The following is a 42,816-nucleotide window of genomic DNA, read 5'->3' as shown; positions in this document are numbered from 1 at the left end:
GACCCCGGAACCATGAGCCCGGTGGCGGCACGGGCTGCAGGGCCTCACGAGCAAAACCAAAGGCTGCTTCGTGCCGCGAGCCGCCGCTCGCGCCAACCAAAAAAGAGGCGCAAGCCGCTTGAAGCTGCTTGCGCCTTGAGAAGCCGGGCAGGTGTTGGAGTCGGGCCGGAGCCCGGCCCGCCCGGGCCAGGGAAACCTGGGTTGGAGTTCTGTGCAGCGGATCAGGACTTGGCCGGGGTGGCTTCGGTCTTGGTTGCGGCCGGGGTGGCGCTGGGCGTGGTCACCGCAGTAGCGGCCGCCTCGGTGGCAGGCTTCTTGGGTGTGGCCGGGCCGGCGCCGTCGGTCTTGTTCACCGGGCTGGGCGTGGCCGCCACCGGGGCGGTGGTTGCGGCGGGCGTGGCGGCAACCGTGGTGGCCGGCTTGGCCGCGGGGGCGGCGGCCACCGCCGGCGTGGCCGGGGCAGCAGCCGTGGTCACCGGAGCTGCAGCCTGGCTGGTCTTCGCAGCGGCCGGGGCTGTTTTGTGGGCGTGGGCCTTCTTGTGCTCGCCCTTGTGCTCCGTCTTCGCAGCAGCGCTGTGCTGCTCGGTTTTTGCGTTAGCCTCCTTGGTGGCGGTCGCCAGGGGCGCCGCAGTCGTTGTGGTGGCAGCCGGTGCAGGGGTGGTGGCTGCCGTGGCCGTGGGGTTGGCGCTGACCGGCTTGGTGGCTTCGGCGGCCATGGCGCTACCCAAGGACAGAGCCAGCAGCGCGGGGATCAGAGCGGTCTTCAGAGCGTTGGACTTGGTGTTCATCAGGATTTCTCCAAGGGTTGCGAAAGGTACCTGCACAACGACGCCCGATGAGCGCTCGTTGACCCTGTTTCTTGGCCCTTGCAAAGCGTTACACGTGTCACATATCGGCACTTCGATGGGTTGATGCAAATAAAAAGGGGCGCGAAACGCGCCCCTTGTGGGTTTTGGCCGCCGCGGCGGCGATCACCAGATCTTGCAGCGCTTGCTCTCTTCCTTGACCATTTTCTGGCCCGGCTTGCAGGCGAAAGCCTGGGCAAACTCCGGCATGTTCACGGCCACACCGTTGATGCGGTAGCGGCCGGGCGAATGCGGGTTGGTCAGGGCTTGCACACGCAGCGCTTCGGGGCGTGCGGTGTTGCAGTCCCACTGGCCGAAGCCGATGAAGAAACGCTGCTCGGGCGTCAGGCCGTCGATGGGTGCGAGCTTCTGCGTGGCGGTCTGCTCGCGCCAGGCGGCCAGGGCCAGCACCATGCCGCCCAGGTCGGCCAGGTCTTCGCCCAGGGTCAGGCGGCTGTTGATCTTGATGTCATCGACGATGGTGTACTGCGCGTATTGCTCCACCACGCAGGCGGCGCGCTTCTCAAACGCGCGGCCGTCCTTCTTGGCCCACCAGTCCTTGAGATTGCCCTTGGCATCGAACTGGCGGCCTTCGTCGTCGAAGCCGTGGATCAGCTCATGGCCGATGGTGCCGCCGGTGTTGCCGTAGCTGGGCGCGTCGTCAAGCTTGGTGTCGAAGAGCGGTGGCTGCAGCACGCCAGCGGGGAAGTTGATGTCGTTCATCTGCGCGTTGTAGTACGCGTTCACCGTCTGCGGTGTCATGCCCCATTCGCCGCGGTCCAGCGGCTTGCCGATCTTGGCCAGCTGGCGCCTGGCCTCGAACGCATGGCCGCGCTGCACATTGCCCAGGAAGTCATCACGCTTGACCTGCAGCGCGCTGTAGTCGCGCCAGACATCGGGGTAGCCAACCTTGTTGACGATGCTGTGCAGCTTCTCCAGCGCACGGGTCTTGGTGGCCGGGCTCATCCACTCGAGCGCCTGCACACGCTGGGCCATGGCGCGCTCGATCTGCTCGGTCATCTGCACGGTCTTGGCCTTGAGCTCGGGGCTGAAGTTGCGCGCCACGAACTCCTGGCCCAGGGCCTCGCCCATCTGCACATCGACCAGCTCGACGCAACGCTTCCAGCGCGCCTTGAGCTGCGGCACGCCGTTGAGCGTCTGGCCGAAGAAGTCGAAGTTGGCCTGCACCAGCGCCTGGTTCAGATGCGGCGCTTGGCTGCTCAGGGTCTGCCAGCGCAGGTAGGTCTTGATGTCGTCCAGGCTGCTCTTCTTGAGCAGGCCGGCCAGGGCCTTGAAGAAGGCCGGCTCGGTGACGTTGAAGACACGCGTGTCCGCCGGCACGCCCAGGGCTTGCTGGTAGGCCGCCCAGTCGAAGCCGGGGGTCAGGGCTTGCAGGCCACGGGCGTCGAATTTGTGGAAGGTCTTGTAGGGATCGCGCTTGTCCACCCGGCTCAGGGTGGCGCGGGCCAGGGTGGTCTCCATGGCCAGCACGCGCGCAGCGGCCGCCTGGGCTTGCGCCGGGCTGCTGCCGCTGAGCTCGAACATGCGGGCAATGTGAGCGCTGAATGCTTCCCGCATCTTGAGCGACTTCGCATCGCTCTTGAGGTAGTAGTCGCGGTCTGGCAGGCTGATGCCGCCGGCCATGGCGAAGGCGATCAGCTGGCTGGAATCGGCCAGGTCCTGGCTGGACGAGAAATAGAAGAACAGGCGCTCGTTGTTGCTGGCCAGCTGCAGGGCGGCCAGCAGGGCCGGCAGCTCCTGCTTGCTGCTCATGCCGGCGATACGGTTCAGCAAGGGTTGCAAGGGCTGCAGGCCCAGGCGCTCGGCCGCACCTTCGTCCATGCAGGCGGCGTAGTAGTCGGCCATCTTGGCCTGGCTGGCGTTCAGCTCGGCGGCCGGGCTGGTTTTCAGCCGCTCCAGGATGCCCCAGAGATAACGCTGGTTTTCATCGGCCATCTTGGCGTAGACCGACCAGCGCGACTGGTCGGCCGGCACCGGGTTCTTTTCCATCCAGCCGCCGCAGACGTACTGGTAGAAGTCTTCGCAGGGGTCGACGCTGCGGTCCATGGCCGTGAGGTCCAGGCTGGGTGTGTAGGGCAACTGGCTCAGGGGCTGCTCGGCGGCAGCGGCAACGGTGTCGGCCGGCGCTTGCTGGGCTTGGGCCAGCAGGCTCAGCGTGCCCAGGCTCAGGGCGCTGAGCAGGGCTTTCAGGGGCGTGGACATGGGGGGCATGGGGGAGGCATCCTTGGCGACCGCGGGGGGTCGAAGCCTGGGATTCTCCGCCAAGCTCGTGAGCGTCAGCGGCTGCGCTTCTTGAGCACTTCGTCCTGCCAGGTCTGGCGCAGCTTTTTCAGCTCCCAGGCCCAGACAAAAGGCCGCAGCGCGCGGGCCGGGCGGTACTGGGCCGGGTCGAGCAGGCGCTGCCGCACATCGGCCGGCAGTTCCAGATGCTCCAGGCGGATGGGCCGCGCATAGCCGCGCGCCAGCTGCAGCTGGCCGGGGTCGCTGAAGATGTACTCGCGCGCCAGGAGAGCGGCATTCGGGTGCGGGGCGTGGCGGTTGATGAGGGTGGTGTAGCCGCTGGTCACCGAGCCGTCGCTGGGGATCAGCACCTCGTACTCGCTGGGGCGGCGCACGCGGCTGCGGTGGCCCAGGGCGACGAAATCCCAGAGCAGGTAGACATCGGCACTGCCACGCTGCAGATCGGACACCATGGCATTGCTGTGCACCAGGCGGCCTTGCCGCTCCAGCTTGGCAAAGGCCTCCAGCGCTGGCTGCAAACGGGTTTCGTCCCCGCCCAGGGCAATGGCGGCGGCCAGCACATTGGCGCTGGCCTGGGCCGAGCTGCCGACGCCGCCCACCTGCACGGTGTACGGTCCCTCGAACAGGGCGCGCCAGCTGCCCGGCACCCGGCCACCGGTGCGCCGGGTGTTGACGGCAAAGGCTATCGTGCCGGTGTAGGCCAGGGCCCAGAAGCCGTCCTCGTCACGCGCCCAGGCGGGCAGTTGCGACCAGACCATGGGCTTGTGCGGCCGGCTGATGCCACGCCCACGGGCCACCGCGCCGTATTCGAAGCCGACATCGCCCAGGTCGGCCGTGGCGCGGCTGCCCTCGCTGGCCATGCGCTCGATCTCGTCGGCGCTGTTCATGTTCTCGTCGCTGTGCTCGATGCCGTAGAGCCGTTTCAGATCGGCCCAGATGCCGCCCCAGTTGGCCCAGTGGTCCGGCATGCCGAGGGTGTGCAGCCGGCCCTCGGCGCGGGCGGCTGCCACCAAGGCGGGCGGCGGATTGAACAAAGCTTCAGCGACCGGAGGCGCCATCGGCTGCGCCAGCACCCGTCCGGTCGGCAGGCCCAGGGTACCCAGCAGCAGGTGGCGGCGCTTCATGCGCGGATTGTTACAGCTTGCGCACTGGCACGGCTTCGATGCCTGCGTGATCGCGCGGGTCTCAGCCCAGAACGCGCAGGATTTCCTCTCCGTAGGCTTCCAGCTTCTTGGCGCCCACGCCGCTGATGCCGGCCAGCTCGTCCAGACTTTGCGGGTTCTGGCGCGCCATCTCGGCCAGGGTGACGTTCTGGAAGATCACATAGGCCGGCAGGCCATGTTCCTTGGCCACCTCGGCACGCCAGCTCTTGAGCTGCTCGAAGCGTTCCAGCGCGTCCTCGTCCAGCTCGATTGGAGCCGTGCTCTTGCCCTTGCCAGTTCCGCCGCTGCGGCTGAGCTTGCCGCGCTTGGGCGCCACGCTGGGCACGCGCAGCAGCAGCTGCACCTCGCCCTTGAGCACGGCGCGGGCGCTGTCGGCCAGGGCCAGGGTCATGTACTCGCCTTCGGTGAAGACATGGCCCAGGGCGATCAGCTGGCGCAGCACGGCGCGCCACTGGGTTTCCGGCAGGTCAGCGCCAATGCCCCAGGTGGACAGGCTTTGGTGGCCGTACTGCGTGACCTTGTCGGTGACCTTGCCGCGCAGCACATCGATCAGGTGGCCGGCACCAAAGCGCTGGCCGCCGTTCTGGTGAAAGCGGTAGATGCAGCTGAGCAGCTTGCGGGCGGCATCGGTGCCGTCCCAGGTGGCGGGCGGCACCAGGCAGTTGTCGCAATTCCCACAAGCGCTGCTCATCTCACCAAAATAGGCCAGCAGGCGCACGCGCCGGCAGTCGGTCGCTTCCGCCAGGGCCAGCAAGGCGTCGAGCTTGCCGCGCTGGCCTTTCTTGAACTCTTCGCCGGCCGGGCTCTCGTCGATCATGCGGCGCTGGTTCACCACATCGGCCAGGCCGTAGGTCATCCAGGCGTCGGCCGGCGCGCCGTCGCGGCCGGCGCGGCCGGTCTCCTGGTAGTAGCTCTCGATGTTCTTGGGCAGGTCCAGGTGGGCGACGAAGCGCACATCGGGCTTGTCGATGCCCATGCCGAATGCGATGGTGGCCACCATGACGATGCTGTCTTCGCGCAGAAAGCGGTCCTGGTGGCGCTGGCGCACGGCGGCGTCCAGGCCGGCGTGGTAGGGCAGGGCCTTGATGCCGGCGCTGACCAGCCAGTCGGCCGTCTCGTCCACCTTCTTGCGGCTCTGGCAGTAGACAACGCCGGCGTCTTCGCCGTGCTCATCCTGGATGAAGCGCAGCAGCTGATCGCGCGGCTTGCTGTCCTTCTCGACGATGGTGTAGCGGATGTTGGGCCGGTCGAAGCTGCTGATGAAGATGCGCGCCTCTTCCAGGCGCAGGCGCTCGATGATGTCGGCGCGGGTCAGGTCGTCAGCGGTCGCGGTCAGCGCGATGCGCGGCACCTCGGGGTAGCGCTCGTGCAGCAGGCTGAGCGCCAGGTACTCGCTGCGGAAGTCATGGCCCCACTGGCTGACGCAATGCGCCTCATCGATGGCGAACAGGCTCAGCAGGCCGCGCTCCTGCAGCGAATCGAGCTGGGCCAGGAAGCGCGGGTTGGTGATGCGCTCGGGCGCAGCGTAGAGCATGACCAGGCGGCCGCTCATCATCTCGCGCTCGACATGGGCGGCCTGCTCGCCGCTCAGGCTGCTGTTCAAAAAGGCGGCGTGCACGCCGGCTTCTTCCAGCGCGCCGACCTGGTCGTGCATCAGGGCGATCAGGGGGCTGACCACCACGGTCACGCCTTGCTGGCTGCGGTGCCGGGCGATGGCGGGGATCTGGTAGCAGAGGCTTTTGCCGCCGCCGGTGGGCATCAGCACCAGGGCGTCGCCGCCAGCCACCACATGGTCCACGATGTCGGCCTGCGCGCCACGGAAGGCGCTGTAGCCGAAGACTTCATGCAGGATCTGCTGCGGGCGGGCGTCGGAGGAAAGGTCGGCTGATTTCATTGAGGCCGCAATGGTACGCCCCCGGCTCCCCATGATCCGTTAGGCCTTGTGCCGTCATGGCCCTGTCGTTTGAGTTCTGCACATTCCGCGCTGCGCCGGTTGGAACCGGCCATCACCCCCGTGAGCCATCCTTTTCAAGCTCACCCCACAGAACGCAGCAGGAGCCAGCCATGAAGGGCATCAAACACCCCCGCAATGACGAGACGATCAACCCGTCCGGCAATGCGTCCATCTACGATGTGATCGATCGCGTCGACAGCAAGCGCCGCAACTTCGTCAAAGGCAGTGTCGGCGTGGCCGCCTTGCAGGCCGCAGGCGGCCTGACCCTCTCGGGTCTGGTCAACACCGTCCAGGCCGGTCCCGTGCCCGCGGGCCTGGGCTTCCCTGGCATCGGTTTCGAAAGCGTGCCGGCCAGCGTGTCGGTGACCAGCGCACCGGCTGCATCGGCTGTGGCCGACCGCATCACCGTGCCCGCGGGCTATACCGCCGAGCTGTTCGTCGCCTGGGGCGACCCCATCATGCCCGGCGGCGTGCCTTTTGCCTCGGACGCCAGCAACACCGCCGCCGAGCAGGCCAAGCAGTTCGGTGCCCACAACGACGGCATGGCCTTCTTCCCCTTTGTGGGCACGGACGGCCGGCCCAGCGTGGACCGCGGCATCCTGGCCATCAACAACGAGTACACGCCTGAAGAGATCCTGACCCCCGCCGGCATTGCTGGCGCCAACCTGGCCGCGGTGCGCAAGTCGCAGGCCGCCCATGGGGTGTCCATCCTGGAAGCCCGCCGCCGCAACGGCAAGTGGATGGTGGTCAAGAACTCCGTCTACGGCCGCCGCCTGACCGCCAACACCAAGACCCGCATCTCGGGCCCGGCCGCCGGCCATGCCCTGATGAAGGCCAACGAGTACCTGATCAGCGACACCGGCAGCCAAGCCACCGGTCGTCAGACGGATGGGTTCACCGCCTACGGCACCATCAACAACTGCGCCAACGGCGTGACGCCCTGGGGCACCTACCTGACCTGTGAAGAGAACTTCAACGGCAACTTCGGTTCCAACACCGCGGTGCCTGCGCCCACCGCCGGCGAAGTCGGCAAGATGTTCAACCGATACGGTCTGACCAAGGACGGCTTCAACTACAAGTGGCACACCCAGGATCCGCGTTTTGATCTGAACGTCAACCCCAACGAAGCCAATCTGTTTGGCTGGGTGGTGGAAGTGGATCCCTACGATCCGAAGAGCGTGCCGGTCAAGCGCACGGCCCTGGGTCGTTTCAAGCACGAAAGCGCCCAGTATGTGGTCGATGCGCAAGGCCATCTGGCCGTCTACATGGGTGACGACGAGCGCAACGAGTACATCTACAAATTCGTCAGCGCCGGCAAGTTCAACCCGGCCGATCGCGTGGCCAACCGCAATCTGCTCGATGACGGCGTGCTCTACGTCGCCAAGTTCGACGCCGATCTGAGCGGCCAATGGTTGCCCCTGCTGCCGGGCACCGTGGGTGTGGACGGCGTGGCCCTGCGCGACAACCCGAACTTCGCCGGTGCCAATGATGCCGAGGTGCTGGCCAAGATCCTGATCAAGACTCGCATGGCCGCCGACGCTGTTGGCGCCACGATGATGGACCGCCCGGAATGGACCGGCGCCCGTCCGCGCATCGGCGGCTTCAACAAGATCGAGATCTACTGCACGCTGACCAACAACAACCGTCGCGGCAGCAGCGCCACGCCTTCGTCGAACAAGGCCGATGGCACGACAGCCGCCGGCTCGGCCCGCCCCGCCGTCGACGCCGCCAATCCGCGCGAAGACAACATCTACGGCCACATCATTCGCTGGCAAGAGACCGGCGACACGGTCAAGGCCACCACCTTCGCCTGGAGCTTGTTCCTGCAAGCCGGTGACACCAAGACCACCAAGCCGGCCAAGGCCACCAACAACTACAAGGGCAATATCGTGGCCGATCCCTACGGAAGCGCCGATTTCGGCGCGCCGGACGGTTTGTGGTTCGACCCGTTCGGCCGCCTCTGGGTGCAGACCGACCAGATCGGCGATGCCTCGGGCGACTGGAAGAACATCGGTGCCAACTGCATGGTCTGCGCTGACCCCAACACCGGCATGGCTCGCCGTTTCCTGACCGGCCCCAATGGCTGCGAAGTGACAGGCATCGCCATGAGCCCGGATGGCAAGACCATGTGGGTCGGTGTTCAGCACCCTGGCGAAGACGCCACGCCGAGCAATCCCGAGTTGAAGTCGCGCTGGCCGGCCAACCAATGGGGCGTGGAGTCTGACGGTGTGACCTCCCTGCCCTTCGGCCGCCCGCGTTCCGCCGTGGTGGTCATCACCAAGGACGACGGCGGCGTCATCGGCAGCTGAGGCGCCAGCGCCGGTCGCCTGGTGGCGGCCGGCCTTGTTGCCCAGCCGTGCATCTCATCTCTCCCATGGAGCAAGTCATTTCATGAAAACCTGTCTCAAGACCCTGGCCCTGGCGGCCTGCTTTCTGGCCGGCGGCGCCCATGCCGATGCGGTCGATTCCGATGCGGCTTTCGGCTCGGCCCTGCGCGTGAGCTTCAACGGCTTTGACGGCCTGATCACCCGCGACCCCGTGGAGCTGGGCCTGGCCGAAACCGGCCGCCGCGTGGTGCTGAACCCGGGCGAGGGCACGGAAATTGGCGCCAACGCGCGCGATCTGGGCGAGAACGGCCTGTGGGGCGCCCGCGGCAACCCGCTGGATGGCCTGACGCCCACGCCCACCGGCAGCGGCAACTTCCTGGCCAGCAGCAGCGGCCCGCTGCACTTCAGCTTCGGCGAAGCCGTGCAGAGCGTCGGTGCCTATCTGAATCAGTTCCGCCTCGAAGGCGAAGCCCCGAGCCTGCTGCTGACCGCCTACGGTCAGAACGGTGCCGTGCTCGAGTCCTTCAGCTACAGCATCCAGACCGCCTTCGACAGCTACAACGAAGGCAAGTTCCTGGGCTTTGTGCGAGCTCAGGCTGACATCTACGGCTTCAGCGTCGCCGGCAGCAACGTCAGCCTCGACGAGCTCAGCTTCGCCACCCCGGTGCCGGAGCCGCAAAGCGCGGCGCTCTTGCTCGGCGGCCTGGGTCTGCTGCTGGCCTGGGCTCAGCGTCGCCGCCCACAGGCCTGAGCGGCGCTTTCGCTTCGCTTGGATTCGCAAGGGGCTGTTGGCCCCTTGCGGTCATTGGAGCGCGCAGGGTTTTCCGTCAAGATGGCTCACCCCGCATCTGCAAGGAAGGCGCCCGATGGCTGAGGACTCGCACGACAAGGCCGCAGATTTGCGGCACAAGCTGATCCGCAATTTCAACCAGGTGCCGCGCGAGCGCTACACGCGCCCGCCGCTGTACGACAGCCTGGTCGGTGCCGTCTCGGACGGCACGCTGGCGCGCAAGCTCGGTTGCGGCATCGACACGGTGGCGCCGGGGCAGCAGAGCTGCCCTTACCACTTCCATCACACGCAAGAGGAGATGTTCATCATCCTCGAGGGCCAGGGCACGCTGCGGGTGGCCGGTGAGCGGCTGCCCATCCAGGCCGGCGATGTGATCTTCATCCCCTGTGGGCCTGAATACCCGCACCACATCCTCAACACCTCGGAGGCCGAGCTCAAGTACCTGAGCATCAGCACCCAGGAGCGGCCCGAGGTCTGCGAGTACCCCGATTCAGGCAAGCTCGCGGTGTTCTCGAAAGGCCCGGCCTTCATCCAGCGCCGAGACAATGGCCTCGATTACTGGGACGGCGAGCCCTGAAGATCGAGCGGCGCGCGACCCTCGTTGTTGCCGCCGCCATTGCTGCTGGCCGCCGCTTTGGCGTTGGTCAGCGCTGGCTTGTCGCCGCGGGCGTTGATGCGCGAGATGCCCGACGATTGGCGCTGCACCTCGGGCCGGCCCCAGAAATCGACCTGGCCGAAACCGGAGACCGACACCGCCAGCTGCTCGGTGGCCCAGACCTCGGCGTCGCCGATGCCGCTGATGCTGATGCCGGCGCGGGCCACTTGCAGGTTCTCGGCCTGCAGCCGGCCCTTGCCGGAGACGCGCAGGGTCAGCTCATGGGCCTGGCCGCTGATGCGGCCGGTGCCGGCGCCCGAGATGCCGAAGTTCAGCTTGTCGGCTGTGAGTTCGTCGAAGCGCGCGCTGCCGGCGCCCGAGATGGTGATGGTCAGCTGGGCGCAGCGGAAGGCGCCGGGCGCGTGCAGATCACCGGCGCCGGACAGGATCAGGTGGTTGAGTCGGCGCAGGGTCACGTCGATCTGCGGGCGCTGGCTGCGCCACATCTTCCAGCCGTCGACCGAGCGGATCTGCAGCCTGTCGCCGCTGTAGTCGAGCTCGATCTGCTTCTGCGCCTCGGCGTCGCCGGCCACGAAGACCTGGTCGCGCTCGCCCTGGATCAGGCGCACATTGGCTGTGCCCGACAGTTCCAGCCGCTCGAAGGGGCGTGAGATGTAGAGCTTGCCCTCGGCCGCCGGCGCGGCCGCTGCTGCGGGGGCTGCATTGGGGGCGGGCGCTGCGGGCGCCGCAGGGCTGACGGGGGCCACCGGCGCCGCACCGGGCTGGGCCATCACCAGCTCGCTCATCAAACAGGCCAGCAGGCCTGAACTCAGCAGCTTCCAGCTCATATCGATTGCTCCCTCAGTTTCTTGGACACATCACGGTTGGCGGTGAAGCGGGTGCCGTCCTGCATCTGCACGATCAGTTGCGAGTTCTCGTCGGGTGTCATCGACACCACGAAATCGAGGTTGACGATGCAGCTGCGCTGCAGCTTGATGAAGCGGCCGGGGTCCAGGCGCTGCTCGAAGGCGGTGATGGGCAGGTTGACCAGGTACTGGCGGCCGCCGCTGGCCACGGCCGTGTACTTGATATCCGAGCGCAGGTACTCGACCGTGTCCACCTGGATGGGAAAGATCTTGCCCTGGTCGCGCACCAGCAGCCGGGTCATGGGCGAGGTGTCGGGCTTGGCCGCCGCTTCCAGCGCCTGGGTGCTGCTGGGCTGGGCGCTGCCCTCGCTGCCGCTGCGCTGCAGGGCGTGTTGCACTGCCTCATTGAAGCGCTCTTGCGAGAAGGGCTTGAGCAGGTAATCGGCCGCATGCAGCTCGAAGGCGGTGATGGCGTGCTCGTTGTAGGCGGTGGTGAAGATCACCCGCGGCACGGCGCCCTCGCCCTTGGCCCCATCCTCGGCCAGGGCGCGCAGCACCTGCAGCCCGGTCAGGCCCGGCATATTGATGTCCATGAAAACCAGCTCGGGGCGCAGGCTGCGGATCTGCTCCAGCGCGCTCAGGCCGTCGGCGCAGCTGGCCACCAGCTCCAGCTGCGGCAGCTGGGCCACCCAGTCGGCCAGGGCCTCGCTGGCCAGGGGCTCGTCTTCGGCAATCAGGGTGCGGATGCGGGGCATGGCAGTGGCGTTCATGAGGGTCAAGCAAAAGGGTCAAGCAAGCGGGGCCTGGGGAATCCACAGGTCGACGCGAAATCCCGCACCCGGGGCGGTGTGGATGTGCATGCGGGCGCGGCCGTTGAAATCGAGCGCGAAGCGGCGGCGCAGGGCGCCCAGGCCGATGCCACCGCTGCGGTGGCCGCTGGGGGCAAGGCCGTTGGCGTCGGACTTGTCGCCCGCCTCGGGTTGGTTCAGCCGCGCCGGTTCGCAGCCGGCACCGTCGTCTTTGACGGTCAGCGCCAGGGCTTGCGTCAGCGCATCGCGGCGCGAGCTGATGCTGATGCAGCCACCCTTCACGCTGGGCGAGATGCCGTGGATGATGGAGTTCTCCACCAGCGGTTGCAGGGTCAGGGGCGGGATCTCGTCCTGCAGCGTGTCCGGGTCCAGCGCCCATTCCACGCTCAGGCGCTGGCCCAGGCGCAGCGACTCCAGGGCCAGATAGTCGCGCACAAAGCCCAGCTCTTCTTCCAGCGTCACCCGGTCGCTGACGGCGCGTTTGCTGTCTAGCACATAGCGCAGCATGTCGGAAAAGCGCAGCAGGCCTTGCTCGGCCGCTTTGGCATCCTTGCGGGTCAGGGCGATCAGGGAGTTGAGGGTGTTGAAGAGGAAATGCGGGTTCAGCTTGCCGCTGATGGCGGCCAGCTCGGCGCGGGCCAGGGCGCTCTCGGCCTGGGCGGCGGCCACGGCATTGCGGCGCGCCCGGCGTGCGTTCAGCACCGCGGTGAAGCCGGTGGCCACCGGCACGTAGACAAACACGCCGGTGATGGCGCGCCAGAGCGCCGTCTGCATCAGCGTGGCCTCGGCATGCTCGGGGCCGAAGAGCAGGCTGGCGAGCACAAAATCGCTGGCCATCCAGCCGCCGCTGAACAGCAGCGCCGCCGCACCGTGCAGGCCGGCCAGGCTGAGCAGGCCGAACTCGCGCTCCTGCAGCCACTGCGCCCAGGGATAGACCAGCACCCCCATCAGCATGGGCGCCCACAGCGTCAGCGTCGCTTCGTAAATCGCCGACCAGAGCTGCCACACGCCCTGCTGGCCGCGCTGGTAATCGAGCCCGGCCACCACGTAAAGCAGCCAGGTCAGGAGGCAGGCGCCGCCGTAGGCCAGCCAGAAACGCCGGCGGCTGCCGGTGTTCCAGCTCTGGCTCGGATTCTGGGGCGAGGAGGTGGCGCGATCCATGGCGTCATCTTAGGCATGGCTTGTGTCGGCCCGCCGCCCGGCCTGACTAAGTGCAAGAAGCGGGGCGCCAACTGCGGCGCCCCCGGGCCGGCCGGAACGGGGGCGGCCGGCCGGGGCTTCCTGGGGCATGCCCGGCCCGGGCGCCGCGGCCGGGGCGGCATAATCCGGGGGTTTGGATATCAGCAGCTTGCGGAGCAGCGCCTATGGCCTCGGTCAATAAAGTCATTCTCATCGGCAACCTGGGGCGCGACCCCGAGTTGCGCTACAACCCCAGCGGCGTCGCCTTCTGCACCATCAGCCTGGCCACCACGCGCAATTGGAAGAACCGCGAGACCGGCGAAAAGCAGGAAGAAACCGAATGGCACCGTGTGGTGTTCAACGACAAGCTGGCTGAGATCGTCGGCCAGTACTGCAAGAAGGGCCGCCCGCTCTACGTCGAAGGCCGCCTGCGCACCCGCAAGTGGACCGACAAGGAAGGCAAGGACGTCTACACCACCGAAATCATCGCCAATGAAATGCAGCTGCTCGGCGGCCGCGATTCCGGTGATGAAGGTGGTGGTGGCGGTGGTGGTGGCTACGGCGCCCGCGAAGCCCGTGGTGGTGGCGGCGGTGCTGGCGGCTACGGCGGTGGCGACGACTACGGCGACGCCCCGGCCCCGCGCGCTCCGGCCCGCCCGCCTGCACGCCCTCCGGCAGCCGCCCGCCCGGCGCCCGCCCCGGCTCCGCGCCCGGCGACCGGCTTTGACGATATGGATGACGACATCCCGTTCTAGGATTTACCTTTGCCTAGATGGTAAACAAGAGGCCCTAAGTGCTTGTCACTTGGGGCTTTTTTCTTCTTGACGTGGTTCTAGGTGCTTGGGGTGTTCTGCAGGCTACAAGCTACTTTTCAAGACTTGTAAACAATCCTCCATGCGCTGCACCAATACAGATGCTTGCAATCTGACTAAGGTACCCCTCAGACCTGGATGTACACCTGCTAGAGGAAGGAACCTGACGATCGTGCGTCCGTTGACAACCGACTAGCTGTGTCGGGAGTGGCAGATGAACTCGCAAGCCGAATCGACCGAACGACGCACTCCTCCTCTGAGCCTACCTTCGTACCTTTCTTGGGTGGCATCGTGGTGAGGCGTATCTATGATGCGAGACCGACGGCGACAGGACACCTCTCAGCCGCACTTGGGCGAGTGCACCAGAACAATCACAATGTCGCCCACTTACATAAACGCAGTTCTGGAGGACTCAGAGCGGTGAAAATCAGAAAAATTGCCATCAGGAACTTTCGCGGGGTGAAAGCGTAAGCTCCCCCACCAAGTAGACAGCTGAAATCAGAGAATGCGGCCCAAGCCAAAAGGAAGAGGCCGATGAGAGAGAGCAAGTTCACAGAGAGCCAGATCGTGGCGATCCTCAAGGAGGGCGAAGCCGGCGTGCCGGTGGCCGAGGTGAGCCGCAAGCACGGCATCAGCGCACCGACCTACTACGCCTGGAAAAGCAAGTACGCGGGTGCCACGGTGTCGGACCTGACACGCATGCGCGAGCTGGAAGTGGAGAACGCCCGACTCAAGCGCATGTATGCCGACCTGGCGCTGGAGAATGCTGCGATCAAGGACGTGGTGACAAAAAAATTCTGACGCCGTCCGCGAAGCGGCAGGTGGTCGAGGTCATGGTGACCGAGCACCGCTTGCCGATCACGCGAGCCTGCGGAGTTGCAGGCTTGTCGCGGGCGGCGTATTACAAGGTTCCAGCGCTGCCACTTGAGAGGGATGCCGAGGTGATCGACGCGCTCAACTGCGTGGTCGAGCGCAATGGCCGCTGGGGTTTTTGGAAGTGCTTCGATCGGCTGCGCCTGGATGGCCGAGCGTGGAACCACAAACGGGTCTGGCGGGTGTATTGCGAGTTGGGGCTGAACATTCCCCGTCGCACGAAGCGCCGCATCCCCAAGCGCGAGCAGGTGCCACTGGCAGCGGGCTCGTTCGTCAACCAGGGCTGGGCCTTGGACTTCATGCACGACGTGCTCTATGACGGTCGCAGATTCCGAACGCTCAACGTCATCGACGAGGCCAATCGCGAGGCGCTGGCCATCCAGGTGGCCCAGTCGTTGCCGGCCTCAATGCTGATTCGAACCATGGACCGCCTGGTGGACTGGTACGGCCCGCCGCTGTCGATTCGCATGGACAACGGGCCGGAGATGACCAGCCACGACTTCGTCGAGTGGGCGCAGCGCAAAGGCATTGCTTTGAACTACATCGAACCCGGTGAGCCCAACCAGAACGCCTACATCGAGCGCTTCAACCGGACGTTCCGAACCGAGGTGCTCGATGCTTACCTGTTCAACTCCATCGAGCAAGTACAGGCCATCGCCGACGACTGGTTGACCCAGTACAACGAATACCGACCGCATGACTCGCTGGGTGGCGTGCCGCCCAAGCAGTTCATGCCCCGACTGATCACCACAACCGCCGCGGACTCTAGGAATCAACTGCCTGCTTGACAGGGAAGCTTACGGGTCCAAGTCCTTGACCATCATTGGCACCGAACAATACTTGCCAGCGAGGTAACGGTCATTGATTGTTTCGGTTGGCAGATGTTGGAGCTTTGCCCAGGACGGGCAGCAATCGCGTCGATGCGGCAGGCAAAAATCTACACATAACTGGCAGCGGCCGGTCAGGTGACGGTCGTGCACCGCGATTGCGCAATTCAGAACAAAAGGAGTGCTTAGTGCCTGGCAACAAACGATTCATCGAATCCGCACCCGCTCAGGCATGGCTAGGTCAGTTCGACCCGGACTCGCAGCGCCTTATGGTCGCGATGCTGAAGGCAATGCGCCTGGTAAATCGAAACAGATTCGCCGACTCGCTACGTATACGACTACTTGAGGCCGCTCACGCGACTTCTGGTCGAATAGGGCTGTATGTAGAGCGCGAGATGCCGCCAAAGAACGCTCCGGTCGCACCCATGTTTTCACAGCCACTAGAGCGTCCAAGACGTGCAACTGGTCCTGGACCTCGCCCTATAGAACCAGATGAGAAACAACCTGGCGATGTCGGTAGTGAGGGCATCGTGGCGCAGCTCGTGTCCGAACTGTGCCGCGAAATGCCGCAACGCTTTGTAAGCCATCCAAGTCCCGACCAGATTAGGTGTCGCAAAAACCCGGTCAGAAAGTTCATCTTGGTAACAGACCTCATCGGCAGTGGACAGCGCGCCGAACGTTACCTTGATGCCGCCTGGGGCGTCTTCTCAGTCAAAAGCTGGTGGTCAAGTCGGCATACCAAAGGCTTGTCATTTGAAGTGGTTGCGTATGCCGCAACTGAAGCCGGACTGGAGCGAGTTCAGCGCCATCGTCTGAACCCTCAGGTCAGACTTGTCGCCCATTGCCCGACCATCGACAAGGCATTCAACGAGGAGGACTCGAACGCTATCAAGCGCGTTTGCGTCCAGTACAACCCAAGAACGACCGGATCGGACCCCCTCGGCTATCAGGGTACCGGGGCCCTCATCGCGTTCGCACACGGAGCTCCCAACAATTGCCCACGCATCCTGCATGCGAGCAGCAATGGATGGTCTCCATTGTTCGCGCGTCGAGTCACCGCTCATACGCGATCCGAATTCAATGAAGAGTTGGATACAGAGCAAGTCCAGCAACAACTCATAAACATGCGTCACAAACGCCTGTCGGATGGCTACGTTTGGGGCCGAGCCCCCAACGGCACCATGGAGACCTACCTGGTGCTGGCGGCACTATCACACCGGCCAAGGCGAATCGAAGTTGTTGCTAGACGCACTGGCCTGACCTTACTCGAGGTCGAAGCCATAGTTCGCAAGGCTTCAACCAACGGCTGGATCGACAAGGAGTACAGGCTGACCGATACCGGGCAAGCCCACCTGCGCGCTGCAAAGAAAAAGCGTCGCGTCGCCCCGACTAGCAGCGACAGTGCAAAGTCGTACTATCCTTCTACCCTGAGGGTGTCAGTGTGACTGTCTAGTGATGCCGGCGTCGTAAGACGTTGGTCGGACGATGACTTTTGTCATCGAAGAGGGGGCACAGACTACTGTCGCCTCACGCATGAGCCCCCGCTTGAGGCAAATCGCGCCGCGCTGTGACCCTAAAGGGGCGGCTCGGTGCCTCGCCTTCACAGCGTGGCGTGACTTACCCTTCGGGTATCAAAGGTAGATGCAACGCTGGAACCCTCAACTTTTTCGCAAGCAGGCATCGGGTGTGAAACCCGAACTGCTGGCACATCTGTTGAGGGTCGGCAGACGCATCACGCTGGTCCACCAAGATGTCCAACCAGTCTTCACTTTGAGGCATTTGGCAGCGCTGAGCGATGTCGACTATGGTTTTCTGCGGCAAACAGTGGCACGACGAACGGACTCATACACCGAGTTTCGGATAAGAAAGCGCGTGGCAGAGAGCCTGATGCCGCAGTACCGGACGATATGTGTACCTTCGCCCGGCCTGATGAAGGCACAGCGTTGGATCACGCAAAACATCCTTGCTCATGTGCCCACTCACAATGGCAGCGTCGCCTTCTCTAAGGGCAACACCCTTTACAAAGCTGTAGAACCGCACTGCCGAGCTAAGTGGCTAGTCAAAATTGATGTGCAGGGCTTCTTTGAGTCCATCTCCGAGGCAAGCGTGTACCGGCTTTTCGAAAGTCTGGGTTTCGAGCCGCTCATTGCCTTTGAAATGGCAAGGTTGTGCACGCGTGCCCCAGATGATGCACGACATGAGAAAGAGCAAGGTGAAAGCTATGGCGTGGCCACGCCTTACGTCATTGAGCAGTACACGCATGGCGCTCAAGGCCACCTCCCGCAAGGCGCGCCCACAAGCCCCATGCTGGCCAACTTGGTCTGTCGCGAGCTTGACGAACGGCTGGCGACGATCGCTGAGGAGCGAAATCTCAGCTACACCCGCTATGCCGACGACCTAACCTTTTCCTCATCAGATCTGAACTTCGGGCGCGAGATGGCAAAGGCGCTGATCCAACTGGTCTATCGAGAGCTTTCTCGCCAAGGTCTTTGCCCCAACAGAGCCAAAACAGCCATCGTTCCCCCCTCAGCGTGCAAGATTGTGCTCGGGTTGAGCGTGGAGGAGGAAACGCCCAGGCTGACCCGGCATTTCAAAGACCTACTACGACAGCACATCCACTATCTTGTGCATCCTGAGGTTGGCCCGGTAAAGCACGCGAGTGCGCGTAAATTCGCATCTGTTACTGGCCTGAGACACCATATAGGCGGACTTTTGGCCTACGCGGGGCAGATCGAACCAGACTGGGCTGCAAAGCAACGCGTGCGCTTTATGGAAGTTGTCTGGCCTTGAAGGGGAGACGAGCATTGCGGTCGTGAAAACAAGGTTGACATGTCAACCTCTCCCATCTGGCTGGTCAAAAATCAAGCAAAAAGCCCGGTTGCCCCCCCAACCTTTCACCTTACTTCCGACAAGTCTGCCGCCCGTTGTCCACGACTCTCAGCTCAGCCTTGGTCTGCCCCCTATCCACCCGTGGCAACGGTCGGCAAAGCTCCGCTTGGCCGACACCCCTGATCTGCGCGTTGTACAGCCAGACCACGAACTGCTCAGAGGCATCAGCCAGGAGGCCCTGGCTAAGCTGGCTGGGCTGCATCGCACCTATGTGGGGTCTGTGGAGCGCGGGGAGCGCAACATCGCCGTGGACAACATGGAGGCACTGGCGAATGCGATGGGGTTGGATGTGAGCGCGCTACTTCTGCCTGCAGAATGCAAAACCAAGTAGCTGACGATTTCTGTTGATCAAGTGTGCCGCTAGAGAAGAATACTTCCAGCCGTTACTATGGAGAAGCACCGCACACGGCCCTTTGGAACGAATCAAGAAGCATAGGCACCAAACATCCACGACAACATGCTTTTTCGACAAACATTTCTCTCTGATCACACGAGAGGTTGTACATGAGTGGCGGCCCTGCGGTGGATTTTGCAAAGGCACCTAACGGCGTGGATGAACTATTCCATCGCATCAATCGCGCCATTCCATCGGATCAAAAAATACTTGCATTCTCGCCAGACATGTTGGCCAGAGATGCGATCAAGCTCCTTGGAGATAAGTACTTTTCTCAAGCACCGGTAGTCATTGGCAGCAAGGTTCTCGGAGTGTTCTCCTTCAGGTCTTTCGCAAGAAAGACCGCAGAATATTCGCTTGAAGACCTAGCTAAGCACAAGCATTCGCCTGGAGATCTAACCGTCGAAGAATGCATGGAAAAAGCAAACTATGCTGACCTAACCGATGATTTGAATAGGCACTTCGACAATTTAGAACGCGACAATTCCGTATTTGTTGGCGCCCCCAACAGCATGCTAGCCATCCTTACCCCAATGGATGTCCTAAGGTATTTTTACAGAGTGGCCAGCCCATTTGTCTCGTTGTCAGAAATAGAACTTTCACTCAGAACAATTATCCGCAGCGCGGCCACAGAGCAAGAAATAGGCGCCATTACAGAATATGTACTAAAACGCCAATTTGGCAAAGATGCAGACATTCCAAAATCTCTTGAGGAGATGAGCTTTGACAATTACAGACTTATTGTCGCAAGCGGAGACACATGGCCGCGCTTTCAACATGCTTTCGGAGGCTCAAGGGAGCGCGTAAGCGGAAAGCTAAAAGATACGGGAGAGCTGCGAAACATATTATTTCACTTCAAGCGGCCAATTTCCGAAGATGAAATCCAAAAGATTGAGCAAGTTCGAGATTGGCTGCTAAATCGGGTTGAGCAAGTGAACCACAGAAGTGAAGGCCGAGAAAATGAATGAATCGATGTCCACCCCTTTGATGGCACATCAGAAGCGTCTTATTGAGCGATGGTTTTCGACTTCGCCATCCAAAGCTGCAATGGTCTGGCCTGCTGGTGCGGGTGCGATTGGAACGCTTTGCGCCATGGTCGAGCGCTTAGATAAAAATTGGCGCACCTTAGTGATTGCCGACCGCCAAGACATTGTTCAACAGTTCGCTCACCGACAAGGCACAGCGGGAGTGCAAACTTGTGTCATCGATAGGTACACATACAGAGCATTGGAAAGCGAGACAGGAGGAGCTTCTTCAAGCTGGAACACCAGCCGAGTCTACGCCTTGACTTCTGCGATGGCATCGCAAACGGATATTGCATCCAGCCTACAAAGACAGGCTTGGGATTTCCTGATCCTAATCGACACCCCGAACTCAACAAGCAAAAAAATCCTAGAAGATCTCTCCGTTAATACCAAAAGAGTCCTCTGGAAGCTGCGTCCTGGCACTGACCCCTCCACGCTGGATGCCTCAATATGGGATATTGACCATTTGTCCGTAAGAGATCTAATGCGAGAACAAGGAGTTCCCGAAGGAGAGGGGCCTTCAGTAGAAATTCGCATTCACGAGAGCGGATACTCAGAACGTGAATATGAAATCTCCTCTCTTATTGAGCAACTTATCACAACAACAAAAGGTACAAGCGTTGAACGCCTTGCTGCCTCGATGCATACGCGCTGGTTATCCAGCCCTGCTGCGCTTGAAAATGGCCTGCGAAAACTGGAGTCGGATTTAAGGACGGAGTGGCCCATTTGGGAAGCCTCTGTTGAGGATGTCGACGGCGTTGATTTACCCTTGGAAAAAGATTTGACAACGAGAGGCGATCCTGCGCTCCCTCTGCAAATCATAAGCAACTGCCTCCTCCAACTAGATGAGCTTCATTTTGATCCCAAGCTAAACAACTTACTTGAACACTTGCGAAAACGTGACCCCGAGCAATCAATCGCGGTTTTTGTACGATACAGGGATACAGGTGTATATCTTCACGCCGCGCTTGAGGATGAAGGCATTCCGTCCGTACTTGTATATGGCGCCATGCCTCCGCAGGAAATTTACTCGCGGATGGATCGCGTTCTTCAGGAACAAGGCCAAGTGCTCGTCATGACAACCGCCATGCTTGTTGGCATGGATCTCCGACGAGTGGGTGAGTTTGTACTGTATGACGCGCCCGCAAGCAAAGCCGTCATGTCACAGCTCCTTGCCAAATTTCATATGTTTGGTAGACCCCAACTGCGCGTTACCGCAATTGCGGATCGCCACACAGCGGCCAAGACAATAGAGTTGATAGAAGATGCCGTTCAGTTTGCAGCTTGACACCAGCCACACTGAAGTGGGCACGTCCTACATACGATAAAGACTGGAAGTACCGCGCCCTCCCCCCGTATAGTCGTTGCCACTTGCAAATATCAAAATCGCATAAGTGGTTGTCACCTCACGAATTTTCGCTTGTTTACAGCGCAAAGGTCAACACAAGCCCGCTGAACCCGGCCACCCCCGCTCGATTTGAAGCCCAGGCCTCGGTTTCTCAGGAACCGGGGCTTTGTTGTTTCGGCACCGGAGCATGGTCAGTGCGTGCAGATTTGGCATTTGGCGGGCCTGCACCGGCCCCGGAGCCTTGACCCGGTTTGGGGCCCTCGCCAAGATGGTTCGCTATGTTGTCCACCGTCATGGAAGTTGAGCGTTGGCGTCGTGCCGTGCAGCAGGGCTGCTTCGGCGTTTGGGACCTGGACGCCTTGCAGGACACCGTGCACTACTCGCCGCGCTGGAAGGAGCATCTCGGTTTTCCCTATGCCCGCTCGGCCGATCACACGGCCTTCTGGCGCTGCCGCGTTCATCCGGACGATCAGGCGGCCATGTTGCAGGCCTTGCGGGCGCATCTGGATGGCAGCCGGCCCGATTACGAGGCGCGGTTTCGCCTGCGCAGCAATGGTTCCGGCTACCGGCTCATGTTGTCGCGCGGGCGTGTGCTTGAGCGTGATGCGCGGGGCGAAGCCGTGCGCATGGTGGGCACCATGATCGATCTCAGCGACCGGCCGGCCTCGCCGAACCCACCGCTTTGGGTGGAGCACGCTGGTGGCGCGCCCGGGGTGGGCATCAGCGCCGGCCTGCCCTTTCACCAGCTGCTGGGTGATGCCTTGCCCGGCGCTGCGGCTCGCAGCAGCGCCGCCCGCATGCCACCGAGCCGCATGCTGGACTTGGTCGGCGACTTGCTGGACCAGACCCTGCGCCAGGCCAGTCAGCGGGCCTGAGCGGCTGCCAGCTTCGGGCGCAATCGCGCCCTTCGGTGCGGTCGGGGCCCGCGCTCTGTTCCAATCGCGCATCGTCTTCATTCATCGCCCTCCGTTGCGCCATGACCGCTGCCGCCTGCCTGCCTTCCACCGATGACACAGCCGCCCCAGCCCCGGCGCGCTGGCAGGTCTGGATCGACCGCGGTGGCACCTTCACCGACCTGGTCGGCCGCGCGCCGGATGGCCAGCTGCACACGCTCAAGCTGCTGTCCGAAAACCCCGAGCAGTACCGCGACGCCGCGGTCGAGGGCATACGCCGCCTGCTGGGCCTGCAGCCCGGCGAGTTGATCACGCCGGCCCGCCTGGAGTGCGTGAAGATGGGTACGACGGTGGCCACCAATGCCCTGCTCGAGCGCAAGGGCGACCCGACCCTGCTGCTGACCACCCGTGGCTTTCGCGACGCCTTGCGCATTGCCACCCAGGCCCGGCCGCAGCTGTTTGCGCGCCAGATCGTGCTGCCCGAGCTGCTCTACAGCCGCGTGATCGAGGCGCAGGAACGCATGGCGGCCGACGGCCAGACGGTGCAGGCCCTGGACGAGGCCGATTTGCGCCTGCAGCTGCAGGCGGCCTTCGATGCCGGCCTGCGCGCCTGCGCCATCGTCTTCATGCATGCCTATCGCTACCCGGCGCATGAGCAGCGTGCGGCCTCCCTGGCGCGCGAGATTGGCTTCAGCCAGGTTTCGGTCTCGCACGAGGTCAGCCCGCTGATGAAGCTGGTGCCGCGTGGCGACACCACCGTGGTCGATGCCTATCTGTCACCCATTCTGCGGCGTTATGTCGAGCAGGTGGCTTCGCAGATGCCGGGTGTGCCGCTGTTCTTCATGCAAAGCTCGGGCGGCCTGACCGAGGCGCGGCGCTTTCAGGGCAAGGACGCCATCCTCTCCGGCCCGGCCGGCGGCATCGTCGGCATGGTGCGCACCGCCCTGGCGGCTGGCCACCGCCAGCTGATCGGCTTTGACATGGGCGGCACCTCCACCGATGTCAGCCATTACGCGGCCGGCCCGGAGCAGGACGCTGCGCCGGCCTATGAGCGCGCCTTCGACACCGAGGTGGCCGGCGTGCGCATGCGCGCGCCGATGATGAGCATCCACACGGTGGCGGCCGGCGGTGGCAGCATCGTGCGCTTCGATGGCGCGCGCCTGCGGGTCGGCCCCGAATCGGCCGGGGCGAATCCGGGCCCGGCCTGCTACCGGCGCGGCGGCCCCTTGACCACCACCGACGCACAGCTGCTGCTGGGCCGCATCCAGCCCGGGTACTTCCCGCGCTTGTTCGGCCCGCAGGGCGATCAGGCCCTGGATCTGGCGGCGTCGCGCGCGGGCTTCGAGGACCTGGCGGCGCAGATGAGCGCAGTCAGCGGCCGACCGATCACGGCCGAAGAGGTGGCCAGCGGCGCGCTGGAGATTGCCGTCGGCGCCATGGCCAATGCGGTCAAGAAGATTTCGGTGGCGCGCGGCTACGACATCAGCGCCTACAGCCTGCAGTGCTTTGGTGGCGCCGGTGGCCAGGCTGCTTGCCGTGTGGCCGATGCCCTGGGCATGAGCGTCGTTCTGGCCCACCCGCTGGCGGGCGTGCTGAGCGCCTACGGCATGGGTTTGGCCGATCAGATCGCCTTGCGTGAGGCCTCGCTGGAGCGGCCGCTGGATGAGGCCGGCCTGCGGGCGGCGCAGGAGCTGGCGGCGCGCCTGCACGAAGCCGCCCGCGCCGAGTTGCTGGCCCAGGGGCTGGCTGGCGAGCAGCTGCTTCAGCACACCCGGCTGCAGCTGCGCTACCAGGGCACCGACACGGCGCTGAGCTGTTCCTTGGAGGCCGGCGCTACGCTGACCAGCTTGCAGGCGGCGTTTGAAGCCGCCTACCGTCAGCGTTATGCCTTTCTGATGCCGGGCCGCGCCCTGGTGATCGAAGCGGTGGCCGTGGAGTGCAATGCGGCGGGCGCCGCGCTGCTCCGGGCCGCGGCCGGGCAAGAGCTGCGCCCCCAGGCACCGGAGCCCGAGGCCGAGGTCCGCATGTACTGCCCGGCCGATGAGCAGCCGGCCGGCTGGCGCCCGGCCCAGCTGTTCCGCCGTGAAGCCCTGCAGCCCGGTGCCCGCATCGCCGGCCCGGCCATCCTGGCCGAGCGCAATGCCACGACGGTGGTCGATCCCGGCTGGCAAGCCGAACTGCAGGCCGACGGCTTGCTGCTGTTGCGCCGTGTGCGGCCGCGCGTGAGCGCCCATGCCATCGGCACCGAGGCCGACCCGGTGATGCTGGAGGTCTTCAACAACCTGTTCATGAACATCGCCGAGCAGATGGGTCTGCGCCTGCAGAACACGGCCTACTCGGTGAACATCAAGGAGCGGCTCGATTTCTCCTGCGCCCTGTTCAGCGCCGCCGGTGAGCTGATCGCCAATGCGCCGCACATGCCGGTGCATCTGGGCTCGATGAGCGAGTCGATCAAAACCGTGATCGAACGCAACCCGGACATGAAGCCCGGGGATGTCTACGTGCTCAACGATCCGTATCACGGCGGCACCCACCTGCCGGATATCACCGTGGTGACCCCCGTCTATCTCGAGACGGCTGTTTCCGATGCTCGGCCTGACTTCTACGTCGCTTCGCGCGGCCACCATGCCGACATCGGCGGCATCAGCCCTGGCTCCATGCCGCCGTTTTCCACCGCCATCGAGCAGGAAGGCGTGCTGATCGACAACTTCAAGCTGGTGGAGGCCGGCCGCCTGCGCGAGGCCGAGTTGCTGGCCCTGCTGGCCAGCGGCCCGCATCCTTCGCGCAACCCTCAGCAGAACCTGGCCGACCTGCGCGCCCAGATCGCGGCCAATGAGAAGGGGGCGCAGGAGTTGCGTGCCATGGTGGCCCAGTACGGCCGCGCCACCGTGGCCGCGTACATGCTGCATGTGCAGGACAACGCCGAGGAATCGGTGCGCCGCGTCATCACGGCCTTGCGTGATGGTCACTTCACCCTGAGCCTGGACAATGGCGCCCAGATCCAGGTGGCGGTGCGCGTCAATGCCGCCGAGCGCAGCGCCTGCATCGACTTCAGCGGCAGCAGCCCGCAGCAGCTGACGAACAATTTCAACGCACCCAAGGCCATCACCATGGCGGCGGTGCTTTATGTTTTCCGCACCCTGGTGGACGACCAGATTCCGCTCAATGCCGGTTGCCTGAAGCCCCTGCAGGTGATCGTGCCCGAGGGCTGCATGCTCAACCCGCGCGCACCTGCGGCCGTGGTGGCCGGCAATGTCGAGACCTCCAGCTGCGTGACCAATGCGATCTACGGTGCCCTGGGCGTGCTGGCGGCCAGCCAGTGCACCATGAACAACTTCACCTTCGGCAACGCGCGCCACCAGTACTACGAGACGATTTCCGGCGGTTCCGGCGCCGGCCCGGGCTTTGACGGGACCAGCGTGGTGCAGACCCACATGACCAACTCGCGGCTGACCGACCCCGAGGTGCTGGAGTTCCGCTTCCCGGTGCGCCTGGACGGCTACGAGATCGTGCCCTGCAGCGGCGGCGCGGGCCGCTGGCGCGGCGGCAATGGCGGCGAGCGCCGCATCCGTTTCTTGGAGCCGATGACGGCGGGCATCTTGAGCAATGGCCGCGAGCGTGGCGCCTTCGGCCTGGCCGGTGGTGGTGCAGGTGTGCCGGGTGCCAACTGGGTCGAGCGGGTCGACGGCCGGCGCGAAGTGTTGCCTCACATCGGCCAGGCCGAGATGCAGGCCGGCGATGTTTTCGTCATTCGCACCCCCGGAGGCGGGGGGTATGGGGCCGATGCCGATGAAAAAACCGCCTGAGCCAGAGAGAATGTGAACAAGACCGAACACGTATTTGTGGTCTGGTGTTTTGTAGCCAAGAGGCGTAGAGGAAGTTCACGGTGAAGCCAAGCAGCTCGGGCCGGCAGAGAAATGCCCTCGCAGTCCACGCGCGACCCCTGGTCGGGCTGCTGCTTGCCTGCACCCTGGGGGTGTCTTCCGCAGACCCGGTGGTGAACCCGGCTCTGGCGCCGTTGGACATGAGCAAGCTGCTGCAGGCGCCGCAAACGGGCTTGGTTCCCGGAACGGGTCTGGGCATGGGGGTGGGCGAGAACGCCCGAACCTGGTTGCCCAAGACCGTGTTCGGCCTCAGCGCCGCCGGCGGCGGCGCGGAATGGAACCCGAGTGGCAACGCGGCCGACGATGCCCGAGCCGAGGAGCAGAACGCCAGCAAGCCGCGCCCGTCCGGTGCCGTCGAGGCGCGCGGCTCGGCCCGACCCGATGCACAAGGGGGCGCCAAGGCTGCGCCGGCCGTGAATCGCCCCATGGCGGTCGATGACGGCCTGTTTGGCGAGGCCTTGCGCGAGCTGCATGACACCCACGAGTTCAAGGACCTGAAAGAGCTGTGGCGCGATGCCAATGCCGGGGTCAACAAGTTTCGCGACGGCTTTCTTTTCGAAACCCCCAGTGAAGAAGAGCTGGCACAGCGCCGCAGCGCCCGCGAGCGGGTGGACGGGCCCGGTGGTGCCACGGGGTATGGCGGCGGGGCCGCCAACTCCAGCTACCGCCCGCGCTCAGCGGCGGAGCTGGAGCGAGACGACATCCTGATCTCGGTGATGATCAAGCGCATGATCGAAGAGATCACGCCCTGGGCCATTGGCCTGGTGCTCAGTCTCTTGATCCTGCGCGCCGGTCTGGGCTACTGGCGCGCCCAAGCGCGTCAGCTGAATCGCTCGCAGATGGGCGGCCGGGGCGGCGTCTATCGCCCCTGAGCTTCAGCCTCAGGCTCAGGCTCAATCCTGCCGCAAGCACTCGATCGGCAGCAGGCGTGAAGCGCGCCGCGCCGGGTAGTAGCCGAAGAACAGGCCCACGCCGCTGGCAAAACCGATCGCCACCATGATGTGCTTGGGCGCCAGGCTCATGGCGAACGAGGTGTTGGCATTGACGGCCCAGGCGCCCAGGGCCGCGATGCTCAGGCCGATCAGGCCGCCCAGCAGGCACAGCACCACCGCCTCACCGAGGAATTGCCAGAGCACATCGCGCGGCTTGGCGCCGATGGCCATGCGGATGCCGATCTCGCGCACCCGCTCAGACACGCTGACCAGCATGATGTTCATGATGCCGATGCCGCCCACCAGCAGCGAGACCGCGCCGATCAGGCCCAGGCCGATGGACAGGCCGCCGGCAATGGCCGCGCCTGATTTGGCGATGCTGGCCAGGTTGGTGACGGCGAAGTCGTCGGGCTTGTCGCCGGTGATGCGGTGGCGGTCGCGCAGCAGTTCTTCCACATCGAGCTGGGCCTCGGCCAGGCCGGCGGCGCTGTGGGACTGCACGCTGATGTAGTGCACGCTGCCCGGGCGCTGCAAGCGCATGGGCATGGCGCTGATGGGCACCAGGATCAGCTCGCCCAGCTCGGTGCCGTCCAGGGTGCGGCCGCTGCCGCCCAGCACGCCGATGACGGTGAAGGGCTGTCCGTCCAGGCGCACGGTTTGGCCCAGGGGGTTGCGGTTGCTGAAATGGTCGGCCGCCAGCTTGGAGCCGATCACCGCCACCCGGGCGGCGGCCTGCACATCGCGTTCATCCAGCGGCACGCCCTGCTCCACCTGCCAGCTGCGCAGGGCCAGCATGGCCGGCGTGGTGCCCAGCACCGTCTGGTTGCTGTTGCTCTCGCCGTACTGCACCTGGAAAAAGCCCTGCAGCGCCGGCGCCGCGCCCTTGAGGCTGGGCAGCTCGGCCAGGGCGCGCGCGTCGGCGACCGTCAGGGCCGGCACCTCGCCGGTGCGGCGCTTGACGCCGCCGCCGTCCACCGGCGTGCCGTTCTGCACGATCAGCTGGTTGCTGCCCAGCACGGCCAGCTCCTTGTCGATGAAGGCGCGCACGGCGTCGCCGACGCTGAGCATCAACAGCACCGAGGCGATGCCGATCACCACGCCCAGCATGGTCAGGGCGCTGCGCAGGCGGTTGGCGTTCAGGGAACGCAGGGCCTCGAGAAAAATCTGCATCGGGTTCATGCGTGCGCCTGTTCGGAAGGCAGGCCATCGAAGGCGACGCGGCCGTCTTTCAGACGCACCAGCCGTTTGGCATGCAGGGCCACATCGGGTTCATGGGTCACCAGCACGATGGTCAGGCCTTGTTCACGGTTGAGTTTTTCCAGCACGGCCAGCACTTCGACCGTGGTCTGGGTGTCGAGGTTGCCGGTGGGCTCGTCGGCCAGCAGCAGGGGCGCTTCATTGGCCAGGCTGCGGGCGATGGCCACCCGCTGCTGCTGGCCGCCGCTGAGCTGGTTGGGCATGCGCTTGGCCAGGGCGCCCAGGCCCACGGCTTCCAGCAAGGTCTGCGCCCGCGCCTTGGCCTCGCTGCGGCTGCGCCCGCCGTAGATCAGGGGCAGGGCCACGTTCTCGAGCACGCTCATGCGCTTGAGCAGGTTGAAGCTCTGGAACACAAAGCCGATCTCGCGGTTGCGCAGGGTGGCGTGCTCGGTGGCGCTCAGCTGGCTGACATCGCGGCCCTGCAGCAGCAGCTGGCCGCTGTCGCAGCGGTCGAGCAGGCCCATCAGGTTCATCAGCGTGCTCTTGCCCGAGCCGCTGGAGCCCATCAAGGCCAGGTAGTCACCGCGCTGCACGGTCAGGTCGATGCCGTGCAAAACCGGCGTTCGCACATCGCCGCTGAGGTAGCTCTTGGTGATGCCGCGCAGCTCCAGCACCGGGGCGGCGCCGTGGCTCACAGCTCCTCCTTCTTGTCCTTGGAGGCGCGCCGGGTCACCACGGCATCGCCGCGCTTCAGGTCGCCGCTGAGCAGCTCGGTGAAGCGGGTGTTGGAGATGCCGACCGTGATCTCGTGCGCCTTGAGGTTTTGCTCAGCGTCCACGGTGTAGACCTTGTAGACACGGGCATTGCCGCGCAGATTGCTGAGCACGCCGTCGTCGTCGGGGCGGGCGGCCTCGGTCTTGGCGGCTGAGGCCGCGGAAGCGGCCGATGCCGCTGCTTTGGCGGCCTTGCCCTGCGGCTTGAGGTCGTCTTCATCGGGCTTGAAGCGCAGGGCGGCCGTGGGCAGGCGCAGGGTTTTGCCTTTGCTGGCCACCACGATGCGGGTCTGCGCCGTCATGCCGGGCTTGAGGATGCCGTCGGGGTTGGGCACGTTCACGATCACGGTGTAGGTGACCACGCCCTGGGTGTTGGTGGCGTTCAGGCGGAACTGCTCGACCTTGCCTTCGAACTCGCGGTTGGGGTGGGCATCGACCACGAAGCGCACCACCTGGCCGGTCTGGATCAGGCCGGCATCGGCCTCGCTGACATTGGTCTGGATGACCATTTCGCGCAAGTCCTTGGCGATCAGGAAGAGCTCGGGCGTCTGGAAGCTGGCGGCCACGGTCTGGCCGACATCGACGCTGCGCTTGATCACCACCCCGTCCACCGGGGCGCGGATCACGGTGTTGCCGAGGTCGGTCTCGGCCGCATCAAGCTGGGCACGGGCAATGCCCAGGTTGCCGCGCGCCACCTCCAGCTCTCGCAGGCTCTGGTCGCGCTGCGGCGCGGCGATATAGCCCTGGGCCTTGAGCGCCTCGTTGCGCTCCAGATTGCCGCGGGCAAACGCCACCTGGGCCTCGGCCGAGGCCAGCTGGGCCTTGGCCTGGCGCACCCGGGCCTGGAAATTGGCCGGGTCGATGCGCAGCAAGACCTGACCCTTTTTGACCGTGTCGTTGAAATCGACCAGGCGTTCGGCCACCGTGCCGCTGACCGCCGCGCCGACCACCACCGTGGTCACCGGCTGCAGATTGCCATTGGCCATCACGACTTGGGTGATGGCGCCCTCGTCGATGGCGGTGCTGCGGAAGCGCTCCGGCGGCGGCTTGTGCTCACCGCGGTTGAAGGCCACCCAGCCGGCGCCGGCCAGACCGAGGACCACGAGGGCGACGACGCTGCGCCGGGCAAAGAGTTTTTTGAGCGTGTTGGAAAGTGCCATGGCGGCTTTCTAACCGCGAAGGCGAGGGCGGGGAAGCATGCGAAGCGATTTTTGCGATCAATCGACAGATGAGCCGTATCAATGGCGGGGCTGGCTGCCGCCCCCCGGGTTTTCACCGGGTCGATGACTTCCGACGCGCGCGCGCCCGCACGACACAATTCCGAGATCAGGAGTCACCCTGTTTGTCTGTGCGCGCCGCCACTGGCAGGCACGTCGCCGGGGCCCTGAACAGACCCGGGGCCACCGCCCCCGCAAAGGAAACCATCCATGTCCTTGAAATTCCCTGGCCCCGTGGCCACTGCCACTGCCTCCGCGATTGCCCTGGCCATCGCCGCCCTGCCGGCTCTGGCCGCCGACCCCAAGCAAGCGCCCGAGGCCCCGGCCGGCGCGGCCGCGCCCGCAGCCTCGGCTGCCCGTCCGGCCACCCCACCGGCTGCGCCCGACGCCAGCGAACCCAAGCCCTTTGACAAGGTCATCACGGCCGAGGCCAAGAGCCAGACCGGCTTGTTCAACATCCACAGCCTCAAGGGCAAGACCTATTTCGAGATTCCCAAAGCCCTGCTGTCCAAGCCCCTGCTGATGGTGGCCACGGCCACCGCGGTGCCGGCCAATGTGGACCATGTCGGCAAGGAGCTGAACACCGAGGTGGTGCGTTTCACCCTGCAAGGCAACCGGGTCTATCTGCAGGTGATGTCGCATGCCTTCGTGGCCGACCCGAGCCGGCCGATTGCACCTTCGGTGGACGCCTCGCAGCGTGACACCATCGTGCTGAGCTTCCCGGTCGAGGCTTTTGCCAAGAGCGGCGCGCCGGTGATCGAGGTCACCCGTCTGTTCAACAGCGAGGTCGGTGATTTCTCGGCTCGTGGCATCGTGCGCGGCAACTCGGTGGACCCGAGCCGCAGCTATATCGACAGCACCAAGGCCTTTGCCGGCAGCCTGCGCATTGACGCGGTGCACACCTACGGCGTGACGCCCACGCCGGTCACTCTGCCCCCGGGCCTTCCGCCGGGCTTCCAGTTGCCGCCGCAGCCGCCCAAGTTCGCCAGCGTCAATGTGGCCTACAACCTGGTGCAGCTGCCTGAAGTGCCGATGCAGCCGCGCATCATGGACGACCGTGTGGGTTTTTTCAGCATCGCCCGCGTTGACTTCGGCAGCGACGCGCAAGAGAGCAAGCGCGAGCGCCTGATCACCCGCTGGCGTCTCGAGAAGAAGGACCCGAGCGCGGCGCTGAGCGAGCCGGTCAAGCCCATCGTCTGGTACATCGACAGCTCCACCCCGAGCAATCTGGTGCCCTATGTGAAGAAGGGCATCGAGGCCTGGAATGTGGCGTTTGAAGCCGCAGGCTTCAAGAACGCGGTGCAGGCGCGCACCTTCCCGAGCAAGGAAGAAGACCCCGAATTCGACCCCGCCGATGTGCGCTACAGCATCATCCGCTGGGTGCCGAGCCCGATTGCCAATGCCTACGGTCCCCACCTCAGCGACCCGCGCAGCGGCGAGATCCTGAACGCCAACATCGTGATGTATCACAACATCATGCAGCTGCAGCGCGACTGGTACATCACCCAAGCCGGTGCCGTCGATCCGCGCGCCCAGCAGCTGCCGCTGCCCGACGATCTGATGGGCGAGCTGGTCGGCTATGTGGTGACGCACGAAGTCGGCCACTCCCTGGGCTTTCCGCACAATATGAAGGCCAGCTCGACCTACCCGGTCGACAAGCTGCGCGATGCCAAATGGCTCAAGGAAATGGGCCATGTGCCCACCTTGATGGACTACAGCCGCATCAACTACGTGGTGCAGCCCGAGGACAAGATCGACCCGGCCCTCTTGATCCCCAAGATCGGCCCCTACGACATCTTCGCCACCAAATGGGGCTATGCGCCCATTCCCGAGGCCAAGACCGCGGCGGCCGAGAAACCGGTGCTGGACAGCTGGATCCGCGAGCAGGACAGCAAGCCCTGGCTGCGCTTCACCTCGCCCAAGGGCGAAGGCGAGTACGGTGACACCACCGAAGCCGTGGGCGACGCCGATGCCGTGTACTCCACCGGCCTGGGCATCAAGAACCTGCAGCGCATCGTCAAGCAGCTGCCCAAGTTCGCGCTCAAGGATGGCGACAGCGACAAGAACTTGGAAGACCTGTACCGCGCCAGCTGGGGCCAGTGGGGCCGCGAGCTGGGCCATGTGACCGCCATCGTCGGCGGCTACAACTATCACAACAAGCATGGCGGCCAGGCCGGCGCCGTCCACAGCCCGGCCTCCAAGGCCAAGCAGGCCCAGGCCGTGGCTTTCCTGAACGAGCAGCTGTTCAAGACCCCGAGCTGGTTGTTCGAGCCCGCCATCCTGGAGCGCGTCAAGCCCTCGGAACCCGCGAACATGCTGCTGAGCGCTCAGCGCAACACCTTGCGTGCCCTGCTGGATCGCAGCCGCAGCGCCCGATTGCTGGCCCAGGAAGCCGCCGCGCCCGAGGGCAAGGCTTACCGCCTGGACGAGCTGCTCGCGGATCTGCGCAGCGGTGTCTTCAGCGAGCTGAACGCCGGCGCCGCCAAGGTCAGCGTGCCGCGCCGCAATCTGCAGCGCGCTTATGTGGAGCTGCTGGCCGAGCGCCTGGCGGCGCCCGGTGCCTCCGGTGCGGAAGAGGGCCGCCCGGCGGTGCGTGCCGAGCTCAAGGGCCTGAAGTCGCTGTTCAGCGCCAAGGCCGCTTCGGCCGGGGACCGCGTGATCAAGGCCCACTTGGACGAGCTGGCCGATCTGGCTGGCAAGGCCCTGGACCCGCGCGCTTCTGCCGCCACGGCCAGCGCAGCCGCCCTGCCGGTGGCCCGCCCGGGCCTGGACGAAGAAGGCCGCTTCGGCCACCAGCACAGCGAGGCCTGCTGGCCGCAGCTGGCGCCCTGAGCGATCGGGCTTGATCCGTCCACCTGCTGGTGGGCGTGAATGAAGAAGAAAAGGCGGGCCGCAAGGCCCGCCTTTTTTCATGCCGGCCCATGGCCTCCGGGGTTTCAGCCCGGCCAGCCTTCCAGCACCAGCTTGCCCTCGGTGTGCTGGCCTTCCAGGCGCTGGTGGGCCTGCTTGAGTGTGGCGGCCGAGATCGGGCCCAGCACTTCGGACAGGGTGCTGCGCAGTACGCCGGCATCCACCCGCCGTGCCACCTCGGCCAGCAGGGCGCCGACCTCGGCCACATCATGGCTGGCGTGCAGGGCGCGGGCGAACATCATCTCCCAGTGCAGGGACAGGGCCTTGCCCTTGAGCGCCATCACATTGACGGCCTCGGGCGGGAAATCGTCGATCAGGCCCAGCCGGCCCTGCACCTCGAGTGCCTCGACCAGGTCGGCGAAATGCTGGCCGGTGTGGCTCAGGCTGGCGGCGTAGCGGATCGGAGGAAGTTGGTGCTGGCTCACCAGCTGCTTCAGCTGTGGCGCCAGGGGCTGGCGGTGGTCCACCACATGGTGGGCGCCCAGGGCTTGCAGGCGGGCGGCGGTGTCGGGGCGGCTGGTGCTGGCGATCAGGGTCAGGTGAGGCAGTTGGCGGGCCAGTTGCAAGAGGATGGAACCCACCCCGCCATTGGCCGCCGTGACCAGCAGGCTGACCGGGCGCTCGGGCTGGTGTTGCACCTGCAGGCGGTCGAACAGCAGCTCCCAGGCGGTGATGGCGGTCAGCGGCAGGGCGGCCGCCTCGGCGTCGCTGAGCGAGGCCGGTGCCCGCGCAGCCAGGCGGTGGTCCACGGCCTGGAACTGGGCATAGCTGCCCGGCCGGTTGATCTCGCCGGCGTACCAGACCCGGTCGCCCGGCTGGAAGCCCTGCACCTCGGTCCCGACCTCGCGGACGATGCCCACCGCATCCCATCCCAGCAGCACGGGCGTCTGCGCATCGGCGGCCGGCCGGCTCAGGCGCACTTTCACATCGACCGGGTTGACGGCGATGGCGCTCACCTCGACCAGCAGGTCACGCGGGCCGGGGGTGGGGCGGGGCAGCTCCAGGTCCAGCAAGGACTCGGGGGCCGTGAGGGGCAGGTTCTGAAAATAGCCAACAGCTTTCATGGGATGACTCCGGTGAGGCCGGGACCATCCCGGCGATGGACGCTATCCTCCGCCTGATTGGCTTTCTGAAAAAGCCATGAATCGAAGCGACTGTTTCAAATGAAAATTGAAAATACCGACGAGCTGCGCCTGCTGCTGGAATGCGCCCGCGGGGGCAGCCTGACGGCCGCGTCCAAGGTCATGGACATCACGCCCGCGGCGGCCAGCGCCATGCTCAAGAAGCTGGAAGCGCGCCTGGGCCTGCGCCTGGTCGAGCGCAGCACCCGCGCCCTGCGCCTGACCCAGGCCGGTGAGCAGCTGCGCGAGCATGGCCAGCGTGCGCTGGAGTTGCTGGACGAAGGCCTGGCGCTGGCGCTGGAGGCCGACCCGGTGGCCGCCGCCGGCAGCCGTGCCGCGGGCTCCGACACCCCGCGCCTGCGCGGCCGCATCCGCGTCTCGGCGCCCAGCGATCTGACCCGCCAGCTGCTGCTGCCCTTGTTCGACGAGTTTCTGGCGCGCCATCCGGCGGTGGAGCTGCAGCTGAGCGTCAGCGATTCCGTGCTGGACCTGCTCAAGGACGAGGTCGATCTGGCCCTGCGCTACGGCCAGCTGCCCGACTCGGGCCTGGTGGCGCGCCGCCTGGCTTCGGTCCACCGCATGGCCGTGGCCAGCCCGGCCTATCTGGAGCGCCATGGCCGGCCCCGCCATCCGAGCGAGCTGAGCCAGCACGCCTGCCTGAGCTTCAAGATCCGCAACCGGCTGGAGCGTAGCTGGCGCTTTCGTCCGCGCGGGCAGGAGGCCGCCGCGCCCCTGGTGGTGGCGGTGCAGGGCCTGCGCAGCTGCGATGACGCATCCATCGCCCATCTCTGGGCGATCCAGGGCCTGGGCGTGATCTACAAGAGCGCCCTCGATGTGCGCCTGAGCCTGGCCCGCGGTGAGCTGGTCGACCTCTTCCCCGACTGGCAGGGCGACTTCATGCCCCTGCACGCCCTCATGCCCAGCCAGCGCTTTCTGCCGCAGCGGGTGCGGGCGCTGGTGGAGCATCTGGCGCAGGGGCTGGCGGCGGACTGAGCTGCGAGGACATCGCGGCCTGGACATTGCTGCATGGACAGCGCGGCCTGGGCACCGCTGTCATTGGTCGGCCTCAGTGTCGATTCGCGCCCGCAGCCCGCACTTGGTCTCATGACAGTGGCTCGGTGTCGGCCCCGCCGCGACGATGGCGCCACATCAGCACTCACAGCCCAGGAGCCCCGCATCATGAACCACAGCCTGCCTTCCTCTTGCATCGACGCCAGCGACGCGGTCGACACCCCAGAGACTCGCTTGCTGCGCGAAGCCCGCGAGCGCGTCGATGCCCAGATGGGTTTCCTCGGCCACTTGATGGTGTTTCTGGCCGTCAACGCCGGCCTGTTCCTGCTCAGCGGCCTGCAGCAGAGCTATTGGAGCTTCTTCCCGCTCTGGGGCTGGGGCCTGGGTCTGGCCATCCACGGCCTGGCCACCTTGGCCAAGCTGCGCGGTCCGAACCTGCGCCAGCAGCTGATGGCGCGCGAGCTGGCACGGCTGCGCAGCGAGCAGCGCCAGGCCTGAGAAATGAGAGTTTGACCGATCGGATCAGGGCGGCTGTCACGAAGACGGCAAGCTGCAGTCACGGGTGGGTCATGCGGGCTGGATAGCGTCCAGGCATCTGCATCGATGGGGCGGCTGGCGCTGCCCGGGTCATGACCATGGCTGCGACCGATCTGCTCCTGACGCTGAATGCCGGCTCGTCTTCGCTCAAATTCGCGCTCTACGGCCTGAGCCAGGCGCTGCCCTTGCTGGCGCATGGCCAGGTGGAAGGCCTGGGTGATGAACAACGCCCCCGCCTGCATGTCAGCCTGGCCGATGGTGAGCGTCACACGCAGGCCCTGGCGCATCAGGCGGGTCGCCCCGACCATGACACCGCGCTCGATGCCTTGCTGGCGCTGCTGCAGGCGCAGTTCCCGCGGCGCAAGGTGCGCGCCGTCAGCCACCGGGTGGTGCATGGCGGGCCTGAGTTCGCGCAGCCGGTGCGTCTCGATGCGGCGCTGCTGCATGCCTTGGCGGCCTTCTCGCCGCTGGCGCCTTTGCATCAGCCCCACAACCTGGCGGGCGTGCGCGCGGCGCAGGCGGCCTTTCCCGCCGCCGTGCAAGTGGCTTGTTTCGACACGGCCTTCCATCGCAGCCACCCGTTTGTGGCCGACACCTTTGCGCTGCCGCGCCGCTTCTACGAGCAAGGGGTGCGGCGCTACGGCTTCCACGGCCTGTCCTACGAGTACATCGCCCGGCGCCTGCGCGAGGCGGACCCGCTGCGGGCGCAAGGCCGGGTGGTGGTGGCGCATCTGGGCAATGGCGCGTCCATGTGCGCCTTGCTGAACGGCCGTTCGGTGGCCTCCACCATGGGCTTCACCGCGCTCGATGGCCTGCCCATGGGCACGCGCTGCGGCCAGCTGGACCCCGGCGTGCTGCTGTACCTGATGAGCGAGCAGGGCATGAGCGCCGCCGAGATCAGCGAGCTGCTGTACACGAATGCGGGGCTCAAAGGCTTGTCCGGTGAGTCGCACGATGTGCGGGTGCTGGAGGCCTCGGGCTCGGCCGCGGCGCGCGAGGCCCTGGCCTATTTCGTCGATCGCGCGCGGCGCGAGCTGGCCGGCATGACGTCCTGCCTGGGCGGACTGGACGCCCTGGTGCTGACCGGCGGCATCGGCGAGAACGCCGTGGGCGTGCGCGCTGCCTTGCTGCGCGATCTGGCCTGGATGGGCATCCATCTGGACCCCGAGGCCAACCGCGAGAACGCCGCCGTGATCAGCAGCCCGAGCTCGCCCGTTTGCGTGCGGGTCATGCCCACCGACGAAGAACGCATGCTGGCCGAGCATGCGCTGGAACTGCTGGCCGGCGAGGCCGGCGCCACCCCGCCCCCCGAACTCACCTGTTCCCTGGACTAGCCATGAGCCCCAAATTCAGTGTCAGCCATGCCGCACAGCGCCACCGCGAGGAGCTGGCCACCTGGTCGCGCCTGACGGAACGTCTGGCCCAGGCGCAGCAGCGCCAGACCGAGCGCATGCGCCACAGCCATCTGGCGCGCAGCCAGGCCCTCTGGGATCAAGGCTTGAGCCTGGCCCAGTCCTTCTGGGCCATGGCCCTGGGTGGCCAGCTGCCGCAGCAGGCCGGCAGCTATGCGGTGGATGCGGCGCAGCGCCTGTGCCTGACCCTGGACACCCTGCGTGAGCGTGGCAACCAGGACCAAGCCCACGAGGCCGCCGGCACGCCGCCGGTGCTGGACTATGACTACGAGGAAGTGGTCGACGGCCGCCAGCTGCCGCGCCCGGTCAACTACCGCCTCTTGCGCATCACGCCACCGGCCGGCGTCGAGGTGATGGACTGGAAGCGGCCCTACATGATCATCGACCCGCGCGCCGGCCATGGCGCCGGCATCGGCGGCTTCAAGCATGACAGCCAGGTGGGCGTCGCCCTGCGCGCCGGCCACCCGGTCTACTTCGTCGTCTTCCGCCAGCACCCCGAGCCGGGTCAGACCCTGGCCGATGTGATGCGCGCCGAGGCCGGCTTCATCCAGGAGATCCGCCGCCTGCACCCCGAGGCACCCAAGCCGGTGGTGGTGGGCAACTGCCAGGGCGGCTGGGCCACCCTGGTGCTGGCGGCGGCCAACCCCGAGATCTCGGGGCCCCTGGTCATCAATGGCGCGCCGGTGGCCACCTGGTCGGGCAAGCTGGGCGAGAACCCGATGCGCTACAACGGCGGCCTGCTTGGCGGCGCCCTGCCGGCGCTGCTGATGTCGGACCTGGGCCATGGCGAGTTCGACGGCGCCCATCTGGTCTCCAACTTCGAGCAGCTCAACCCCAGCCGCAATTTCTTCGGCAAGTACTTCGATCTCTACCGCGAGGTGGACACGCGGCGCCAGAGCTTTCTGGAGTTCGAGCGCTGGTGGGGCGGCTTTCATTTCTCCAACGAAGCCGAGATCCGCTGGATCGTCGAGCAGCTCTTTGTTGGCAACCGTCTGTCGCGCGGCGAGGCCCAGCTGGAACCGGGCCGCCACCTGGACCTGAAGGCGATCCGCTCGCCCATCATCGTGTTCGCCAGCCGCGGCGACAACATCACGCCGCCGCAGCAGGCGCTGAACTGGATCGTCGACACCTATGCCGATGAGCACGAGATCCGCATCCGCGGCCAGCGCATCCTCTACATGGTCCACGACAAGGTCGGGCATCTGGGCATCTTTGTGTCTTCCTCGATCGCCAACAAAGAGCACACCGAGATGGCCTCGACGCTCAAGACCATCGAGTCCCTGCCGCCCGGTCTGTACGAGATGACCATCGATGCGGTGCAGGGCGAGGGCCATGCCGAGCATTTCACCGTCAGCTTCCACGAGCGCCGGCTCAGCGATATTGTCGAGAGCGAGGCCCACGAAGGGCGCGAGCAGGAGCATGACTTCGCCGCCGTGGCCCGCCTGTCCGCCCTGGGCACCGATGCCTACGAGCTGGCCCTGCGCCCCGCGGTGCAGGCCCTGGTCACGCCGCAGCTGGCCCAGCTGATCCGTGACTCCCATCCTGCACGCATCAGTCGCCGGGCCTTTGCCGACTCGCACAACCCGGCCATGAAGTGGCTGGGCCAGATGGCACCCCAGCTGCAGGCCAACCGCCGGCCGGCCGCGCCCGACAACCCCTGGCTGGCGCTGGAGCAGCTTTCGGCCCAGGGCCTGATGCAGGGCATGGACCTGCTGCGCGATCTGCGCGACGCGGCCTACGAGAACAGCTTTCTGGCGATCTACGGCACGCCCTTCATGCAGTGGCTGGGCCAGCCCTTCGCGCGCGAACGCATCCACAAGGACCCGGCCGAGCTGCGCTACCTGCCCGAGGTGCAAGCCATGCTGCTGGGCCTGGACAACGGCGGCTACCGCAGCACGGTGATCCGCATGCTGATTCTGCTGGCCGAATCGCGCGGTTCGGTGCGGCGCGACCGCCTGGAGCGCTCGGCCGAGGTGCTGACCCAGCGCGAGCCCTTTGCCTCGCTGACGCCCGAGCGGCTCGCGGCCATGATCCGTGAGCAGTCGGTCATCATCGAGTTCGAACCCGAGGCCGCGCTGGCCGCCCTGCCGCGCCTGCTGCCGCAGCGCGAGGAGCGGGTGGCGGCCTTGCAAGTGGTCGAGTACATCCTCGGCGACGTCCGCGAGATGGAGCCCCGCACGGTCGCCCTGCTGCAGCGCATGCGCGAGCTGTTTGAACTCGCCGCGCCAGCGACTTCTCCCGCGCCGCAGGCGCTCACCCATGCAGAGGAGGCCTGAAACCATGAGCCACGACAACAGCGCCCGCGATCCCCTGCCCAAGATCTGGGACGAGGACAGCCGCATCGGCGACATGCTCAAGGGCAAGCGCGGCCTGGTGGTCGGTGTGGCCAATGGCGACAGCATCGCCTTCGGCTGCGCTGCCAAGCTGCGCGCCTTTGGCGCCGAGATCGCGCTCACCTACCTCAATGACAAAGCCCGGCCCCATGTCGCGCCCCTGGCCGAGGCCCTCGACGCGCGCCTGCTGATGCCGCTGGACGTCAGCCAGCCCGGTCAGATGCAGGCCGTGTTCGAACAGCTGCGTGAAGCATGGGGAACGCTGGACTTCGTCATCCACTCGATCGCCTTTGCGCCGCGCGAGGACCTGCACGGTCGGGTGATCGATTGCTCGCAGGCCGGATTTCTGCAAGCCATGCAGGTGTCCTGCCATTCCTTCATCGAAATGGCGCGTTATGCCGAGCCCTTGATGAACCCCGGCGGCGCGCTGATCACCATGAGCTACCACGGCGCCGACAAGGTCGTGGACCACTACAACCTGATGGGCCCGGTCAAGGCCGCGCTGCAGTCCAGCGTGCGCTACCTGGCCAGCGAGCTGGCCGAGCGCCAGGTTCGCGTCTTCGCCGTCTCACCGGGTCCGCTGCGCACCCGTGCTGCTTCCGGCATTGACCACTTCGACGCGCTGATCGACATGGCCGTCACCCGCGCGCCCGCCCATCGCCTGGTCGACATCGCCGAAGTCGGCCGCCTGGTTGCCTTTCTGGTCGGCGGCGGTGCGTCGGGGATGACGGGGGACACGCTGTATGTGGATGGGGGGCTGCACCATATGGCGTGAGATGCTGCTTCGGTATCGGGGAAACTAGGATTCGATAACGGGACGCCTACGCGGCACAATCCGCCTTGGCCACCAACAGGTTCAGCCTTAGGGGTTCAAGTTCAGCCCTGAATCGAGAACTCACGAAATGCGATCATGGGTGCGAATTTCGGTTCCGGCTGCTGCGGATTCTGGGTTGCTGGACGGTCGCGATATCCATCATGAGAACTTGCTCCTCGATCTGTCTCACCTTCCTCTTCACGGCGCTGTGCCAGATAGCTGTCGGAGCTCCGTATGGCCAAGATGATGTTGGCGTTCGGGTTGCCTACCTCAAAGAAACTTCGCTTCAGTCCAAGTCCATCGTGACGATCATTGTCGAGAAGGAGTCTTTGGACATTAGACGTTCGGCAAGCATTCACTCAGCTGAGTCGGTGCAAAGTGCCTTGCCCGGCCTAAGTCGAACCGCCGCTTTAGATTTACTCGCTCAAGTTCCTCGTAAGCGGGACATAGTGGTCCCATTGGGTTTACTAGGTTCCTCTCTACGAGTGCTTCAACCCTCCCGTAGGGACGTAAGACGTGTACTCGATAGGGACGGTGGAGATCCTCTTGCGCCGTGGAAAAAGCTCAGCGAGCAGTTTCAAGGCGCTTCGCGCATTTTGGGCTTCTCGGATATTGGCTACAGCGAAGGTTTCGACCAGGCTGTCTTCTTTGTGAGCGTAGCTTGCGCGGGGCTATGTGGAAGTGGTGAGCTTGTGTTTATGCGGCGTAGCAGTGGTGGGTGGAAGATCGTCAAGGTCCAGCAGCTTTGGATTAGCTGACTGCAAGTCCAGCCCTCACAGCGAGCATGCACTGTAGAGCGATGTTTGATTGGGCTTGGCTGCAGATGTGCCGTGTCTCAGCAATCAAGCCAAAAGCATTCGCACCTTTGTTGGCCATCGTCGCTGTCCTATGCCGAGCAAAACCGTTGGCTTGCGCCAAGGACGTCAGCGGCTTCCTTTCGCGTCGAGCGACCTGCGACCATTGGCGGGGCGAGGACGGCTACAACGAGGAGCGCAAGGCTGAGATCGCGTGGGCGAGCTGTCAGGCCTGCCAAGGGACGGACGCGCAACTCGCCAGCCTGAAGAAAAGGTACCGGATGAACGCAAAGGTCATGGCCGAACTCGATGCGCTTGATCCCAAGATTGAACCGGACGACAAGGCGACCGCAAAGGAGTGGTGCCACCACACGAGGAAGCCGAAGGGGTTGAAGTAGCCCTGCGGCGTTCTGCTCAAGGATTTTCTGCAACTTGCGGCTGCTTCAGCGTGTCGCTGCCCGTGCCACCAGCTGCACCAGCAGCGCCGAGGAGGCCCGCGCCATCGGCCCGTCGGCCCGGCTGGTCAGGGCGATGGGCACGCGGGCGCCGAGCACGATGCCGGCCCCGGTGGCACCGGCCAGGTATTCGAGCTGCTTGGCCAGCATATTGCCGCTTTCCAGGTCGGGCACGGCCAGGATGTCGGCCTGGCCGGCCACCGGCGAGGCAATGCCCTTGATGCGGGCCGCGTCGGCCGAGATGGCGTTGTCAAAGGCCAGCGGGCCATCGAGCACGCCGCCGCGGATCTGGCCGCGGTCGGCCATCTTGCACAGCGCGGCCGCGTCCAGGGTCGAGGGGATGTTGGCGTTGACGGTCTCTACGGCCGAGAGCAGGGCCACATGGGGCCGATCGACGCCGAGGATGCGGGCGAAGTCGATGGCGTTCTGCACGATGTCGCGCTTTTCGTCCAGGGTCGGCCGGATGTTGAGCGCGGCGTCGGTGATCAGCAAAGGCTTGCTGTAGAGCGGCACATCGAAGCGGAACACATGGGACATGCGCCGGCCGGTGCGCAGCTCCTTGCGCGCCAGCACGGCGTGGATCAGCTCGTCGGTGTGCAGGCTGCCCTTCATCAGGCTGGCCACGGCGCCGCTGACGGCGAGCTCGGCCGCATGCTCGGCGGCAGCGTGGCTGTGGGCCATGTGCACGATCGGCAAGCCGCCCAGATCCAGCCCGCAGGCCTCGGCGACGGCGCGGATACGCGCTTCGGGGCCGATCAGCAAGGGCTCCAGCAGGCCCTGGCGCGCGGCATCGACGGCACCGGTCAGCGAGGCCTCATCGCAAGGGTGAACCACGGCACAGCGCACGGCAGGCATGCCCTGCCCCAGGGCCAGCAAGGCCTGAAAGCGCGCTTGCGGGTCGAAGAGATGGATCTCGGGCCGTGTGCGGCGCGGCAGGCGAATCTTCTCGGTGGGCGCCAGCACGCGCGCCAGGCCTTGCGCCACGCGATCGCCGCGCTGATTGAGCAGCTCGCAGGCCAGGTCCACGGCGCCGCGGCTGCGGTCCTTGGCCGTCACGGTCACGCTGACGCTCAAGGTGTCGCCGATGCGCACCGGCTGGATGAAGTGCAGGCTCTGGTCCAAGTAGCGGGTGCCGGCGCCCGGGAACTGGGTGCCCAACAGAGCCGAGATCAAGGCGCCGCTCCACATGCCATGACCCACCACCTCATGCATCAGCGGTGTGCCGGCCTCGCCGGTGTCCAGATGCGCGGGGTTGCTGTCGCCCGAGACCGCGGCAAAGGCCGCGATGTCCTGGGCGCTGAGCGTGCGCATCAGGCGGGCGCTCTGGCCAATCTGCAGTTCGTCAAAGGTCAGGTTTTCGACCAGATCGGTGTCGGCGTTGTTCATGGCGGGCCCGCGCAGCAAGAAGGCACAAAGGACAGGAGGAACCAGTCCCATGGTCTGCGATGCGGATGGCAGGGGCATGACAGGGGCTGAAATCGGCACGAAGCAGATTTCGGGTTTTGCTCGTGAGGCCCTGCAGCCCGTGCCGCCACCGGGCTCATGGTTCCGGGGTCGGCCCTGCCGGGCCGACTT

32 protein-coding genes are annotated in these 42,816 nt (G+C 65.4%); 20 read left to right on the top strand and 12 right to left on the bottom strand.

Going from position 1 to position 42,816, the window contains the following annotated elements; translation table 11 throughout:
• Positions 1–221: 221 nt before the first annotated feature.
• The 4 genes from AC1Q6P_RS22460 to recQ form a co-directional block, all read right to left on the bottom strand.
• Complete coding sequence (locus AC1Q6P_RS22460; protein WP_492666025.1) at positions 222–788, bottom strand: hypothetical protein; 567 nt, start codon at positions 786–788, stop codon at positions 222–224.
• A 183-nt stretch (positions 789–971) separates the two neighbouring features.
• Complete coding sequence (locus AC1Q6P_RS22455) at positions 972–3,068, bottom strand: M13 family metallopeptidase (RefSeq protein WP_492666026.1); 2,097 nt, start codon at positions 3,066–3,068, stop codon at positions 972–974.
• Positions 3,069–3,142: 74 nt separating this feature from the next.
• Positions 3,143–4,231, bottom strand: coding sequence for an ABC transporter substrate-binding protein (locus tag AC1Q6P_RS22450; RefSeq protein WP_492666027.1), 1,089 nt, complete (start codon positions 4,229–4,231; stop codon positions 3,143–3,145).
• Between the two features lie 61 nt (positions 4,232–4,292).
• Positions 4,293–6,164 carry a DNA helicase RecQ gene (gene recQ / locus AC1Q6P_RS22445; RefSeq protein ID WP_171828583.1) on the bottom strand — a complete coding sequence of 624 codons (1,872 nt, stop codon included), beginning with the start codon at positions 6,162–6,164 and terminating at the stop codon, positions 4,293–4,295.
• Between the two features lie 170 nt (positions 6,165–6,334).
• Here recQ and AC1Q6P_RS22440 point away from each other — a divergent pair, with 170 nt between their 5' ends.
• From AC1Q6P_RS22440 to AC1Q6P_RS22430, 3 genes are all read left to right on the top strand, one after another.
• Positions 6,335–8,533, top strand: a complete 2,199-nt coding sequence (locus AC1Q6P_RS22440; protein ID WP_171828584.1) for a PhoX family protein — start codon at positions 6,335–6,337, stop codon at positions 8,531–8,533.
• Between the two features lie 82 nt (positions 8,534–8,615).
• Complete coding sequence (locus tag AC1Q6P_RS22435) at positions 8,616–9,302, top strand: PEP-CTERM sorting domain-containing protein (protein WP_492666028.1); 687 nt, start codon at positions 8,616–8,618, stop codon at positions 9,300–9,302.
• 115 nt (positions 9,303–9,417) lie between these two features.
• Positions 9,418–9,918 (top strand): cupin domain-containing protein, encoded by a 501-nt coding sequence (locus AC1Q6P_RS22430; RefSeq protein WP_492666029.1) that lies wholly within the window; start codon positions 9,418–9,420, stop codon positions 9,916–9,918.
• On the opposite strand, the gene AC1Q6P_RS22425 is transcribed toward AC1Q6P_RS22430, so the two are convergent.
• The 3 genes from AC1Q6P_RS22425 to AC1Q6P_RS22415 are packed head-to-tail and all read right to left on the bottom strand — an operon-like array spanning position 9,897 to position 12,772.
• Positions 9,897–10,784 (bottom strand): head GIN domain-containing protein, encoded by an 888-nt coding sequence (locus tag AC1Q6P_RS22425; RefSeq protein ID WP_492666030.1) that lies wholly within the window; start codon positions 10,782–10,784, stop codon positions 9,897–9,899. The genes AC1Q6P_RS22430 and AC1Q6P_RS22425 overlap by 22 nt on opposite strands.
• Positions 10,781–11,572 carry a LytR/AlgR family response regulator transcription factor gene (locus AC1Q6P_RS22420; RefSeq protein WP_492666031.1) on the bottom strand — a complete coding sequence of 264 codons (792 nt, stop codon included), beginning with the start codon at positions 11,570–11,572 and terminating at the stop codon, positions 10,781–10,783. Before AC1Q6P_RS22420 ends, AC1Q6P_RS22425 begins: the two co-directional genes overlap by 4 nt.
• Positions 11,573–11,590: 18 nt before the next feature.
• On the bottom strand, positions 11,591–12,772 hold the full coding sequence (locus AC1Q6P_RS22415; RefSeq protein ID WP_492666032.1) for a sensor histidine kinase: 1,182 nt from the start codon (positions 12,770–12,772) through the stop codon (positions 11,591–11,593).
• Between the two features lie 203 nt (positions 12,773–12,975).
• Between AC1Q6P_RS22415 and AC1Q6P_RS22410 the strand changes: the two genes are divergently transcribed.
• The 10 genes from AC1Q6P_RS22410 to AC1Q6P_RS22365 all read left to right on the top strand — a co-directional run bounded on the left by AC1Q6P_RS22410 (position 12,976) and on the right by AC1Q6P_RS22365 (position 26,607).
• Entirely contained in the window at positions 12,976–13,545 is a 570-nt protein-coding gene (locus tag AC1Q6P_RS22410; protein ID WP_102768702.1) for a single-stranded DNA-binding protein, read from the top strand.
• Between the two features lie 591 nt (positions 13,546–14,136).
• A protein-coding gene (locus tag AC1Q6P_RS22405) for an IS3 family transposase (RefSeq protein ID WP_492666033.1) occupies positions 14,137–15,263 on the top strand; the annotation gives its coding sequence in 2 pieces (ribosomal slippage) (positions 14,137–14,398 and positions 14,398–15,263; 1,128 coding nt in all).
• Between the two features lie 227 nt (positions 15,264–15,490).
• The gene (locus tag AC1Q6P_RS22400; protein ID WP_492666034.1) at positions 15,491–16,747 is read left to right on the top strand and encodes a phosphoribosyltransferase-like protein; all 1,257 of its coding nucleotides are present in this window, start codon (positions 15,491–15,493) and stop codon (positions 16,745–16,747) included.
• Positions 16,748–16,943: 196 nt separating this feature from the next.
• Positions 16,944–18,092, top strand: coding sequence for a reverse transcriptase family protein (locus AC1Q6P_RS22395; protein WP_492666035.1), 1,149 nt, complete (start codon positions 16,944–16,946; stop codon positions 18,090–18,092).
• A gap of 205 nt (positions 18,093–18,297) precedes the next feature.
• A complete protein-coding gene (locus tag AC1Q6P_RS22390) occupies positions 18,298–18,522 on the top strand; it encodes a helix-turn-helix domain-containing protein (protein ID WP_492666036.1) in 225 nt (74 codons plus the stop codon).
• A 173-nt stretch (positions 18,523–18,695) separates the two neighbouring features.
• A complete protein-coding gene (locus AC1Q6P_RS22385; RefSeq protein WP_492666037.1) occupies positions 18,696–19,553 on the top strand; it encodes a hypothetical protein in 858 nt (285 codons plus the stop codon).
• A gap of 4 nt (positions 19,554–19,557) precedes the next feature.
• On the top strand, positions 19,558–20,898 hold the full coding sequence (locus AC1Q6P_RS22380; RefSeq protein ID WP_492666038.1) for a helicase-related protein: 1,341 nt from the start codon (positions 19,558–19,560) through the stop codon (positions 20,896–20,898).
• Positions 20,899–21,236: 338 nt separating this feature from the next.
• A complete protein-coding gene (locus tag AC1Q6P_RS22375) occupies positions 21,237–21,833 on the top strand; it encodes a PAS domain-containing protein (RefSeq protein WP_492666039.1) in 597 nt (198 codons plus the stop codon).
• A 101-nt stretch (positions 21,834–21,934) separates the two neighbouring features.
• Positions 21,935–25,657, top strand: coding sequence for a hydantoinase B/oxoprolinase family protein (locus AC1Q6P_RS22370; protein ID WP_492666040.1), 3,723 nt, complete (start codon positions 21,935–21,937; stop codon positions 25,655–25,657).
• A gap of 170 nt (positions 25,658–25,827) precedes the next feature.
• A complete protein-coding gene (locus AC1Q6P_RS22365; RefSeq protein WP_492703337.1) occupies positions 25,828–26,607 on the top strand; it encodes a hypothetical protein in 780 nt (259 codons plus the stop codon).
• A gap of 21 nt (positions 26,608–26,628) precedes the next feature.
• On the opposite strand, the gene AC1Q6P_RS22360 is transcribed toward AC1Q6P_RS22365, so the two are convergent.
• Genes AC1Q6P_RS22360 through AC1Q6P_RS22350 form a run of 3 tightly spaced genes read right to left on the bottom strand, consistent with a single transcriptional unit; the run spans position 26,629 to position 29,797 of the window.
• Positions 26,629–27,846: an ABC transporter permease gene (locus AC1Q6P_RS22360; protein WP_223696873.1), complete on the bottom strand. Its 1,218-nt coding sequence runs from the start codon at positions 27,844–27,846 to the stop codon at positions 26,629–26,631.
• A complete protein-coding gene (locus tag AC1Q6P_RS22355; RefSeq protein ID WP_223696874.1) occupies positions 27,843–28,559 on the bottom strand; it encodes an ABC transporter ATP-binding protein in 717 nt (238 codons plus the stop codon). Before AC1Q6P_RS22355 ends, AC1Q6P_RS22360 begins: the two co-directional genes overlap by 4 nt.
• On the bottom strand, positions 28,556–29,797 hold the full coding sequence (locus AC1Q6P_RS22350) for an efflux RND transporter periplasmic adaptor subunit (protein WP_492666042.1): 1,242 nt from the start codon (positions 29,795–29,797) through the stop codon (positions 28,556–28,558). Before AC1Q6P_RS22350 ends, AC1Q6P_RS22355 begins: the two co-directional genes overlap by 4 nt.
• A 267-nt stretch (positions 29,798–30,064) precedes the next feature.
• Between AC1Q6P_RS22350 and AC1Q6P_RS22345 the strand changes: the two genes are divergently transcribed.
• A complete protein-coding gene (locus AC1Q6P_RS22345; RefSeq protein WP_492666043.1) occupies positions 30,065–32,686 on the top strand; it encodes a zinc-dependent metalloprotease in 2,622 nt (873 codons plus the stop codon).
• 104 nt (positions 32,687–32,790) lie between these two features.
• Here the strand turns inward: AC1Q6P_RS22345 and AC1Q6P_RS22340 are convergent, their stop codons facing one another.
• Entirely contained in the window at positions 32,791–33,828 is a 1,038-nt protein-coding gene (locus tag AC1Q6P_RS22340) for a zinc-binding alcohol dehydrogenase family protein (protein ID WP_492666044.1), read from the bottom strand.
• Between the two features lie 99 nt (positions 33,829–33,927).
• On the opposite strand from AC1Q6P_RS22340, the gene AC1Q6P_RS22335 reads away from it, so the two are divergent.
• The 6 genes from AC1Q6P_RS22335 to AC1Q6P_RS22310 all read left to right on the top strand — a co-directional run bounded on the left by AC1Q6P_RS22335 (position 33,928) and on the right by AC1Q6P_RS22310 (position 41,184).
• The gene (locus AC1Q6P_RS22335; RefSeq protein ID WP_492666045.1) at positions 33,928–34,878 is read left to right on the top strand and encodes a LysR family transcriptional regulator; all 951 of its coding nucleotides are present in this window, start codon (positions 33,928–33,930) and stop codon (positions 34,876–34,878) included.
• Between the two features lie 186 nt (positions 34,879–35,064).
• On the top strand, positions 35,065–35,394 hold the full coding sequence (locus AC1Q6P_RS22330; protein WP_492666046.1) for a 2TM domain-containing protein: 330 nt from the start codon (positions 35,065–35,067) through the stop codon (positions 35,392–35,394).
• A gap of 137 nt (positions 35,395–35,531) precedes the next feature.
• Positions 35,532–36,767 carry an acetate/propionate family kinase gene (locus tag AC1Q6P_RS22325; protein ID WP_492666047.1) on the top strand — a complete coding sequence of 412 codons (1,236 nt, stop codon included), beginning with the start codon at positions 35,532–35,534 and terminating at the stop codon, positions 36,765–36,767.
• A gap of 2 nt (positions 36,768–36,769) precedes the next feature.
• On the top strand, positions 36,770–39,121 hold the full coding sequence (locus tag AC1Q6P_RS22320; RefSeq protein WP_492666048.1) for a DUF3141 domain-containing protein: 2,352 nt from the start codon (positions 36,770–36,772) through the stop codon (positions 39,119–39,121).
• A 73-nt stretch (positions 39,122–39,194) separates the two neighbouring features.
• Positions 39,195–39,953, top strand: a complete 759-nt coding sequence (gene fabI, locus AC1Q6P_RS22315; protein ID WP_492666051.1) for an enoyl-ACP reductase FabI — start codon at positions 39,195–39,197, stop codon at positions 39,951–39,953.
• An 838-nt stretch (positions 39,954–40,791) separates the two neighbouring features.
• Positions 40,792–41,184: a hypothetical protein gene (locus tag AC1Q6P_RS22310; RefSeq protein WP_492666049.1), complete on the top strand. Its 393-nt coding sequence runs from the start codon at positions 40,792–40,794 to the stop codon at positions 41,182–41,184.
• A 45-nt stretch (positions 41,185–41,229) separates the two neighbouring features.
• On the opposite strand, the gene AC1Q6P_RS22305 is transcribed toward AC1Q6P_RS22310, so the two are convergent.
• Positions 41,230–42,627, bottom strand: a complete 1,398-nt coding sequence (locus tag AC1Q6P_RS22305) for a bifunctional enoyl-CoA hydratase/phosphate acetyltransferase (RefSeq protein ID WP_492666050.1) — start codon at positions 42,625–42,627, stop codon at positions 41,230–41,232.
• Between the last annotated feature and the right edge of the window lie 189 nt (positions 42,628–42,816).

This window comes from Roseateles sp. GW835-FHT13E02 (genome assembly GCF_058794035.1).
This window is presented reverse-complemented; position numbering and strand designations above follow the sequence as displayed.

Bases quoted from the DNA above. Each gene is read 5' to 3' on its own strand.
- AC1Q6P_RS22320 (WP_492666048.1), top strand. From the start codon at position 36,770: ATGAGCCCCAAATTCAGTGTCAGCCATGCCGCACAGCGCCACCGCGAG.
- AC1Q6P_RS22325 (WP_492666047.1), top strand. From the start codon at position 35,532: ATGGCTGCGACCGATCTGCTCCTGACGCTGAATGCCGGCTCGTCTTCG.
- AC1Q6P_RS22305 (WP_492666050.1), bottom strand. From the start codon at position 42,627: ATGAACAACGCCGACACCGATCTGGTCGAAAACCTGACCTTTGACGAA.
- AC1Q6P_RS22345 (WP_492666043.1), top strand. From the start codon at position 30,065: ATGTCCTTGAAATTCCCTGGCCCCGTGGCCACTGCCACTGCCTCCGCG.
- AC1Q6P_RS22380 (WP_492666038.1), top strand. From the start codon at position 19,558: ATGTCCACCCCTTTGATGGCACATCAGAAGCGTCTTATTGAGCGATGG.
- AC1Q6P_RS22425 (WP_492666030.1), bottom strand. From the start codon at position 10,784: ATGAGCTGGAAGCTGCTGAGTTCAGGCCTGCTGGCCTGTTTGATGAGC.
- AC1Q6P_RS22385 (WP_492666037.1), top strand. From the start codon at position 18,696: ATGAGTGGCGGCCCTGCGGTGGATTTTGCAAAGGCACCTAACGGCGTG.
- AC1Q6P_RS22310 (WP_492666049.1), top strand. From the start codon at position 40,792: ATGTTTGATTGGGCTTGGCTGCAGATGTGCCGTGTCTCAGCAATCAAG.
- AC1Q6P_RS22330 (WP_492666046.1), top strand. From the start codon at position 35,065: ATGAACCACAGCCTGCCTTCCTCTTGCATCGACGCCAGCGACGCGGTC.
- AC1Q6P_RS22435 (WP_492666028.1), top strand. From the start codon at position 8,616: ATGAAAACCTGTCTCAAGACCCTGGCCCTGGCGGCCTGCTTTCTGGCC.
- AC1Q6P_RS22375 (WP_492666039.1), top strand. From the start codon at position 21,237: ATGTTGTCCACCGTCATGGAAGTTGAGCGTTGGCGTCGTGCCGTGCAG.
- AC1Q6P_RS22395 (WP_492666035.1), top strand. From the start codon at position 16,944: ATGCAACGCTGGAACCCTCAACTTTTTCGCAAGCAGGCATCGGGTGTG.
- AC1Q6P_RS22415 (WP_492666032.1), bottom strand. From the start codon at position 12,772: ATGGATCGCGCCACCTCCTCGCCCCAGAATCCGAGCCAGAGCTGGAAC.
- recQ (WP_171828583.1), bottom strand. From the start codon at position 6,164: ATGAAATCAGCCGACCTTTCCTCCGACGCCCGCCCGCAGCAGATCCTG.
- AC1Q6P_RS22430 (WP_492666029.1), top strand. From the start codon at position 9,418: ATGGCTGAGGACTCGCACGACAAGGCCGCAGATTTGCGGCACAAGCTG.
- AC1Q6P_RS22335 (WP_492666045.1), top strand. From the start codon at position 33,928: ATGAAAATTGAAAATACCGACGAGCTGCGCCTGCTGCTGGAATGCGCC.
- AC1Q6P_RS22410 (WP_102768702.1), top strand. From the start codon at position 12,976: ATGGCCTCGGTCAATAAAGTCATTCTCATCGGCAACCTGGGGCGCGAC.
- AC1Q6P_RS22460 (WP_492666025.1), bottom strand. From the start codon at position 788: ATGAACACCAAGTCCAACGCTCTGAAGACCGCTCTGATCCCCGCGCTG.
- AC1Q6P_RS22440 (WP_171828584.1), top strand. From the start codon at position 6,335: ATGAAGGGCATCAAACACCCCCGCAATGACGAGACGATCAACCCGTCC.
- AC1Q6P_RS22450 (WP_492666027.1), bottom strand. From the start codon at position 4,231: ATGAAGCGCCGCCACCTGCTGCTGGGTACCCTGGGCCTGCCGACCGGA.
- AC1Q6P_RS22370 (WP_492666040.1), top strand. From the start codon at position 21,935: ATGACCGCTGCCGCCTGCCTGCCTTCCACCGATGACACAGCCGCCCCA.
- AC1Q6P_RS22340 (WP_492666044.1), bottom strand. From the start codon at position 33,828: ATGAAAGCTGTTGGCTATTTTCAGAACCTGCCCCTCACGGCCCCCGAG.
- fabI (WP_492666051.1), top strand. From the start codon at position 39,195: ATGCTCAAGGGCAAGCGCGGCCTGGTGGTCGGTGTGGCCAATGGCGAC.
- AC1Q6P_RS22455 (WP_492666026.1), bottom strand. From the start codon at position 3,068: ATGTCCACGCCCCTGAAAGCCCTGCTCAGCGCCCTGAGCCTGGGCACG.
- AC1Q6P_RS22420 (WP_492666031.1), bottom strand. From the start codon at position 11,572: ATGAACGCCACTGCCATGCCCCGCATCCGCACCCTGATTGCCGAAGAC.
- AC1Q6P_RS22360 (WP_223696873.1), bottom strand. From the start codon at position 27,846: ATGAACCCGATGCAGATTTTTCTCGAGGCCCTGCGTTCCCTGAACGCC.
- AC1Q6P_RS22350 (WP_492666042.1), bottom strand. From the start codon at position 29,797: ATGGCACTTTCCAACACGCTCAAAAAACTCTTTGCCCGGCGCAGCGTC.